General features: G+C 53.8%; 46 protein-coding genes and 1 tRNA gene (1 of these 47 running past the window's edge). 18 read left to right on the forward strand and 29 right to left on the reverse strand.

Translation table 11 applies throughout. The features are described 5' to 3' along the window. The 5 genes from AC5S16_RS17960 to AC5S16_RS17980 all read right to left on the reverse strand — a co-directional run. On the reverse strand, positions 1 to 529 hold a 529-nt coding region (locus AC5S16_RS17960; RefSeq protein WP_493931485.1), incomplete at its 3' end, for a hypothetical protein. A 41-nt stretch (positions 530 to 570) separates the two neighbouring features. Further along, positions 571 to 1,566, reverse strand: coding sequence for a GDP-mannose 4,6-dehydratase (locus tag AC5S16_RS17965; RefSeq protein WP_493931486.1), 996 nt, complete (start codon positions 1,564 to 1,566; stop codon positions 571 to 573). Positions 1,567 to 1,589: 23 nt separating this feature from the next. Then, positions 1,590 to 2,669 carry a nucleotidyltransferase family protein gene (locus tag AC5S16_RS17970; RefSeq protein ID WP_493931487.1) on the reverse strand — a complete coding sequence of 360 codons (1,080 nt, stop codon included), beginning with the start codon at positions 2,667 to 2,669 and terminating at the stop codon, positions 1,590 to 1,592. 75 nt (positions 2,670 to 2,744) lie between these two features. Continuing rightward, positions 2,745 to 3,479, reverse strand: coding sequence for an acylneuraminate cytidylyltransferase family protein (locus AC5S16_RS17975; RefSeq protein WP_493931488.1), 735 nt, complete (start codon positions 3,477 to 3,479; stop codon positions 2,745 to 2,747). Then, positions 3,476 to 4,573 carry a GNAT family N-acetyltransferase gene (locus tag AC5S16_RS17980; RefSeq protein WP_493931489.1) on the reverse strand — a complete coding sequence of 366 codons (1,098 nt, stop codon included), beginning with the start codon at positions 4,571 to 4,573 and terminating at the stop codon, positions 3,476 to 3,478. Before AC5S16_RS17980 ends, AC5S16_RS17975 begins: the two co-directional genes overlap by 4 nt. 171 nt (positions 4,574 to 4,744) lie before the next feature. Between AC5S16_RS17980 and neuB the strand changes: the two genes are divergently transcribed. Both neuB and AC5S16_RS17990 read left to right on the forward strand, forming a co-directional pair. Continuing rightward, complete coding sequence (neuB, locus tag AC5S16_RS17985) at positions 4,745 to 5,800, forward strand: N-acetylneuraminate synthase (RefSeq protein ID WP_493931490.1); 1,056 nt, start codon at positions 4,745 to 4,747, stop codon at positions 5,798 to 5,800. A gap of 23 nt (positions 5,801 to 5,823) precedes the next feature. After that, the gene (locus AC5S16_RS17990; protein ID WP_493931491.1) at positions 5,824 to 7,341 is read left to right on the forward strand and encodes a lipopolysaccharide biosynthesis protein; all 1,518 of its coding nucleotides are present in this window, start codon (positions 5,824 to 5,826) and stop codon (positions 7,339 to 7,341) included. Positions 7,342 to 7,420: 79 nt separating this feature from the next. Here the strand turns inward: AC5S16_RS17990 and AC5S16_RS17995 are convergent. The 3 genes from AC5S16_RS17995 to AC5S16_RS18005 all read right to left on the reverse strand — a co-directional run bounded on the left by AC5S16_RS17995 (position 7,421) and on the right by AC5S16_RS18005 (position 9,645). After that, positions 7,421 to 7,512, reverse strand: a tRNA-Ser gene (locus tag AC5S16_RS17995). A gap of 51 nt (positions 7,513 to 7,563) precedes the next feature. Further along, entirely contained in the window at positions 7,564 to 9,036 is a 1,473-nt protein-coding gene (gene hldE, locus AC5S16_RS18000; RefSeq protein WP_493931492.1) for a bifunctional D-glycero-beta-D-manno-heptose-7-phosphate kinase/D-glycero-beta-D-manno-heptose 1-phosphate adenylyltransferase HldE, read from the reverse strand. Then, entirely contained in the window at positions 9,037 to 9,645 is a 609-nt protein-coding gene (locus AC5S16_RS18005) for a D-sedoheptulose-7-phosphate isomerase (protein ID WP_493931493.1), read from the reverse strand. It abuts the gene before it with no gap. A gap of 53 nt (positions 9,646 to 9,698) precedes the next feature. Between AC5S16_RS18005 and AC5S16_RS18010 the strand changes: the two genes are divergently transcribed. Further along, complete coding sequence (locus AC5S16_RS18010) at positions 9,699 to 10,277, forward strand: D-glycero-alpha-D-manno-heptose-1,7-bisphosphate 7-phosphatase (protein ID WP_493931494.1); 579 nt, start codon at positions 9,699 to 9,701, stop codon at positions 10,275 to 10,277. On the opposite strand, the gene rfaD is transcribed toward AC5S16_RS18010, so the two are convergent. The 5 genes from rfaD to AC5S16_RS18035 form a co-directional block, all read right to left on the reverse strand. Further along, a complete protein-coding gene (gene rfaD / locus AC5S16_RS18015) occupies positions 10,274 to 11,272 on the reverse strand; it encodes an ADP-glyceromanno-heptose 6-epimerase (protein WP_493931495.1) in 999 nt (332 codons plus the stop codon). The genes AC5S16_RS18010 and rfaD overlap by 4 nt on opposite strands. 12 nt (positions 11,273 to 11,284) lie before the next feature. After that, complete coding sequence (locus tag AC5S16_RS18020; RefSeq protein WP_493931496.1) at positions 11,285 to 12,403, reverse strand: glycosyltransferase family 9 protein; 1,119 nt, start codon at positions 12,401 to 12,403, stop codon at positions 11,285 to 11,287. Positions 12,404 to 12,435: 32 nt separating this feature from the next. Continuing rightward, a complete protein-coding gene (locus AC5S16_RS18025) occupies positions 12,436 to 13,425 on the reverse strand; it encodes an NAD-dependent epimerase/dehydratase family protein (RefSeq protein WP_493931497.1) in 990 nt (329 codons plus the stop codon). A 253-nt stretch (positions 13,426 to 13,678) separates the two neighbouring features. After that, the gene (locus AC5S16_RS18030) at positions 13,679 to 15,094 is read right to left on the reverse strand and encodes a UDP-glucose dehydrogenase family protein (RefSeq protein ID WP_493931498.1); all 1,416 of its coding nucleotides are present in this window, start codon (positions 15,092 to 15,094) and stop codon (positions 13,679 to 13,681) included. Between the two features lie 270 nt (positions 15,095 to 15,364). Beyond that, positions 15,365 to 17,959, reverse strand: coding sequence for a glycosyl hydrolase family 28-related protein (locus tag AC5S16_RS18035; RefSeq protein WP_493931499.1), 2,595 nt, complete (start codon positions 17,957 to 17,959; stop codon positions 15,365 to 15,367). Between the two features lie 642 nt (positions 17,960 to 18,601). On the opposite strand from AC5S16_RS18035, the gene AC5S16_RS18040 reads away from it, so the two are divergent. After that, positions 18,602 to 18,754, forward strand: a complete 153-nt coding sequence (locus AC5S16_RS18040) for a hypothetical protein (RefSeq protein WP_493931500.1) — start codon at positions 18,602 to 18,604, stop codon at positions 18,752 to 18,754. A gap of 319 nt (positions 18,755 to 19,073) precedes the next feature. On the opposite strand, the gene AC5S16_RS18045 is transcribed toward AC5S16_RS18040, so the two are convergent. The 4 genes from AC5S16_RS18045 to AC5S16_RS18060 form a co-directional block, all read right to left on the reverse strand. Beyond that, complete coding sequence (locus tag AC5S16_RS18045; RefSeq protein ID WP_493931501.1) at positions 19,074 to 20,513, reverse strand: hypothetical protein; 1,440 nt, start codon at positions 20,511 to 20,513, stop codon at positions 19,074 to 19,076. A 74-nt stretch (positions 20,514 to 20,587) separates the two neighbouring features. Continuing rightward, positions 20,588 to 21,451, reverse strand: a complete 864-nt coding sequence (locus tag AC5S16_RS18050; RefSeq protein WP_493931502.1) for a polysaccharide biosynthesis/export family protein — start codon at positions 21,449 to 21,451, stop codon at positions 20,588 to 20,590. Between the two features lie 64 nt (positions 21,452 to 21,515). Next, positions 21,516 to 23,765, reverse strand: a complete 2,250-nt coding sequence (locus AC5S16_RS18055) for a GumC family protein (protein WP_493931503.1) — start codon at positions 23,763 to 23,765, stop codon at positions 21,516 to 21,518. Positions 23,766 to 24,248: 483 nt separating this feature from the next. Next, positions 24,249 to 27,437: an alpha-mannosidase gene (locus AC5S16_RS18060; RefSeq protein WP_493931504.1), complete on the reverse strand. Its 3,189-nt coding sequence runs from the start codon at positions 27,435 to 27,437 to the stop codon at positions 24,249 to 24,251. Positions 27,438 to 27,718: 281 nt separating this feature from the next. Here AC5S16_RS18060 and AC5S16_RS18065 point away from each other — a divergent pair, with 281 nt between their 5' ends. From AC5S16_RS18065 to AC5S16_RS18105, 9 genes are all read left to right on the forward strand, one after another. Further along, positions 27,719 to 27,919 carry a hypothetical protein gene (locus AC5S16_RS18065; protein ID WP_493931505.1) on the forward strand — a complete coding sequence of 67 codons (201 nt, stop codon included), beginning with the start codon at positions 27,719 to 27,721 and terminating at the stop codon, positions 27,917 to 27,919. 78 nt (positions 27,920 to 27,997) lie between these two features. Further along, positions 27,998 to 30,199 (forward strand): Ig-like domain-containing protein, encoded by a 2,202-nt coding sequence (locus AC5S16_RS18070; RefSeq protein ID WP_493931506.1) that lies wholly within the window; start codon positions 27,998 to 28,000, stop codon positions 30,197 to 30,199. Then, entirely contained in the window at positions 30,196 to 31,452 is a 1,257-nt protein-coding gene (locus AC5S16_RS18075; RefSeq protein ID WP_493931507.1) for an ABC transporter permease, read from the forward strand. Before AC5S16_RS18070 ends, AC5S16_RS18075 begins: the two co-directional genes overlap by 4 nt. 41 nt (positions 31,453 to 31,493) lie before the next feature. Then, a complete protein-coding gene (locus tag AC5S16_RS18080) occupies positions 31,494 to 32,819 on the forward strand; it encodes a zinc dependent phospholipase C family protein (protein WP_493931508.1) in 1,326 nt (441 codons plus the stop codon). A 111-nt stretch (positions 32,820 to 32,930) separates the two neighbouring features. Then, on the forward strand, positions 32,931 to 33,974 hold the full coding sequence (locus AC5S16_RS18085) for an acyltransferase family protein (RefSeq protein ID WP_493931509.1): 1,044 nt from the start codon (positions 32,931 to 32,933) through the stop codon (positions 33,972 to 33,974). A 207-nt stretch (positions 33,975 to 34,181) separates the two neighbouring features. Continuing rightward, entirely contained in the window at positions 34,182 to 34,952 is a 771-nt protein-coding gene (locus AC5S16_RS18090) for an ABC transporter ATP-binding protein (RefSeq protein ID WP_493931510.1), read from the forward strand. A 225-nt stretch (positions 34,953 to 35,177) separates the two neighbouring features. After that, the gene (locus AC5S16_RS18095) at positions 35,178 to 37,637 is read left to right on the forward strand and encodes an ATP-dependent Clp protease ATP-binding subunit (protein ID WP_493931511.1); all 2,460 of its coding nucleotides are present in this window, start codon (positions 35,178 to 35,180) and stop codon (positions 37,635 to 37,637) included. A gap of 114 nt (positions 37,638 to 37,751) precedes the next feature. After that, positions 37,752 to 38,414: a class I SAM-dependent methyltransferase gene (locus AC5S16_RS18100; protein WP_493931512.1), complete on the forward strand. Its 663-nt coding sequence runs from the start codon at positions 37,752 to 37,754 to the stop codon at positions 38,412 to 38,414. A gap of 174 nt (positions 38,415 to 38,588) precedes the next feature. After that, on the forward strand, positions 38,589 to 40,610 hold the full coding sequence (locus tag AC5S16_RS18105; protein ID WP_493931513.1) for a glycosyltransferase 87 family protein: 2,022 nt from the start codon (positions 38,589 to 38,591) through the stop codon (positions 40,608 to 40,610). Positions 40,611 to 41,077: 467 nt separating this feature from the next. On the opposite strand, the gene AC5S16_RS18110 is transcribed toward AC5S16_RS18105, so the two are convergent. Next, complete coding sequence (locus AC5S16_RS18110) at positions 41,078 to 42,370, reverse strand: hypothetical protein (protein ID WP_493931514.1); 1,293 nt, start codon at positions 42,368 to 42,370, stop codon at positions 41,078 to 41,080. A 239-nt stretch (positions 42,371 to 42,609) separates the two neighbouring features. Between AC5S16_RS18110 and AC5S16_RS18115 the strand changes: the two genes are divergently transcribed. From AC5S16_RS18115 to AC5S16_RS18135, 5 genes are all read left to right on the forward strand, one after another. Then, complete coding sequence (locus AC5S16_RS18115) at positions 42,610 to 44,892, forward strand: TonB-dependent receptor (protein WP_493931515.1); 2,283 nt, start codon at positions 42,610 to 42,612, stop codon at positions 44,890 to 44,892. An 8-nt stretch (positions 44,893 to 44,900) separates the two neighbouring features. Continuing rightward, on the forward strand, positions 44,901 to 45,470 hold the full coding sequence (locus AC5S16_RS18120) for an outer membrane beta-barrel protein (protein ID WP_493931516.1): 570 nt from the start codon (positions 44,901 to 44,903) through the stop codon (positions 45,468 to 45,470). A gap of 73 nt (positions 45,471 to 45,543) precedes the next feature. Further along, the gene (locus AC5S16_RS18125; RefSeq protein ID WP_493931517.1) at positions 45,544 to 46,803 is read left to right on the forward strand and encodes a YdcF family protein; all 1,260 of its coding nucleotides are present in this window, start codon (positions 45,544 to 45,546) and stop codon (positions 46,801 to 46,803) included. Between the two features lie 240 nt (positions 46,804 to 47,043). Beyond that, a complete protein-coding gene (locus tag AC5S16_RS18130) occupies positions 47,044 to 48,675 on the forward strand; it encodes a TIGR03118 family protein (RefSeq protein ID WP_493931518.1) in 1,632 nt (543 codons plus the stop codon). Positions 48,676 to 48,926: 251 nt separating this feature from the next. Further along, positions 48,927 to 50,144 (forward strand): TIGR03118 family protein, encoded by a 1,218-nt coding sequence (locus AC5S16_RS18135; protein ID WP_493931519.1) that lies wholly within the window; start codon positions 48,927 to 48,929, stop codon positions 50,142 to 50,144. A 160-nt stretch (positions 50,145 to 50,304) separates the two neighbouring features. Here AC5S16_RS18135 and AC5S16_RS18140 read toward each other — a convergent pair whose 3' ends face one another. The 11 genes from AC5S16_RS18140 to fliQ all read right to left on the reverse strand — a co-directional run. Continuing rightward, positions 50,305 to 50,787 carry an FHA domain-containing protein gene (locus tag AC5S16_RS18140; protein ID WP_493931520.1) on the reverse strand — a complete coding sequence of 161 codons (483 nt, stop codon included), beginning with the start codon at positions 50,785 to 50,787 and terminating at the stop codon, positions 50,305 to 50,307. A 57-nt stretch (positions 50,788 to 50,844) separates the two neighbouring features. Continuing rightward, entirely contained in the window at positions 50,845 to 51,252 is a 408-nt protein-coding gene (locus AC5S16_RS18145; RefSeq protein WP_493931521.1) for a tetratricopeptide repeat protein, read from the reverse strand. A gap of 7 nt (positions 51,253 to 51,259) precedes the next feature. Further along, entirely contained in the window at positions 51,260 to 51,694 is a 435-nt protein-coding gene (locus AC5S16_RS18150; protein WP_493931522.1) for a hypothetical protein, read from the reverse strand. Between the two features lie 9 nt (positions 51,695 to 51,703). Next, on the reverse strand, positions 51,704 to 52,006 hold the full coding sequence (locus tag AC5S16_RS18155; RefSeq protein ID WP_493931523.1) for a hypothetical protein: 303 nt from the start codon (positions 52,004 to 52,006) through the stop codon (positions 51,704 to 51,706). Between the two features lie 24 nt (positions 52,007 to 52,030). Then, a complete protein-coding gene (gene sctV, locus AC5S16_RS18160) occupies positions 52,031 to 54,157 on the reverse strand; it encodes a type III secretion system export apparatus subunit SctV (protein WP_493931524.1) in 2,127 nt (708 codons plus the stop codon). A gap of 190 nt (positions 54,158 to 54,347) precedes the next feature. Then, on the reverse strand, positions 54,348 to 54,701 hold the full coding sequence (locus AC5S16_RS18165) for a hypothetical protein (protein WP_493931525.1): 354 nt from the start codon (positions 54,699 to 54,701) through the stop codon (positions 54,348 to 54,350). 74 nt (positions 54,702 to 54,775) lie between these two features. Continuing rightward, entirely contained in the window at positions 54,776 to 55,192 is a 417-nt protein-coding gene (locus tag AC5S16_RS18170; protein ID WP_493931526.1) for a tetratricopeptide repeat protein, read from the reverse strand. Beyond that, positions 55,189 to 55,602, reverse strand: coding sequence for a hypothetical protein (locus tag AC5S16_RS18175; protein WP_493931527.1), 414 nt, complete (start codon positions 55,600 to 55,602; stop codon positions 55,189 to 55,191). The genes AC5S16_RS18170 and AC5S16_RS18175 overlap by 4 nt, the downstream gene beginning before the upstream one ends. Continuing rightward, entirely contained in the window at positions 55,589 to 56,650 is a 1,062-nt protein-coding gene (locus AC5S16_RS18180; RefSeq protein WP_493931528.1) for an EscU/YscU/HrcU family type III secretion system export apparatus switch protein, read from the reverse strand. Before AC5S16_RS18180 ends, AC5S16_RS18175 begins: the two co-directional genes overlap by 14 nt. 51 nt (positions 56,651 to 56,701) lie before the next feature. Further along, on the reverse strand, positions 56,702 to 57,475 hold the full coding sequence (locus tag AC5S16_RS18185; RefSeq protein WP_493931529.1) for an EscT/YscT/HrcT family type III secretion system export apparatus protein: 774 nt from the start codon (positions 57,473 to 57,475) through the stop codon (positions 56,702 to 56,704). 56 nt (positions 57,476 to 57,531) lie between these two features. Further along, on the reverse strand, positions 57,532 to 57,671 hold the 3' portion of the coding sequence (gene fliQ / locus AC5S16_RS18190; RefSeq protein ID WP_493931530.1) for a flagellar biosynthesis protein FliQ. 127 nt of this gene lie beyond the right edge of the window; 140 of the gene's 267 nt are visible here — the last part of the coding sequence; the start codon falls outside the window, past its right edge; it ends in the stop codon at positions 57,532 to 57,534.

Here is a 57,671-nt window from a genome sequence, read left to right on the forward strand (position 1 = left end):
ATCGTATGCCGGCACGCAGTTCTTCCTCATTTCGCGCGACGACAGGCATGGAGAAACCCACATACAGGTTCTGCTTCATCATTTCCGGAAGCTCAAATATCAATTGCCGCTCTCCGAGCGTATTCACTTCCGTGATGATTTTCACAGTGTTGGCATAATCCCCTGCCCGGCGTTGCAGGAGACCATGAAGCGCTTCGTACATGACTGGCTGGGCATTGAATGCGATGTCCTCAAAATGAAAAAATCGCGGGACAAACGGATGCGCAGGCCAGAAATTGATGCCGACGCTATCGTGCTTGCCTATGACCTGCCATCGTCCGTCCGGAATGTCGTTAATCGACCAGGCGCTTCCCAGGATGAAAAGCGTATCGCTCGCCCGAAGACTTGGAAGGTCAAGCGTGTCCAGAAGAGGCAAACCTGCAAGAGAAGCTGCTTTTGCTGCTCGCGCAGATTCTTCGCGAAGGCGCGCATGATGGTAAAGACGGCACAGCAGAGGATGAGGCAGACGTTTGGCCAGTGATCGAATCATTCAGATTTTCACTCAGCGATTCACCGTTGCATCATTCAGCATCAAATCGCGTAGCTCCCGATTGCATAGGTCCCAAGATTTCGGCTGATCCATTCGATGGTTTGCGCCAGCCCTTCGCGCAATGGAACTGTGGAATGCCATCCTGTAAGTTGCTGCAGTTGGAGACTGCTCGCGCAAAGCCGGTCTACCTCACTCCCATCCGGACGTAGCCGCTGCGCCTCAATCTCTACCGGACACCTGGTCCCCAGCAATTCAAAAATCATTTCCGTCAATTCGCGAATCGATGTCTCTGTGCCGCTGCCAATATTGAGGGTCTTTCCGACAGTTGCAGGCGTTTCCGCAATTGCGATGAACCCCTCAACAATATCCGAAACAAAATTGAAATCGCGAGTTGAGTGCAGGTTCCCTAATTTAACGGATGACTGCGCGATGGCCTGCGTAATAATCGTCGGAATCACCGCGCGTGATGACTGGCGCGGCCCATAGCAATTGAAGGGGCGCGCGATCGAGACCGGCAGGCCGAAGGAGAGGTGATACGACTCGGCAATCTTATCGGCGCCTATTTTCGTTGCGGAGTAGGGAGATTGCCCCTGCAGCAAATGATTCTCATCGATGGGCACATACAGCGCCGAACCATATACTTCGCTTGTCGATGTGCATATGAGCCGCTCCGTCCCGAACCGCCGGGCCGCTTCCAGGACATTCAATGTGCCATCTATATTTGTCTGCACATACGATCGCGGCGAGTGATATGAGTATGGAATGCCAATCAAAGCGGCAAGGTGAAAGATGGCGTCCACATCCTTCGAAGCATGAGCAACGCTTTCGTTGTCGCGGATGTCACCATGGATAATTTCCAGCTCAGTGCGAAATGGAGAAGCCGACAACCAGCCCAGTGAACCTTGTGACGTGTAGCGGAGGAAACAGCGCGTATGCGCGCCCAGTTGCGCAAGGCGTTCAGCGAGATGGCTCCCGATAAACCCGCCTGCTCCTGTCACAAGGACCCGGCGATTCTTCCATGTGAATGAATTGCTCAATATCGTAGCTGTCTCTCCGGTTCTTAAACCACCCCGCGCGCAGCATCCACAGATGCGCGCTCGTACTGTTCCATCTGTCCGACATCGAGCCAGTATTCGCGGATCGGGAAGCAGATGACACGCTTGTGCGCATTGATCAGATTCGTAATCAGTTCGGGCATGTCGCACGCGCAATCCTGCTGGACCATCTCGCATACGCCCGGCTGAACCAGGTAAATGCCCGCATTGATGAAATTGCGAATCGACGGCTTCTCGACGATGCGAACAGCATCAATTCCTTCCGTGCTGATAACGCCAAACGGAATCTGCACCTCGTACTGCCGAACAGCGATCGTCATATCGGCTGCATGCTCGCGATGAAACTCCAGCATCGCCCTGAAATCGATCGAGGTCAAAATATCTCCATTGATAACGAGCAGCGGAATATCTCCGATAGGGGCTTTTGCAAGCGCCCCGGCAGTGCCTAAAGGCGTCTCTTCATCTACATATTCAATATGTATGCCGAAATCTTTCCCATCACGGAAGTGATCAACGATGCTCTCCGCCATGTAATGTGTTGAGATGCTGACGTGCTGAATTCCTGCAATGCGGAGCTTGTGGACCAGATGCTCAAGGATAGGCTTGCCATTCACAGGGAGCATCGGCTTTGGAACCTTCTCGGTGAGAGGCATCAGGCGCTTGCCGAATCCACCGGCCATAATCAAACCGTCCAATGGCAGTGAAGAAGACGCCAGATAATCTGAGTCCAGCGCAATGTCGACGACTCGTCCTTCCGCATCGAGCAGCGGAATCTGCCGGATGCGATATTTCGCCATGATCTGGAGCAATTCTTCAGACGCAGTACCAATGGATGCAGTGATCGGAGCGCCCTTGTAGCCGTGGTCTTTGCGCGTCGCAAGCAGTTCGTCGATCGATTGATCCAATTCGATTCCGAGGAGAATGGCGCGCCTCATGTCGCCATCGGTGACGGTTGCTTCCAGCCGCCCGTCTTTATCAATGACCAGAACAATGCCCATTGCACAATGGTCCATAAGACCCATCAGATCGCGCACTGCCTTCGTTTTCGCAATCAGCGGCAATTCGCGCGGCGGATTAGCGGGCATAGGGGCGTCTCCGTTGCATATGAAGATACCATGTATGTCGCAGATATCTCATTTCGCCGGTTACGTTAGTAGAGATCATTTAAGCCAGGGAAAGTGAATCATTCCACCGCGCAGCATCAGTTCAGCGAGGCGAAAATCGCGCGGGTTATCGATGTCTATGGCCCGGCTTTCCGGAATCTCAAGCATCCGGTGCGGCAGTTCAAAGTAACCTGGAAAATCTGAATCCGCTACATGACCGCGCCGCCAGAGATATAAAGCGCCATTGATGCGGTAGGTTGCAGGAACATCCTGGCGTCTTACATAAACACCGCCGTCAGGAAAACTCTGCCGCATATAGCCATCGTTCGCAATGTCGATGCAGACCCACCGCGGATTGAACGGCGGTATGGACGCCGCCACCACTCCTACGGCACGACTGTCCTCTTCGAGCAGTTGTATCGCCTTTGAAACATCTTCTGGTAAGCGTGCGGGGCTGGTAGGCGAAAGCAATAAAACATTGTCGTAACGGCAACCGTCGCGCGATTCCATTTCCACCAATGCATGTTTGATTACAGGCCACATGGGCGTATCGTCTCCGGCAAGCTCCGCAGGCCGCAGAAACGGAACTTCTCCGCCGTATTCACGGGCGATGGCAGCAATTTCCTCGCTGTCGGTTGAAACAATACATTTTGAAATTTCCGGGCACAGTTTTGCCAATCGAATGGAATGGGCAATCAGCGGCAGTCCTGCAAGAGGAAGAATGTTCTTTCCCGCCACGCCCTTTGAGCCACCACGAGCCGGGATGACAGCCAGCATTTGACGCATATTCATTTTGTCCGTTCGCCATCAGCGAGGTTATAGGGCCATGGCGTGCCAGGCAGCCGCCGGATCATTTCAAATTTTTCGGGATCAGCAATAAAAATCAAGTAGCGATATGTGTGCGCAGACCCACCAAAGCTGCGTTTATAAGCTTCAAGTGAATCTCCCGGCTTCACTCCACCCCCAAGATGAAGCAACTCGCAGCCCAGCTGACGAGCCCGTCGTGCGCCCTCCACGATCAGGAGCGTTGAAGCTCCGCATTTGCGGCCGAGGTCATTTGTGGCAGCAAGATGGCCGTGGACATATTTCGGGCCAATCAGAAATAGATTTCCTCCAACCGGATCATTGCCATGCAAGGCCAGCGCTATCCCAAGTCTCTTCCCCAGTTTTGCCAGCTTTTCAAAATACGCTTGAGGAAACCTGTAAAAACCATTCGCCCCGTTGCGGTCGATCAGCTCGTTATAAAGCGCAATAAAAATGTCGAGCTTAGAGTCTACATCGTCATCGACCCCTGTTCCCCAGACTACGCGCAAGGCCTGGCTGGCAAGGCGCATATCTGCCTGTCTGTCCCTTCTCAGTCCGGCTGGTTGATCCAGTTTCGTATTCCACTCAAGCAATCCTATGGAATAGGTGACGCCTCTTGCATGCACCTGCAGCCGTTCCTTCCAGTGTCCAGCGGCATCTACCCAGCGCTGTTGATCCATGATTGGGTGAAGGCGGATCACGCAGCAGACAACGCAGTGCCTAGAGCACCAGGAGCTCAATTGCTGGAAAAAAGAGTGAGAAGCTTCTGGATGGACGTGGCCCGACGAATCCAGCAAGCCGCCATAGCCATAAGGAGTGCTTGCATCCAGCCATTCGATGGAACTGCCGCTGGCAGCGAAAGCGCGACGCATGAGAAGCGGAGCCAGTATCCTTCCGGATGGCGAAGACGCTACAAACGCGAGCGGCTCCGTCTGTTCGATCTCCGCGGTCGCCCGTGCATATTCAGGCAGATAATACACGTCTGCCCTTGATGAGCTTTGCACCAGCGCGGTCCAACGTTTCTCATCCAGACCATCATCTGCGTGCAGCACTTCCGGATGTTCTGAAACCTGAGCGGCCATTTCCGTAACAGGGCAGCATTGGATGCGTTCGAGGCTGCCAAATTGTATTCGATGCGATTTTAGCCCCTTGCCTCAAATTGTGTACTATGTGCCTTACCGGCTTGCGAAACACAAGGCACGGCAGAACTGGCCTGCTGGTTCAGTCCTGGAGGAAACGCGGTGGCTCTCGACATGAATAATAAAGTTATCTCCATTGCAGGCCGCAGCGTCGGGAGCGGCCAGCCATGTTTTATCGTCGCCGAGGCTGGAGTCAATCACAACGGAAGTCTCTCATTGGCTCGTGAACTGGTGGATGTGGCCGTCGACGCAGGCTGCGATGCAATCAAGTTTCAAACCTTCAAGGCCGAAAAAGTCTGTTCTCCTGTGGCGCCGAAAGCCACTTACCAACAGCAGACGACGGGAAACGAAGAATCCCAATTAGAAATGGGCCGGAAGCTGGAGCTGCCTTTCCCGGCATTCCGTGAGCTGCATCAATACTGCTCCAGTAAAGGCACTCTCTTCCTGTCGACGCCTTTTGACTACGAAAGTGCAGACTTCCTCGATGCATTGCCTGTGCCAGCATTCAAGATTCCGTCAGGCGAGATCACCAACATTTTTTTCCTTGAACACATAGCTCGCAAAGGCAAGCCGTTGATCGTTTCGACCGGCATGGCCACGATGGAAGAAGTCGATGTCGCCATCAAAACAATTCACGCAGCAGAAAACCAGCAAATCGTTCTTCTGCAGTGCGTCAGCAATTATCCTGCTGCACCTTCCAGCATGAACCTGCGCGCCATGCAGACGCTTGAGAACGCATTTGGAGTCGCGACTGGGCTGTCAGACCACTCTGTCGGAACAGAAGTGGCGTTTGCTGCGGTCGCTCTCGGCGCATGCGTCATCGAAAAGCATTTCACCCTGAGCCATGAGCTTCCCGGTCCTGACCATCGCGCGTCCCTGGAGCCAGCAGAGCTTGCCAGCCTGGTAAAAGGCATTCGCAACATCGAGGCCGCGCTTGGAGACGGCATCAAGCAGCCTGTCGCAGAAGAATTGAACACCGCCGATGTCGCTCGCAGATCGCTGGTGGCGGCCAGACCCATTCCTGCGGGAACGGCGCTTACCGTTGATATGATCGATATCCTGCGGCCAGGAACCGGCCTTCCACCGGCAATGCGTTCGCAGTTGCTGGGCCGAGTTGTGCACCATGACATTGAAGCCGGCACGCTCTTGCGGCTTGATATGCTGGCGTGACCGGCTGCTGCCGGCCAGAGTCTATGGCTGATCTCTCGCCTCAAAACGTGGCGCCACCTGAAGTAGAAGCTGTACCCAAACCCGTTCATGGGATTGCCCGGCGGCTGGTACAGTCGTTTGCCGTCTATGGAGCTGCGAACTTCAGCATTCGTGCGTTTAACTTCCTTCTCATCGTGATCTACGCGCACTACCTGCAGCCATATGACTACGGAATCATTTATATGGCTGAGATCACCGCTTCCTTTCTGGTGATTTTCGCCGGCCTGTCGATGGACAGCGCGCTCGAACGGCTGTATTTCCAGCACAATCAGGATGTAGAAGAACTTCGCAGCTACCTGGGCAGCGCTGTCCGCTTCGGGTTCCTGTGGATGGCTGTGTTTCTCGCGCTGGCTTTGCTTATAGGAAGTCGCGTTCAGTCCTGGCTTCCTGCCCATGCATCGGTGCCTTTTTACCCGTACATCGCCATCTCACTCGCGACAGCCACAGCAATACAGGGCGTTCAATACCGGCTCGCTGTGTATCAGGCTTCGCAGCGTCCACGATCCTATGCGTTATTCTCGTCTATGCTCGCGTTGCTTACTGCTGCGGGCTGTATGTATGGGGTCGTGATTCGCCGCGCCGGCGCTATCGGAATGCTCCAAGGGAAACTGGCTGCCGCTACCGTTACATTCCTGCTGGCTGCATGGAGCATGCGCACGTTCCTGACTGCGCGGTTCCAGTGGAAGTTTGTCCGCCAATCTCTATCGTTCAGTCTGCCTCTGATCCCGCACATGGTGATGGCCAGCGGCCTGGTGGTCGCGGACCGTTTCATCCTTGAGCACTATCGCAACCTGAATGAAGTAGGCATCTACTCTCTTGCCTATACCTTTGGTATGGTCATGTATCTCGTGACCCAATCGCTCTCACAGGCATGGCTCCCGATGTTTTTTGATCTGGCTGGAAGCGGGCAGGAGAACCGTCACACGCTTGGCCGCATCTGTTCCGGCCTGGCGATTTTCCTTGTTAGCCTTGCGTGCCTCGGCATCCTGTTGTCGCCTCTTTTAGTGCATATTGCCCTGGATCATCGCTACAGCTCTGCTGCGAGCATCGTTCCTCTGGTTGTCATGGGCTATTTGTTTCATGCGCTCTTTTCTCTTTTCGATCTCTCGATACTGCACGCGAAACGCACCGGATCCGTATTCATCATCAGCCTGGTGGCATTTATTTTGAATCTGGCTCTGAATTTCGCATTGATTCCACGATGGGGAATGTATGGCGCAGCCTGGGCTACTACCATCGCCTATGCAGTGGAGGCAATCGGCGCATTTGCCATGGCTCAGTATTTCTTTGCTCTACCCTATCGCCTGCCTGAGATGGCAGCCGGAATCGCCATCTCCGCCGGGACGCTCTGGTTGACTCAACTGGCATGGCTGCAGCAATGGCACGGCATCTTGCTTGCTTGTTGCACGATCCCCATCCTGGGAGCGCTCGCTCTCGTTGGCAGGCGCGACCTTCAACGTGCCTTCACCGGCATGCAAATATCCCGAAAATCTGTTCAGTGAGATTTCGGGAGAGCGCGATACGATGCGGGGAGGGCTACACTAAAACTTGAGATTGTCTATGTAAGTATTTGATTTTAAATGGCGGAGAGGGAGGGATTCGAACCCCCGATACCCGTAAAGGTATGCCTGATTTCGAGTCAGGTGCATTCAACCGGGCTCTGCCACCTCTCCGTATGCGGCGTGGCTAATTATAAAGCTAGTGTATCAGACACTTGCGGCGGCTCAGACTTCAACTGCGGTCGCTTTGGCGATGAGCCTGGTCGTGCTGAAGCCCGCGACCGTAGGCACAATCTTCACCCGTCCGCCCCACGAATGCACTTCACGCGCTCCTACGACCGTCTCTTCCGTGTAGTCGCCGCCTTTGACGATGACATCCGGCCGCAGCGCTTCGATCAATTGCAGCGGAGTATCTTCATCAAAGACCACCACCGCATCTACTACCCCCAAAGCAGCGAGCACATATGCGCGCTCGCGCTCGCCTACGATCGGTCGGTTCGGACCTTTGAGACAGCTCACAGACCGGTCGCTGTTGATAGCGACAACCAGACGGTCGCCTTCTCTGCGCGCGTCCTGCATCAGGCGGACGTGACCGATATGCAGCAGATCAAAGCAGCCGTTCGTGAAGACAATTTTTTCGCCCTGAAAACGCCAGGCGGAAACCCGAGCCTTCAGACTGCTCAATTCCAGGACCTTTTCTTCTGCCTGCAGCTCGATTTCAGGCATCAGGCTGGCAAGCAGCTCTTCTCTTTCGATCGGAACTGTGCCGACTTTGCTGACAACAATGCCGGCCGCAACATTTGCCAATTGCGCAGCACTCTCAATTTCAAGGCCGCTTGCCAGAGAAAGCGCCAGTGTAGCAATGACGGTGTCGCCTGCCCCGGACACGTCATACACCTGACGCGCCGTTGCCGGGAAGCTTTGCCTGCTGTTCCTGCTGAGAATGGCGATTCCCTTCTCGCTCAGCGTGACTGTCAGATAATCGAGGTCAAGGCTTGTTGCAAGATCCTGTCCGGCAAGAAGCATTTGCTCCAGGTCCTTGCCCGAAGCTCCTGCTGCAACGGAAAGCTCATGAAGATTCGGGCATATCGTGGTGGCGCCGCGATATTGTTCGAAACTCCGTTGCTTCGGATCAACAAGAACGGGAATGCCCTGCTCCTTCCCCATCGCGATGATCGCCTGGCAGACCTTTTCCGTCAGCACTCCCTTCGCATAGTCGGAAAGGATGATGGCATCTGCTCCTGACAGCGCCGCGGCTGCATTGCTGAGCAGTTGCCGGTATGCCTCCTCGTCGCCTTCGAGCGTTTTTTCCACGTCAAGACGAAGCATCTGCTGGTTGCCGCCAAAAATTCTAAGCTTCGATGTTGTCGGACGATTGGCAACCGTGACCAGATTTTCTTCTACGCCTATGCTCTTGAGGCAATGCTTCAGGCTTTCTCCGTCTTCGTCAGCGCCAATGAAACCAATCAGAGTGCTCTGCGCGCCGAGGCCGGTAATGTTCGCGGCCACATTGGCCGCGCCTCCGGCCCGGCTGTTCCGGTGTCCGAACCGGACAACGGGCACAGGCGCTTCCGGAGAAATGCGCTCGACATCACCCCACACATAGCGGTCAAGCATCACATCACCGACAACGAGCACGCGCTTGTTCTTCCAGTCACCCTCAATCAGTCCGACAACGCGATGCAAATCTGCAATCATTTATGCTTTGCCTTCCTGATCTGATGTCTGCCGGCAGATGGCGAGTTCTACCCAATCGCACAGCATATGTCCGCAGAGAATATGGCCCTCCTGAATGCGCGCTGTATCTTTGGACGGAACACAAAGAACTGCGTCCGCAATCGAGGCCATCGCTCCTCCGCCGCTGCCGGTCATTGCGACTGTAAATGCGCCGCGCTTTCGCGCTTCCTCAAGGGCCGAACAGACGTTCCTGCTGTTGCCCGAAGTGGATATACCGACAGCAACGTCCCCCCTGGAACACAATGCCTCTATCTGTCGCCGGAATACTTCCTCGTAGCCATAGTCATTTGCAACTGACGTGAGCACAGATGTGTCCGTGGTCAATGCAATGGAAGGAAGACCGCAGCGTTCGCGGCGAAAACGCCCTACAAGTTCAGCAGCCATATGCTGAGCGTCCGCGGCGCTGCCGCCGTTTCCAAACCAGAAAACTGTGTTGCCCGTGCGCACGGAGCGCAGCATCTCTTCCGCAATGCGTTCCAGCACCGGCAACTGCGACTTAAGCTGCCCAATAACAGAAAGGTGCTCATCCATGGCGCCAGCAAAAACTGCGCTTCCATTCCGGCCTGTCATAGCTTCCCTAAGAGTACAGCAAACAAGTTCTTCTGCTCCATTATGATGGGGTTATGGCACAGCAATTCCCTCATGTCCGCTACGTATTTCTGGACAGGGATGGCGTCATTAACCGCAAGCCCCCGGAAGGCGAATATATCTCGCGCTGGGATGATTTCCATCTGCTTCCCGGCGTTGAAGAAGCTATTTCGCGATTGAATCATTCGGGATATACCGTCATCGTTGTCACCAACCAGCGCGGCGCTGCCCTTGGGCTCTACTCCGAAGAAGATATTCAGCAGTTGCACGAGCAATTACGCAAACACCTCGCTGAGTCCGATGCGCGCCTGGATGCAATCTACTACTGCCCGCATGATCGTGATGGCTGCGACTGCCGCAAGCCCCGGCCGGGAATGTTCCTGCAGGCATTTCGCGATTTCCCTTCCGCATCGAATGCGAACAGCATCGTGATTGGAGATTCCATATCCGACATCGAAGCCGGTATACGCCTTGGAATACCAACGATTTTCATTCAAGGCGATCCATCGCGCCAGAAACCGGGAGCAGATGAAGCTGCTGACCTCGCCGACGAAACTGCCGGCTCGCTGCTCGAAGCTGTGGATCGATTTCTGCCCGTCATCACAAAAGATTAGACAGCCAGCGGCTCGGCAACCTCAAGCGTTTCCCGCACGCCGTCTTCAAGCGGCGTCATCTCCAGGTCACAACCCATTGCGCGCAGACCGCTCAAATCGGCTTCCGTAAAGTGCTGGTAGCGATTTTCAAGATCCTGCGGAAACGGAATATACTCAATTTTTGCCTTGCCATGGACCTGCATCAGCGCCTGAGCTACTTCATTAAAGCTACGGCTGTTCCCTGAGCCTGCATTGACAACACCCAGGTAGGTCTTCTTCTCAGCTCCGGATTTCGGCGCGTAAGGGCCGACCTGCGCAAAATACATGTTGAGCTTCGCCAGGTCCTTCACATAGACAAAGTCGCGCCTTTGCCCACCGCTGGGATAGCCTCCTGACCCCTCAAACAGCCTCACCTTTGCGGTTTCCTTTATCTGCTTGCCGAAGTGATGGATGACGGAAGCCATGCGTCCCTTGTGGGCTTCGCGCGGGCCATAGACATTGAAGTATCGCAAACCTACTACGGAAGTAGACAATTTATCCAGCAAAAGCAGGTTCCGGACAAAGTTGTCGAAAGTAAGCTTCGAGAAGCCATATACATTCAAAGGCTTTTCATTTTCAAACGAAGGAGTAAATTTGCCGGGGCCGCTCAACCCGTAAACAGCAGCCGTAGAAGCATAGATCAAAGGAGTATGCCGTGCCTGAGCAAAGTGAAGCACTTCTTTCGAGTAGGTGAAGTTGTTGTCCATCATATAGGCGCCGTCATCTTCGAGCGTATTCGAGCACGCTCCCTGATGGAAGATAGCGTCGACTTGCTTTACTTCGAGAGCATTCTCACTGATGGCGCGACGGAACTCATGCTTGTCCATATAGTCGACAAACCGCGCGCCATGAAGATTAGTGAATTTCTGCGCATTCTTCAGGTTGTCGACGATCAGAATATCGGTAATGCCATTGTGATTCAGCTCGTGCACAAGATTGCTGCCGATGAACCCCGCGCCCCCGGTAACGATATACATGTAGTTTTCCCCCTATACGGGCTGTACTTCCCGCTTTGCCTGGCCATACTTCCACGCCCGCATCGCAGCCTGCAGCATCTCATCTACCTGAATCGATTCCAGGCATTTCTTCCGCTGCTCGATACACGTCTCCAGGTTGCAGCCAAAGCAATCCGTCTTGTGGTAAACGATCCGGTGCCCTTCACCAAATGGATACCAGCGGCCCGGCTTTCCTCGCGCAGAAAATGCAATCGCGCACGGCACTCCATACGCAGCGGCAAAATGCATCGGTCCGCTGTCCGGCCCTATAAACAGCTCCGCCTGACGGATCACAGCCGCAGTCTCTCTTGGAAAGAGCTTACCGCACAGGTTCAACTTTTTCCCTCGCCATCCCAATCCAGCCCGCTCGCTGTCGGCGGAATCGTCCTGCGCTCCAATAAAGACGAGGGCATGCTCCGGAAACCTCTTCGCCAGTCGTTCTATCAATGCGCACCATTTTTCTGCACCCCAGTCCTTCGCCTGCATCTTTGTGCCGATGCCTGCTGCGAGGAACCGCTCCCCCTCAAGCGGAGCAAGCACACGACGAGCTGCCTCCTGTTCTGCAGCGGTCAGCCTCAGGTCCCAGCTTGCTATCTCTTCCGGACTGGCGTCTCCCAAAGGGGCAAGCGTGCGCGCGAGGCGTGCAGCCTCCTGCTCCCATAAATCTGCCTGTGCGTCATATCGAGCCTCGGATAGCTCACCTACTGGGGTTCCTATAATGGTTCGAACTCCGCACCAGCGGAAGAAGGCCAGGTCGCGTTTGACAGCTTTTTCGCCGCGAGGAGCGGTAAGGTAAATCAAAATGTCCGGAGAAAATCGGCGTATCTTCCACCATAGTTCGGCAAATACTGTGGGGCTTCGCGAACCTGTCGGATAAAACAGGTAGTCGTGAACGAGTCCGGAATCGCCAATGACTGCCGCCGCTGCCGGCGCCTTGGAGTGCACTGGCTTGTTGGTAAGCAACACTCGCCTTGCCTGAGGAAAAGTGCGGGCAATCAGGTGCAGGCAAGGAAATGCCACGACCGTATCCCCAAGACTGCCGAGGCGGTAGATCAGGACCCGCCTGGCAGCTTGAACTTGACCGGATTGCAGCTGAGATTCAGATACGGACATATCTGCGGATAAGCCCTACCGCGCCGGCTATTCTACTTTGCAACTGCGGCAAGCATCTGGCTTTCTATCCACTCATAAGTTGCCCGCATGCCATCCCGCAAGCGAATTGAAGGTTCCCAGCCGAGGTACTGAAGGATCTTCGTGTTATCGCTGTTGCGCCCGTTTACGCCTTTGGGTGCGTTGAGCTTGTACTTCCTCTTCAACTCTACACCAGCAATCTCTTCCACAATGTCCACCAGCTGATTGATAGTCACCAGTTCATTGCTTCCAAGATTGATCGGTTCGCGAATGTCACTCTCAACGATTGCCTGGGTTCCCTTAATGCAATCGTCGATGTACATGAAGCTGCGTGTCTGATGGCCATCGCCCCAGATTTCGATTTCATGCTTGCCGGAAACTTTTGCCTGGATCACTTTCCGGCAAATTGCCGCAGGCGCTTTCTCGCGGCCACCGTCATATGTTCCGTATGGTCCATAGACATTGTGGTAGCGGGCAATGCGTGTCTTGAGCCCAAAGTCTTCCTCAAAATGGCGGCACATGCGTTCGCTGAAAAGCTTTTCCCACCCATAGCCATCTTCAGGCATAGCTGGATACGCATCTTCTTCCTTGAGGGGCACTACGTCGGGGGTCTTCTGCTTATCGCCGTTGTAAACGCATGCAGACGAGGAGTAAAAAAAACGATCTACTCCAGAATCTCTCGATGCCATGAGTAAATGCGTGTTGGTCAACACGCTCAACATGCACAGGGCTTTGTTGTTTTCAATGAAGCCCATGCCGCCCATGTCCGCAGCGAGTTGAAAAACGATCTGAGCTCCAGCTACAGCCTCGTAGCAGTTCTCCTTGTCACGCAGATCAAGAGTCACATTTTCGACTTCGTCCGACCGCTGGTGCCATTCGTCCAGCGGTTTGATATCCACTGCGCGCACAACTTGCGCGCCGCTGTCAAGAAGAGCTTTTATCAGATGGCCGCCAATAAACCCGCCTGCCCCACACACCACAACTTTCTCATTGGTCAAGCTCATTTTGCTCCCAGTGCAAACTTAATCTGACGAACACTTAAAACTCTACAGATCGGGACTTTAAATGACACAGATGCTGACACATATTATTGTTGCTGTACTTGCGTGACAAATAATAATGGGTGCTACCGGAACAAGAACTACTCTGCTAAAGACGTACAACCACTACTCTTATGATTGTAAGTTTGTCTTTGCAGTTGTTCCCTGTCAAGACGGCTAACACCCATTCGAACCAATTAGATAATACTGACGCGTGCTATGGCAATTTGTAGGAGAACGCGGGATCCTTCACCTGCGCTGCGCCCGGCCTGCCAACACTCAGGTAGGTGAATCCTCGCTGCTGCATCTGGGCGGAGTCGTAAAGATTACGCCCATCGATGATGATCGGATATCGCAAAGTATAGTGCAGGCGGTCAAGATCCAGTTCGGCGAACTCCTGCCAATCGGTCAGAATCAGCAATGCATCAGCTTCATTGGCTGCTTCATACGCATCATTCACATAAGACAGGCTCGACGACGAAGGAAGGACCTGCTTTGTCCTCTCATTTGCCGCCGGATCGTAAGCGGAAATAACGCACCCTTCTTTCAGGAAGAGGCGAACAAGGTCAATCGCTGGAGACTCGCGGATATCGTCTGTTCCGCCTTTAAAGGCAAGACCAAGAACGCCAAGCTTCTTTCCACGGAATGTCCAGAGTGCGGAACGCACTTTCTGAAAGAAGCGCTTCTTCTGTTCAGCATTGATCTTTTCAACTTCGCTCAGCAGGCCGAAATCCACTCCCATCTGCTCGGCAACGTACCGGAAGGCCGCAACGTCCTTCGGGAAGCACGAGCCACCATAGCCAATGCCTGCCTTCAGGAATTTAGGCCCGATCCGCTCATCAGATCCGATGCCCTTCGCTACCTGTTCGATGTCCGCGCCTACTGCCTCGCAGATGTTCGAAACAACGTTGATGAACGAGATCTTCATGGCAAGGAACGCATTCGAAGCATGCTTGATGAGTTCCGCAGCCTTGGTCGAGGTCTGAAGAATCGGAGGAGGTTCTGCAACGGAACGGAAGCCTGGAACCGCATCTGCCTTCTTGTAGTACTCACCAGACGTAAGTGGTTCATAAATTGCTCTCAGCAGCTTATCCGCGCGCTCGCTGTCTACTCCAATCACAATACGGTCGGCATGGAGGAAGTCGACGACCGCTGTGCCTTCACGCAGGAATTCCGGATTCGACGCAACATCAAAGAGTTCACGCGAGACACCATTCCGTTCGACCACACGGCGTACCCATTCATTTGTATAGACGGGAACGGTGCTCTTTTCGATCACAAGCTTGTAGTCGTTAATGGAGCGTGCAATCTGGCTCGCCACAGCATCAACATAGGACAAGTCAGCGCTGCCCGTCTGGCTTTGCGGAGTACCGACTGCGATAAAAATTGCCTGCGCTTTTTCCGTTGCACCGTGCAGGTCAGAAGTAAATTCGATCGCATTATTGCGGTGACGGCTTAATAATTCCGGCAGGTACTCTTCATGGATCGGCACCTGGCCGCCGCGAAGCATTTCTACTTTGGTCTCGTCATTATCTACGCAGATGACGCGATGACCAATTTCAGCAAAACACGCAGCGGCTACAAGTCCTACATACCCTGAGCCAACGACAGCGATAGTGAGTTGTTCTTTCATAGCGTTTTCCTGGTAGATGCTCCTTCAATTCCGATAGATAAAACGTATACAAAGGTCCTGTCAGGCCGAAATCCAGTTAAACTCTAGCTTTTTATCAGCTTTCGGGGAGAGATCTCTCGCCGGTAACTAAACATCGTGCCGGACAAACAAGTGCAACAAGTAACTGTTGTCTTTTATCTCTGGTCTTGTGCCAGACGCGCGGAAATCTCAGGCAGAGTATTTATTTTACATGGTTGCGCTTGGGATAGGAACCCCTTTCCCCATCACCTGTTACTGAACATGAACGTTATAGGCAACCGCCTTCGGCACGCCTCTAGCCAGCGAACAAACCTTTACGGTGACAGTATCTAGGCCTGAAACATACGCCTGCCAGATAAAGCCGTCTCCCGGGTCGGAAACAGGAGATGCGGAAGCAACCATATTGATTGCCGCGCCTCTGACCTGTGCCAAACCTTTTGCGCATTGCCCTGGAGCAAGCATCGAACCGCCAATCGCTCCAGTTGCTCCGCCCATCGAAGGACCACCGGCAACAGGCACAGAATTGCTGACGCCTACAACTCCGCCAGACCGCGAGCCTACACCTTTCGCTGCAATGACACTTCCTGAAACAAGAAGATCAGCTGTCCCATCCGGCTTGCCCTGGACTTGAAAAGCATTGACCCATTTAGCTCCAGTCCAGATGTCATATTCATACCCCGGATGAGCGGTATTTGACGGACCGCCATTCATGCAGATTCTGTTCGTTGCCTGTTTCTGTCCTGCGGCAGGTGTATCGAACCAGCAGTATTGGTTGGCATACTGAATGCCATTCATCCATCCACCTGGCCCATAACCTCCCTGCCCATTAATGGAACTGTAGCGAGCGAACAATCCATTTGCCGGAGAGAATACCCCTCCCGTGCCAGGGAACGTGACAACAGGCTGAGCCGTATGTCCGTTCGCATACGTAGGCGCAGTGAGATAGCTACCTCCCGTCTGCTCCCATATCTGCATGCGGAGATCATGGGGATCAACCACTGATGACAGTTCAAACCGGTTTGGAATATGCGCCGAGCCCTCCAGGATTATCGAAGCGTATCGATGTGTTGCAATTTCACCTGAATGCGGATAGGCACTCTGGAACATTTCCACCGAGCGAAGATGCACGGATGCGCCGAGGCCACGGGAATTGGGCCCGCCAACCGGATCTATAAACAAGCCATCAGGAGGATAGCCGACGATGATCTCTGCACAGGTGCGGACACTGCTCTGATCGCAATTGTCCTTGTAGCCCTGCTCTGGCCCGATAATGGCGTTGATATGCGAATTCTCAATATCAGGAGCACCATAAGTTCCGATGGGGAACTCTTCAAGTATGGAACCTGAAGGCCAGGAAGCATTAGCTGGCGATGTGCCCCCTTTACTATTCCTGATGGCGAAATAAACTTTACCATCCGATCCAAAGCCAGCTACATTCACCAATTCGTACTGTCCGCGTTTCACACCTGGTACGTATTTTGACGGCTCATTGCTTCCAGATAGATAGTCCTGCGGAAGAATGACATAAGGATACGAATTACCACTTTTCGGGTTAATATCCGCGGAATCGCCAAAAAATTGCGGCATCCAGTCTGTGCTGGCAACCTGAACAGTATTGCCCCCTACAGACAATGCAGACTTAAATGAAGTTTGAGGGACTTGGCCACCGGCAATGATTGCGGCATTGAGTCTTCCTGCTTTATCCCAGGGAAATCCTTCAAAATAAAAGTTCCGTATTGCACTCACACTTTGATTAAATAGTTGAAATCCTGATAAGTATTTGAGTGGTTTGATAGAGCCGCCATAAAAACTGAAATTGACCGCTTTATCAACATAAATAGCCGCATGCCCATCTGGACTAACTGGGGTTGGAGTTCCTCCAGGTCCTGCGTTCGGGTGTGGAAAAACACCGTTTACGCAATTTACGTTGTAACAGTACTTATCTCCCGCCATCTCACCCGGAACTGCTTCATTCGTCGCTCCTGGGTTAATAATCTGGGTATTCCAGAAATAACTTTCGTTGATGTCGCCTGCAAGAATGATCGGCCATCGCACCGCATAGATGTAGAGGTTCTCGGAACTGAAACGCTCTGCATTGAGGTTTAACTGCAGTCCGCGGCCCCCATGGTTGTACATCTTCACATCTCTGATGTGGAACCCGGCTGTAAGCACCTCCAGAAGAGTCCCGGTCGTGGCGTGTCCGCCGCCGGTGAATCCAACTCCTTCAATGCTTCCGTTACATCCCCAGTCAGGGCAATTTCCACGATAAATAGTAATAAGATTTGACGTCGGATTTGCTAGAGCCAGGGAAGTCGTGTCAGGGCCATCCCCAATCAAATGTACTTCCGCCGGGATGCGCAATGTACTGCTTATCTTATAGGTACCTGCCGGAAGGTAGATAACAGGTGAGGCCTTAGGGCCAGGACCAAAAGGATGTTCTATGGCAAAAGCAATTGTTTTCTTCAGCGCATCCGTATCGTCTTTTTGTCCATCGCCAACAGCCCCTTCGTTGCGCACATTAAGCCGGCCAGTGAGTGAGTCCGGCCGTCTCAAGTCCAGAACTGCGGTGTAATTCTTGCATGTAGAAGGCATCGCTTCAGACGATTTGTAATCCGGCGTAACAACAATCATGCCGCCATTCGCGCAAGCATTTTCATATGCACTCGAGAGGGACGTTTGTGAACGGCCATCGAGCACAGTCATCTTTGACTGTCCGGGTTGAACTGGCATCGACGGACTGTTTGCAGCCTGCCCCTTCAGCTGAGGCACTACAGTAACAAAAACTATAAGGAGTGCACTTAACCAATCGATCCGGGGGAGAAGGAAGTCTGCTTTCCTGGGAAACATGCATTACTCCAGTCTGATAGTTGCCCTTTACTGGGGCCCGGCTCAGATGTATAGAACGCTTAATGGAATTATTTGTTGCTTTCGTTTCCCATCTGCTGCAACATCGGATTGTGCCATCGAGTTCTTCGCTGCAGTGTCTTAATGTCTCCACGATATGCATCCTGCAGCACCTTGCGCTCGCTGCGTGAAATTCCCATTTTTCCTAGATTCTCTCGATCTACGACAGCATATCTATTACTGCTACTGCCTGGCATATTGAACGAGTGCTTGCTGTAAGTCGCACTTCTTCGTGGCGAGCCGCTCGACCGCGATGGCGTAAGGATATTCGGAGATAGAAAATCCCTATCACCGAAACTTCCGAACGGCGAGTCGGAGACAACAGAACCCGATAATCTGTCACTATGCATTCTTGAGAAATCGAGCGCTTCAAAGGGACTTTCAGTTCCCTGGCTTTCAGGTTGTCGGCTTCCGGTTGAGGTAACACCAAGGCTGGCAGCGCTACCGGAGTGAGGTATACCCGATGCAGAATTGGCTGATCCTGATAATTGAGACCCCTGAAGCGTACCCATTGTTTTCTGGTGCGGACTGACAGTCAAAGCACTTTTTTCTATTGGCAGTTGCAGTTGAGCAGCCGGCGATTGTATGTGCATAAAAGAATTCGCCGGAACCTGGCTCAATCCCGATGAAGCTCCTGCTCCGGATAAAGCCGGCGCAAAAGCTGACGCCGATGTAGGCTTGCCCAGCACTGAAGTAGGACGCGAGGCCTGGAGAAGGAACTGGCGAATTGCCGTCTGAGTATTCGCGTCTCTTACCAGAGTATCTACCGAGTTAGGCCGGCTCCGGATAAAAGAGATTCCTTCAATCGATGGATTCATACGGTTCGCCAACAGATCGGCTCCGGTAACGTCAACAGGAATAGGAGCCGTGTTCAACGGCGCCACAGTTGCTGCCCCCGGCTCAATCTCAGTAGAGGGAAGAGGGGCAACGGTCGTATTTATCCCGCTGTCAATTGGGAGGGATACCTGATTGGAGACGGACTGAGCATACGCAATCGAAGCAACTCCTATCCACACCGCGACTGGCACGAGCCATTTGCTTGTTCCGGAAGGCTGTATCACTGAATAGATCCTCCGGCCATTTTCTGGCGTCGCAACCCGAAATTCGGGAGCTTGAAAAAGAACCATAAAAGGAAGGAGAAAATAAAAGTATTTCGTATATTTGCGAGATGCCCGGATAACCCTGATTCTGTCACGAGTGAATCAAAGAGTAATGCCAAGGTTACGAAGGTGAGGGCCATCCCATCGAGGTGAATGCGAAAGATTTCTACCAGCACTCTGTAAATTACACAAAGCACGATGGGATAGAAAATTATGCCCCAAAAACCAAAATCGAGCGCGCCTGCCGTAACAGTCGAATTCGGCATATCTCTAAATGCAAAGTTAAATTGCATATTGGCAACACTTTCTTCCTCATAGAGAAAGGCACTCTTGTCTTCCCAAAAAGCTGCGGGAACAACCAACTGGAATTCATGAAATGCGGCTGCCCCCATTGCCGGCTGCATATGTTGACTGGCAGCCAGCAAATCAGAAAGGTACCCGATAACGAAGGTGCGTTTTTGCAGATTCTCCGCAATTTGGCCGTTCACTTTCCCGGAGCTTCCCTTCTGGTACAAATCAAGTGCCAGCTGAATTCTTTCGGAAAGAGCCAGGTTATTGCGGTGCGCGTTATTCCCGGCAACTCGAAGATAAAAGAATGCCGTAGCCCCAACTGCAATGAGGGATCCAACTATCGCCGCATAAACAAACTTTCTTGCGTTTGACCATCTGGGCTGGAATGAGCTGAATCTTGTGGCAATCGCTGCGAGTAAGATGCAATACAGCATTGTCCTGCGACCCACTGGCACCAGGAGAAGGAACTGCAAGACTAACAGGCCGCCAAGTAGCCATTTGACGTTATCTTTTGGGCGATCAAAAAAGGCGACAGCAGTAACGGCAAATACTGTAGGAATCAGCCAGAAAATCAAGCTGAGAAAAATGCTGCGTCCGCCTCCTCCAGTCGCCCCTGTTCCACCCATATATCCCATTAAGCCGGACACATAGGCACCAACAAGTATTCCAGTACCAACAAGAATAAAGGTGACTACACGATTGTCCAGTTTCAGCTTATATCGAGAGTTGAAGGTTACGGGCTCATACAACTCCCCTAGAAAGAGCAAGACAGCCGATGCGATCAGGACTGCAGCCATGGCTTGTACGACTGCTTCCGTATCTCTGCCGAATGCCACAGCCAGCTCTATTGAGCCCCGAGGTAATGTGAGCCAGCTATTCAGCGTACCTAGTCCATATCCCATCGTCAGCGCGATACATATGCACAGCGAGAAACGTATGGGAGCGCGCTTTACAACCAGATCCACCAGGAAATAAAGACCAGCCCCAGTTCCAACAGCTGATGCAACGGCTAGCATCATATCTGTCGGAATCACCCAAGCAAGGAAACCTACACTCAGCAGGAAAAGCGGAATATCCAAAAAATACCGACGACGAGGCAGGTCCACGGGAACAATTCTCATCGGCGCAACCCGCGAAGGCGTTTGCCATGGGAGGCCCGTTATTGGACTGGATGCATTCATCAACGCGTATAGATCAGGATGCCGGCCGTAATCTGGATTGCGGCCTCAATTCCCCGATAAGTAAATGTCTTGGTGGTGCTGGATGGAACAAAAATGATATCTCCGTCATTCAGCTTTAAGTCAGCTTGGGAGCCGTAAGCAATGTGCTTCAGATCCAGGTCGACTTCTTCACGTCCCTCAGTGGTTTTACGAATAAGCTTCGTCTTGCTCAGGGCCGCAGTCTTGTCCCAGCCGCCGGCAAGAGAAAGAGACTGCATCACCGAGATTGGCGTATTGTTATCGATCAGAAAACCACCTGCTTTGATCACATCACCGATCACATAAACCACGCCGGCTTTCGCCACAACGACCGTGTCACCGGGGAGAATCACAGGGTTCTCCTGGGAATGCATCGTTTCCGGTCCAGACTGCAGAGGCACGGTTACGGGATGTTGCGGGTCATCGCGATGCACAATGGAGACAGACTTGCCCGCCGTAGTCGACACACCACCCGCAACTGACAGCATATCCAGTAGTCGGCGCGTACCCAGCGTGGGATAAACCCCCGGAGTTCTCACTTCGCCCATCACAGTCGCGCCCTGCGATGCATATTCAGCGATAAAAATCGTGACGTGCGGTTCAATGATCAGACGTCGCGACCGCAGCTGTTCCTCGATCAGGTGCGCAGCATCAAGCGTGTTGAGGCCGGAAACCTTGACTTTGCCCAGCACCGGAAGGTTGATCTCCCCATCCTGGCTGACGCGAACTGACGTCGTTAATTCCGGAGTGTCGAATACGACGACGTTCAGCAAATCGCCAGCGCCTATGGCGATGTTTGTAGGCTGGGCGGCCTGCTCCTGCGGCGCAGTCGATTGTCCCATCATCGCGCTGCAAAAGATTCCGTAGATAAACAAAAGTAAAAACAGCCCAGCACAAGGTAGCGTCGGTCTATTTTTCACCATTGTTCACTCCGTAGCCAGCCCCATATCCCTTGTAGCCATAGTCATAGCGCTTTGAATAGGTGTAGTAATTCTCAAGTCGCAGGTCGACATCATTAACGACAGTACCGAGCAGTCTCGCATTGACACGACGCAATTGGCTGGTCACTTTCGACAACGCCTTCTTGCGCGTGATTCCTGAGCGGACAAGAATAAACGCTGCATCGACATGCGGAGCCAGGCTCAGCGTGTCAGCCACAGCCAAGATCGGCGAGGTGTCGAGAATCACATGGTCATATTCCAGCCGCCATTGCAAAAGCAGGTCTTCCATGCTGCGCGACGCCAGCATCTCTCCCGGATTAGGTGCAATGGGACCGCGGGAGAGCAATGTTAGATTCGGCACATCGGACAATGGCTGCTCATATGCTTCATTTCCCGACTCACGCGAGAGCAGCGTAGACAGGCCAAACCGGTTTGAGGTCTTGAACTTCAGATGCAGAGTTCCCTTGCGAAGATCGGTATCTACCAACAGCACCCGCGCCGAACGCCGCGCAAATGAAATAGCCAGGTTCGCAGCACAAGTGGATTTCCCCTCTGCCGCGAAACTGCTGGTAAGCAGGATGAGCCGAGGTTCCCGATCTACAGCTGACAGTAGCAAGGAAGAGCGCAATGTCCGGAAGCCCTCCGCTACGACCGACTGCGGCTCAGTGTAGGAGATCAGGTCAGGCGAAACCTTTGAGAGGCGCTCCTTTTCAAGAGCGACTCCATCCGATGTGGCAGAACTGCCCTTCTTGAGTGCTTCAAAGTGTGGAATAACGGCCAATGCTGGAAGACCAGAAACCACCTCGGAATCATCAGAAGTGCGGATGGTGTCATCGAGCGACTCGAGCAGGAGCGCCGCGATTGCTCCCAGCAGCAGGCCGCCAATCAATCCAAGCAGCATGTCCCGCGACTTCCGGGGGCTGATGGGAAGCGACGGCTCAGCCGCCCGGTCAATCACGTCAATGTTGTTGGAATTCAGGCCTGCAGTGATTCCTGCCTCTTTGAGCTTCGTCTGCAGAGCGTCATACAGGTCCGAAGCAGATTCCGCGCCATGTTTCAGGATGTCAAACTCTGCCGCTGACTCGCTGGTACGGTAAGCCTCCTGCTTGATCTGGTTCAAACGCGACTGCAACAGGTTCTCTGTCTGTACAGAGGCGTTGTACTCCTCCTGAAACCGGCTAGTGAGATTATTGATTTCCGTATCGATACTCGACTGAACAGCCGCCAACTGCTTCTCGGCCTCTTTGACCTTCGGCCAGTCCGGACCAAACTTCGCCTTCAATTGAGCATCCTGAACCATCAACTGGCTCTGCTGCTCGCGCAGCGAGGGCAGGGTAGTGCCCGGCGCTACAGAAACCAGCAACTCCGGGTTTCGCGTCTGCGCCAGCTTATATCGGGCCTCTTTCACAATTCTGTCGGCCTGGGCCTCTGCCAACTGCTGGCTCACCGTCCGCAAATTTTCGCCGACCAGCGTGTCACCATCAGACGTTATACCGACCAGGTTGTTTTCCTTCTGATACTTCGATACTGCCTGCTGTGAATCCTCAACCTGCTTCTTGAGTGCGCTCAACTGCTGCGAAAGCCAGTTGGATACGCGATTCGTTCCCTCATACCGCGCGCGCAGATCGCGCTCCATGTATGCGTCTACAATCGCATTGGCAATGGTGGTCGCCAGCTTCGGATCAGGATTGCGGAACCTCACCTGAGCGATATCGGTTCCAGGCAGCATCACTATCTTCAAATTGCCCGTGAACATGCCGATCAATGCCTGTCGCTGCCCCGGCGACAGATGGCCATTATAAGGAGACGCTTTGAATACGTCAGAGAACGGCCGCCTGTGATACAGATCCAGAGTGTTGATCACATCCAGAACGACCGATTGGCTCCGCATAATCTCGACCTGAGTCTGCAGGCGCTCTGAGGACGCATCCTCCCCTCCAAGCTTTTGCTCAATCAGGTCATTGATTCCAATATTGGTGGACCTGTTCAGGTCGATGTCCACCTGCGCTGTCGCCTCATAAAGCGGCACAGACATGAATGCGTACTTCGCCCCAATCAGGAGCCCAAAAAGAATACAGCCAAGGATGACCCATTTCCATTTGATGAAAATCTTGCGGACTTCGCCCGGAGTCAAGACAGACGGTTCAATTGGACCACCACCACCCGCAGGAGTCAGAGGCAGTTCTTGTCTCTGCGGTGTTATTGCTTGCCCTTGCATTCCTGGTTAAGCTCCTTCATTGACCTGCTTATCTGACTACCGTTCTCAGCCAGCGAAAGCAATCCATGCAGTGCAGGAAATTCTCCGGTGGTCCCTGGACTTTTCTACACTACTTTCAACTTCTAGAACCCGCTCCCGGAACTCTTCCTTAAAATTTCAGCTGGCTTTTGCGAAGCGAATGAATGGTTTGATGCATCGTTTATGGTCAGTGTGGTGTGCTGTTGATGCGACCTAAAGGGATATTCTTTCAGACGTTGCATAGTAAGGCCCTCCCGGGAAGATCGAACGTGATTCAATTCCCCTATCCTCCGACAAGGCTCACCCAGCTGCACGTTGCTGCCGGAAATCCCGAACCATCACACACTTAAGATAGCTAAGGGTTTGTGGACGGTCAACGGAAGAACCGCCGATCAGTTCCAACTATGTAACTAAAAATAAGCCGGAGGCTGCTCGCCTCCGGCTCAATAATCTTTCTTTTATAGCTTATTGTCCGTGTGGATAATCCACCCGTACCGCAAGAATCTCGTACGGATGAATTGGAACCGTCAGATGCCCGCCCGCAACCGTCAGGCCTGATCCCTGAGGCTGCTCCAGCAGATTCGTCTCTGTAGCCGCAGTCGCGCCCTCAGGCAGGCTGACTTCAACATCCGCCTGCTTCCCTGCCCACTCATACATATGCAGGACCAGCGCGTTGCTGTCTTCCGCCTTCTTCATGGCCGTAAGAACCACATTCTCCGGCTTCACAGTAACGAAGGAGTGCTCCAGAGGCAGAGCTCCGGCATGCGCCTCCACCTGCAGACCCTTCAGCTTGTAGTTGTATTCGTAACCGTGACGGACCGTTAAAGCCTGTTTCCAGTCTCCGGCATGCGGATACAGCGCGAAGCTGAAATGCTGATGCCCGCGGTCTGCCACCGGATCAGGCCATGTTGGCGAGCGCAGCAGCGTCAGCCGCAGCACATTGCCTGCGTCGTCATAGCCATATTTTGAGTTGTTGATGACGCTGAAACCGTGTTGACCGTCGCCAAGATCGGCCCAGCGCAGTGCCGGAACTTCAAACTGCGCCTTGTCCCAGCTGTTATTGCGCGTCGTCGGGCGCTCGATGCTCCCGTACGGAATTTCGTACGTCGCCTTGTCGCTCGTCGCCGCCAGCGGGAAGGCCGACTTCAGCAGAATGTGATCTTCATGCCAGTCAATGTCGTTGACGATATTCACTTCATCGGAATTCGCCGCAAGCTGAATCTCCTGCACGAACTTCGACTGTTGCCAGTGACGCGTCACGCGAATGGATGCGCGCGCCGGCCCCTTTTCTACCAGTTCAACCGAATCAGCTTCCGTCAGCTTCGTCGGCGGAACATCCAGCGTGCCCGGATCGATGTTCCACGCATCGTAATCTTTCGGAGTGTCCTTGAACGCCTGCAGCTCATTACCGCATGCGCCCTGAGCCAGCGTCTCGAAGTTTGCCTTCTTGTCGAAGATGCTGGTGATGCAGCCGTTCGTCTTGTCCACTGTGACGCGCACAAGTGAGTTCTCGAGCGTAAGCCCATTCGCCTTCAGGTCGCTCGTGAAAAGCTTCTCGCCGGCAACCGCGTGCAGCACTTCGTAGCCCATCGAAGGCACATGCTTCGCCTCGACAAACAACTTGTAGCTATTGGTCTTCTTGTCGCTCGAAACAACAAGCGAAGGCAGCGCCTGTCCCTTTGCATCCAGAACAGAGATACCGTTCGGAGCAGCGCCAGGCATCTGCACCGAAACTTCAAACCATCCTGAACGATCCCACGCCAGCGGATTGAAGACCAGCACTGGAACTTCGCCAGCGGCCTTCGTGTTGATCCGCGCAGCAATTGTCTTCAGAGACTCCTGCGAGATCTTGTCCGTTTCGAGATGGGTCTTATCGAACTGCTCCTGCGCTTCCTTATAGATGATCCCGATGCCCGACCCAGCCGCGAGGTCATGGAAATCGTTAAACGTAATCGTCCTCCATGCATCGGTCAACTGATCGTTGGGATACTTCTTGCCATCGAGCCACGCGAGCGAAGCATACTTCTCGGCATTCAGGGCCCACTCTTCGCTGTTGCGCATATTGGCCTTGTGCTGAGCCTGCGTCGTCATCACGCCGCGGTGATATTCAAAATACAGCTCGCTTTTCCACGTCGGAATCGCGACCTGTCCCGCAGCAGGAGTTGACGGCGGCGTATAGCCATTCATGATCTTGAAGTAGTCCCACTCCGGAGAGTTCGAAGCCAACTGCTTCTCGACCGAGGTGAAGTAGCTCTGCGCCGTGCCGAATTTGTAATTGGGAATGATCTTGTTCGGCTGTGCCCAGTGTGCTCCTTCATCCAAAATGGTACGCGTCGGACCACCGCCGTGGTCGCCCACGCCATAAAGGTCCATCATCTCCGTCAGCCCCGGAGACTGCTTCCGTGCCGTCGCCAGATCGGCCGACAAACGCACCGGGTTGAGGTTACCGTTTGCATAGTCATGCGGGAAATATGTCAGCACCTTGCTGCCATCCGGCGACTCCCACCAGAAGAGCTTGAACGGAAGCTGGTTGGTGTCGTTCCACGTCATCTTCTGCGTCACGAAATAGTCGATGCCCGTCTTCTTGTAAATCTGCGGTGTCTGCCAGTTGTATCCGAAAGAATCCGGGTTCCAGCCGATGCGCACATCAACACCGTATTCCTTCTGGTAGAAACGCTTGCCCAGCAGAATCGAGCGCGCCTGCGATTCGCCGTCCGGCATGTTCAGGTCTGGCTCGACCCACATGCCGCCCACAATCTCCCAGCGGCCTTCCTTGATGCGCTTCTTGATCTCGTCATTGATATCCGGATATTCCGTCGCCATCCAGTAGTTGTACGCTGCAGCCGACTGCGTGTAGGTATAGTCCGGATATTCATACATCATCTGCAGCGCAGTGGAGAACGTCCGCTTCACCGTATCGATCGTTTCTTCCCACGGCCACAGCCAGGCCGCATCAATGTGCGAGTTACCGGTCAGATGAAACGTTCCCTGCTGCAGCAATGGCTTCAGCGTTTCCAGTGTCGTAGTGGCTTCCTTGAGCGAAGCATCGAACTTTTTCTGGTTCGCAGAGTCAAGCGCCTTCAGATCGACTGCATTGACTGACTTTTCGAGCGTCGCTTCATCTGCCTGAGGATTCTTCGAAAGGGTCGGAATCAGCAACTCGGCAGAGAGGAATTCGCGGTACAGATCAATAGGGCCAGGACGGCTCTCAGGAAAATCAATCTTGAACTCTGCATCGTGGAAACTTTTCTGGTCCACAGTGTGCAGCAGTTTTACCGCAACCAGCACCTTCTCACCCGGCTTCGCGTCATCGAAAAGGACAATCGGTTCCAAGTCATCGCCCAGCGCTACGCGCCTGCCGTTGAAGTAGATAATCTGCGGCATCGGGCCATTCGCAGAGGCCAAAAAACGGAACCAGATGCGCGCTCCCGTCAGGTCGTAGCCGTGAAAGGTCTTCGGAACTTCAACCCAACGCCGGTACCATGCCGCTTCTCCGGAGGACTTGGCACCCGGCTTCACCGTCTCCCAGCTTGCATCGTCCAGGCTGGTGCTCTCCCCATGGGAAAGGTCCCCGGCATGGAATTTCCATTCACCTGCGTCTAGATGGTTCAGCTCCCCGAGCCTCTGAATGACGGCCTGCGACTCAGCGGGCATGGATTTCGTAATCTGCGCGACCTGCCGCCCATTCTGAGCCCATACACATGACGAACAAAGCAAGGCAGTCAACGCCACCCTACGACCGATTCCAATCACCTGCATCTCCTCACTCAATACATAATTCCGCGCAATTTTCCCTGCTCCCTGGCCTTGGAAAATGAACGGGTAGAGTCTGGTGGATTATATCGTTAACAGGCCATGTGTGGAAACGTTCCCATTATGTTGCCTGGCCATCGTTGAAGTCCATCAGAAGTTCACTGCTTCTCTAAACTACTCCCATGCGGAAAGTGGTCATTACCGGTCAGCCTCCGGTCCAGGTCCTCGACGTCACAGGCCTGCTCGAGGTCTTTTCGAATGCGCCGAACTATGATGTTCAGCCTGCGGTTCCTGGCCCCGAGCGGATACTGCAAACGGACGTGGACTCGTTCTCGGAGCCGCAACTCCCGTCGATGCGATTCGTGGCCCTATCGACACTCTGATGGTTGCGGGAGGGTCGGAGCCGAAAGCGGCAGTATGATCCGGACTTCCCTGAGCGCCGTGCCCTGATAAACTCAGCAATGATGTTCCGCCCATCATTGTTTCCTGCACTACTGGTCCTCTGCTGCTCTTCCCTTTCTCTTGCACAAGGGACACGACTCTGGACGCAGCAACGATTCGAGGAGTTAGAAAAAGGCACGCCCAAAGGCGTCGCCATTCGCAGTGACGGTATCCTCGAACCCGGTCCGGATAGCCGCCAGATTGCCAACACGCCCTCTACTTATGTCTGGTCGATTGCCGCCGATACCGCTGGCAATGCCTATGCCGCCACCGGTTCGCCCGCTTCGGTGCTGCGTATCGCACCCGATGGCAAAAGCACGAAGCTTTTCTCTACCAAAGATCTCTCCGTGCAGGCCGTGGCCGTGGCCAAAGACGGCACGGTATACGCAGGCACCCTGCCCTCCGGCAAGGTTTACAAGCTGCCCGCCGGAGCCACCGACCTCGATGAAACCAAGGCCACGGTCGTCTTCGATCCGGCGCAAACCGAAGAAAAACCGAAGTACATCTGGGACATCGTCCTCAACAGCGCAGGCCATCTGTACATCGCTACCGGAGGCCCGGCCGCCATCTATCGCATCGATGCCGCAAACAGCGGCGCGAAACCCGAGCTCTTCTTCAAGAGCGATGAGCAGCACATCCGCACCATCGCCTTTGATAAAGCTGGAAACCTGATCGCCGGTTCCGACGGCAGCGGCCTGATCTATCGCATCGACCACAGCGGCAAGGGCTACGTCTTATTCGACGCGCCCAAGCATGAAATTACCGCCCTCGCCGTCGCCGACAACGGGACCATCTACGCAGCCGGCGTCGGCGGCAAAGGACAAACCACGCTCCCGCCGCTTCCGGTACAAGGTACACCTTCTGTATCCGCGACAATTACAATTGTGCAGCCGGGATCAGTACAAGCCTTCAATGGCAATACCGTGATCCCCGACGGCTCCGAAGTCTACGCGCTTCCTCCGCAATCTGCACCGCACAAAATCTGGTCCGGCCACGACGACATCGTCTACGGGCTCCACTGGACACGCGAAGGACTGCTAGCCGCCACCGGCAATCGCGGACGTCTCTATCGCATCCAGGACAACGGTGACTTCGCCGACATTGCTCATCTCGAATCAACACAGGCCGTAGGCTTTGCCGATTCTACTCAAGGGCTCTACGTAGGCACAGCGAATACTGGAAAGATTTATCTCCTGAGCCACACCCCGGCTGCCGAGAGCACCTATCTCAGCGACGTCTTCGATGCCGGAGCCTTCTCCCAATGGGGCCGCGCCGAAGTTGATTCGAAGTCCGCAAGCTACGAGCTCTACGCGCGTTCCGGAAATATCGAAAATCCGGAACGCGCCTGGAGCGACTGGAAGAAGGTCACTCCGAACAACGGCCCGCTCGGCCTTGAACAGGCGCGCTTTATCCAATGGAAGGCGGTGCTGCATCCCGGTTCAACCATCGGCTCCGTCGGCATCAACTACCTGCCTGTGAATATGGCTCCGGCTGTGGACGACATCGTGGTCGTGCCCGGAGTCCGCGCCAGTGCTCCGCCACAGCAGGCGCAGCCGTCCCAGCCCATTACTATCAACTTCAGCTCCTCGCCGAACCAGGGACTGCAATTCAACTCGGAGCCCGGACGCGAACCGCTCCCGGGAGTAAAAGACAAATCCGCCATCACCGCACGCTGGGTTGCGCATGATGACAATGGCGATGACCTCGTATACACGCTCTACTATCGCGGCGACAGCGAAACCAACTGGCAGCCGCTCAAGGAAAAGCTCACCGATCGCTTCTACACCTTCGACGCAACCAGTCTGCCTGATGGAGCCTATCGCCTCAAGGTCGTAGCCAGCGATGCGCCGTCTCATAACCCCGGCGAAGCGCTCACAACAGAAAAAATCAGCGACCGCTTCATTATCGATACCGCGCCGCCTTCACTCACCCCCATCGAGGCACGCCTCGTGAGTGGGAAGATCCATGCCGTGCTGACGGCAACCGATACCGCATCACCGATCGCGCATGCCGAGTACTCCATCGATGCAGGTCCGTGGCAATATATTGAGCCTGTGGGCAAACTCTCTGATTCCCTCACGGAGCATTACGACTTTGACGCGCAGATCACGCCACGCCAGCCTGGAATGCCCGCGCCAGCAGATTCATCCGAGCACCTGATCACCGTGCGCGTTTACGACCGCTACGACAACATAGCGACAGCAAAGGCAATCGTCCGGTGAGATTTGAGTTCTTCGTTGCCGCGCGCTACCTGCGGGCAAAACGCCGCCAGGCAGTCATCGGAGTCATCACCGCCATCTCCGTTGCCGGAGTCGCCGTCGGAGTCGCAGCGCTGATCATTGCGCTCGCCATCACTAATGGCATGAGCCGCGACCTGCGCGAGCGCCTGCTAAGCTCCACTGCGCATGTGTCGCTGATGCGCATACAGAGCGATGGCATCAGAAACTGGCGCTCGTTGACAGACAGGCTTCGCAAGCTTCCGCATGTGACTGCGGCCGCGCCCGGCCTCTACGAGCCGGTTCTCATTTCGCGTGGCGCGCTCTCCGGAGGAGCGGAAATCAAAGGCGTCATCCCTGAAGAAGAGCGCACCGTCAGCGATCTGTTGTCGAGCATCACCAAAGGAAGCTTAGCGCCTCTCTCGCAATCTGCCGATGCAAGTGCTCCGGACGATGCAAACCGTGCAACCCCGCCCATTGTGGTGGGACACGATCTCGCCGAATCGCTGAACGCAAAAGTGGGCGATGCCGTAATGGTCACAAGTCCGCAGGGTGAATTGACCCCCTACGGCCTTGTTCCCAAATACCAGCGCTTTCAAATCGCCGGCATCTTCCACTCCGGCTTTTACCAGTACGACTCAAGCTTCGCCTTCGTCCGTCTCACTGATGCGCAGCGACTCTTCGGCGAACCCGATGTTGTCTCCGTCATCTCTTTCAAGGTCGATGATCTCTACCACGCGGACCGCATCGGCAAAGACATTGAAGCAGCTGCCGGCCCCGGCTTTGAGACCACCAACTGGATGGAACAGAACCGCGAGCTCTTCCGCGCTCTGAAGCTTGAGCAGGTTGTCACCTTCATCGTCATCGGCCTCATCGTCTGCGTCGCCGCGCTCAACATTCTCATCGCCCTCACCATGATGGTCATGGAGAAAACCAGGGACATCGCCGTACTCATGTCCATCGGCGTCCGGCCGGAGCAGATACGCCGCATCTTCCTCATGCAGGGATTTCTCATCAGCGTCATCGGCACCGCCATCGGCCTCGTCCTCGGATACGTCCTCGCCTGGGCCGGCGGCCACTATCGCTTCATTCATTTGTCCGCCGACGTCTACTCCATCGATTATCTTCCCTTCGCGCCGCGCATCCGCGACGGTGTCATCGTGATGCTTGTATCGCTAGGGGTTTCTCTGCTGGCAACACTCTACCCATCCACATCTGCCGCACGAGTGCTCCCCGCCGAGGCCCTGCGCTACGAATAAGCAGAGCAACCTGAAGCGTCTTCCTGGCCTCGTATAAGCGGATGCCCGTATGTTTTGACGAGACAGGCAGGAACTTCAGCCCAAATGCCATAGCAGCGTGTTTGCTGGTCTGGCTGCTGATTACACAATCGCTTCCCTGCTCCGGATACTCCGTCCTCACACATCAGCAGATCATCGATCTCGCCTGGGGATCATCCATCAAGCCGCTGCTGCTTGCACGCTATCCCAGTACCACAGATGCGCAGCTGCGTGAGGCACAAGCATACGCATATGGTGGAAGCGCCATCCAGGATGCGGGCTACTATCCCTTCGGGCATGCCTTCTTCAGCAATCTGACGCATTACATCCGCACGGGCGACTTTGTCACCAGCCTCATGCGTAATTCTCAGAACGTGAATGAGCTGGCCTTCGCCCTCGGGGCTCTCTCGCATTATGTCGGCGATAGCATCGGACATCACGATGCCGTGAATCCATCCACCGCAATAGCTTTTCCCAGGCTCGCCCTGCAATATGGGCATTCCATTACCTACGATGAAAGCCCGCACGGCCATGTCCGGACGGAATTTGCCTTTGACATAGATCAGTTAACAAAGAAAAATTTCGCTCCATCTGAGTACCTCGCGCACATCGGCCTCAAAGTCTCCCTGGGCCTCATGGAGAAGGCATTCTTTGAAACATATGGCCTGCATTTGAGTGATGTCCTCGGGAACAAGCGGCAACGCGCGGTCATCCTCTCCTATCGCCGCTCCGTGCGCAGTTTTCTCCCTGCGTTTGCTCACGCTGAGGCCGTGCTGCATGAGCACGATTTCCCGCCGGACTCGGATACCGAACCATTTCTGGATCTGGATGGGCGGATCAAGCAGGCTGACTATCAGAAAGGCTGGCAGAACACGCGCAAACGACCGGGCTTTCGAACACATCTGCTGGCATTCGTCGTGTTTCTGATTCCAAAAATCGGGCCCGCTGCTAACCTGGCAATCAAGATTCCCACGCCGGAAACGAAAACGAAATATGTTACCAGCATCAACCAGACTCTTGATGTTTATGAAAAAATGCTCGACGATCTCCGTGCTAACCCCAGTCAACCTCCCGAGGCTGCTCTAAGCCTCGATAACCGCGACCTGGACACTGGCTATATAGTCCAGCCAGGAGGATACCCTCTGACCGACAAAACATATGCTGAATTGCTGATGCGCATTACGAAAAACTCTGGCCAACCCACGCCGGCCGGATTGAAGCATGACATTCTCGCCTATTACGCCGATCCCGGGGCGCCGATAGCTACAAAAAGAAATCCCAGAGCGTGGAAGCGTGCACAGGACGCATTGTCCGTGCTAGCCACCATGCAGGTGGTTCCTGTCAAGTAGCAATTTCGCTCATTTGCGTAAACAGTAAACGATGCTTTCACTACCCGTCGATTGACCTTGCTATGATGGTCACTGAGACTGCAAGTCCCTTGTTTTGCAGGAGAAACCAAGGTGGCTGACCAAGCCCGGTTGAGTTCGGTAGACGTTGTTAAAGGTGTAGCCATCATTCTGGTAGTGCTGGGCCATGTGCTGCAGGGCGCGGCTCATAGAAATCTGTTGTCAGGCTCCACATACAACTTCACCGAACGCTTCATTTATAGCTTCCACATGCCCGCATTTTTCTTTGTCGCGGGTTTGTTTGTTGAGCAGAGCATCGTCAAGCGAGGCTGGCGCAGGTTTATCGCCGACAAGTTTCGGACTGTCTTATATCCCTACCTTCTATGGGCCTTCATTATGCTGGCGCTCACGCCCCTGATCGGCCGCTTTCAAGCTGCGGCGCCTCCAAAGGCTGGCGCTTATCTGCTTGGAATCTTGATAGGCGATGACAGTTGGTTTCTCTTCACGTTCTTCTTCGTCCTGATGCTGGCTTTGCTTACTCGCAGAATTTCTCTCTACCTGCGCTTTGTATTGGCGGTTCTGCTGTCTCTGTTCTGGCCTTCAATTGGCCATCACGGAATCGACGGCATTATGACGGAATTTGTTTTTCTGGTCGCGGGGCAGATTGTAGGACAGAAGATAGCCCGAATCGATTCCACGGACTTCGGGCCAAGCCTCTTGCTGATGACTGCCTCCTTCAGCGCAATTGTCGCCACAATCATCGCAGCTGACTCCAAGGTAGACACCGCGCTTCAGTTCGGCTTCATCCCTCTCGGACTGGCAGGAACCACCGGCCTCTTCTTTCTTGCCCGCGTCATCAAAGACACCTTTCTGGCGAATGCTTTGGCATGGATCGGCGAGGCCTCCATCGGAATCTTCCTTCTGCATCCCTATTTCCAGGGAATATCGCGGCTCGCCATTACAAAAACACTCGGCCAATCCCATCTTTATCCACAGATTCTTGTGCCCACCGTAATTGCGACACTGCTACCGGCATTTCTTTACCATCTGCGGAAGCAATGGCGCATTGCCTTCCTGTTTGAGCTGCCCAAAGCCGATCGCAGCTCCTCCACAGCCCGCGTGAATCCTGCGGAAGCACCCGCTTCCCTTTCCAAATAAGCTGAGCTATTCTGCACGTTCTAAAACTGGGCGCTGACCCGCTAGAAAACTATGTGGTCCGGCTGGAAATGTTTGGCCTATCAACTGTAACCATTTTCATAAAGGGGCCATGACGCAATGCTTCCTGTTGAATCTAAGTAATACAGGAGCGCAAAAACGTTAGAGGGGACGCTTCCTTTTTGGTGTCTAACAATGATAGAGGTAGATATGGGAACTCCCTCCGCCAGTTCGCAGGTTTTGCCGGACAGTACAGCCTATTCAGGTCTGAGTCCGCTGACCGCCTCCGTGCATCCATTAGTAAAGGCAGAAAACCTGCGCAAGGAATACGCAACCGGGCGCAGGCGGCTGGTGTTATTTGATGGTTTGAGCTTTGAAATCGCACAAGGAGAGCTCCTGGCCATTGTGGGCCAGTCCGGAGCAGGAAAAAGCACACTTTTGCACATCCTTGGTGCTCTTGATACTCCCACAAGCGGTGACGTATACTGCGCCTCAATTCCATTGCGAAATTTATCACCCAAACAGGCCGCATCTTTCCGTAATCGGGAAATCGGCTATGTATGGCAGTTTCATTACCTTCTGCCCGAGTTCACCGCCCTTGAGAATGTGGCCATGCCGCTTCTGGCGCGCGGCCAGTCCAAAGCCGAGGCTTTTGAAAGCGCCATGGTCTGGCTGCAGGAGGTAGAACTTGCAGATCGCGCTGACCACCGCGCTGGAGAGCTTTCCGGTGGTGAGCAACAGCGCGTCTCGCTCGCGCGGGCACTAGTAACGCAACCCAGATTACTGCTGGCGGACGAGCCGACCGGCGATCTCGACAGCCACACCGCGGACAGCGTTTTTTCCTTGCTCGAGCGGTTGCATGAAAGCGAACATCTAACTTCGGTTCTCGTCACGCACAATTTGACACTGGCGCGGCGATGTAACCGGATTTTGCGGCTGGAAAAAGGCCGCATGGAGGAACTGTCTCCGCAGGAACTATAAACAGGCGGAGAATAGAAGCAAGAGCGGCAGTCCCGGCAACGGGCTGACGTACAAGTGGTCTGGAGGCGATAGCATCCTGACCAAAGGCCGTCTTCACTGGGCCAGTTTCAATGGTGAAAGCGGCGAGAAGGGCCGAAGGCCTTGCACCTTGCGAAGAAGTCTTCTTTAAGAAGGGCACCGATAACCGGACTTCGACAGGTTGCAATAAGCCTTCAAAGGGGAACTATGTTCGAACGTTATACAGAAAAAGCACGTCGCGTCATCTTTTTTGCACGATATGAGGCCAGCCAGTTCGGCTCCCCATATATTGAGACCGAGCACCTGCTGCTGGGCCTGTTGCGTGAGGATAAGGCGCTGACCAATCGCTTTCTCCGCTCGCACGCCTCCGTTGAATCCATTCGCAAGCAGATCGAGGGTCACACCACGATCCGCGAGAAAGTCTCCACATCCGTCGATCTCCCCTTGTCCAATGAGTGCAAGCGCGTGCTGGCCTACGCCGCTGAGGAGGCCGAGCGCCTCTCGCACAAGCACATCGGGACAGAACACCTTCTCCTCGGCCTTTTGCGCGAAGAAAAATGCTTCGCCGCCGAGATTCTCCACGAGCGCGGCCTCAAGCTCATCGCCATCCGCGAAGAGCTGGCGCGCGCCACGCAGGAAAAGGCTCCGGCCCAGCAGCGCAACCGCGAGTCGAGCCTGCTGGCCGAGTTCTCCCGCGACCTCACCCAGGCCGCCATGGACACGCAGCTCGATCCTCTCGTCGGCCGCGATGCGGAGCTTGAGCGCGTCGTGCAGATCCTCTGCCGCCGCACCAAGAACAACCCGGTGCTCATCGGCGAGCCCGGAGTGGGAAAGACTGCTATCGTCGAAGGCCTGGCGCAGCGCATCGCTGACGGCGATGTGCCCAGCTTCCTGGCTGACAAGCGCGTTCTCGCTCTCGACCTCTCGCTCATCGTCGCCGGAACCAAGTACCGCGGCCAGTTTGAAGAGCGCCTCAAGACCATCATGAAAGAGCTGATGGAAAACCAGAACTGCATCATCTTCATCGATGAGCTGCACACCCTGGTCGGCGCCGGCTCTGCCGAAGGCTCGCTCGACGCCGCCAACATCCTCAAGCCCGCTCTCTCGCGCGGCGAGATTCAGTGCATCGGCGCAACCACGCCCGCTGAATACCGCAAGTCCATCGAGAAAGACCGCTCGCTTGAGCGCCGCTTCCAGGCTGTGAAAGTCCCGCCGCCGAATGAGGAAGACGCGGTCAAGATCATCATGGGCATCAAGGACCGCTACGAGAAGTTCCACGCGGTCAGCTACACCGATGACTCGATCCAGTTCGCCGTCTCCCATTCGAACCGCTACATCCCCGACCGCTTCCTTCCCGACAAGGCCATCGACCTCATCGACGAAGCCGGCGCACGGGTCAAGCTGCGGCAGACTTCCCTGCCCGACGAAATCACCGAAGTCCACAAGCGCATCAAGTTCATCGTGCACCGTATGGACTCGGCCATCGCCAACCACGAATTCGAGAAGGCGCGCTTTTACTCTGACGAAGAGCGCAAGGAGCGCGAGAACCTGCGCGGCCTGCGTGACAAGTACCATCTCGATGACTCCGCCGCCGGCATCGTAGGCCGCGAAGATATCGAAGAGGTCGTCAGCCGCTGGACCGGCGTTCCCGTCACCTCCATCAAGGAAGAAGAGACGCAAAAGCTGTTGCGCGTTGAAGAAGAGCTGCACAAGCGCGTCATCTCGCAGGACAAGGCCATCTCGGCCCTGGCCCGCGCCATCCGTCGCTCGCGTGCCGGACTCAAATCACCGCATCGGCCGATTGGCTCCTTCCTCTTCCTCGGACCAACCGGAGTCGGCAAGACGGAAATGGCGCGCACCCTCGCCCAGTTCCTCTTCGGCTCGGAGAAGGCGCTGATCCGCTTCGATATGTCGGAGTTCATGGAAAAGCATTCCGTCTCGAAGCTGATCGGTTCACCTCCGGGATACGTCGGTTACGAGGAGGGCGGCCAACTCACCGAGCGCGTCAAGCGTTCGCCATACTCGGTCGTTCTGCTGGACGAGATCGAAAAGGCGCATCCGGATGTCTTCAATATCCTGCTGCAAGTCTTTGAAGACGGCCAGCTCACCGACGGTCTCGGCAATACGGTCGACTTCAAGAACACCATCATCATCATGACCTCGAACATCGGCGCGCGCCACCTGCAGCGCAAGCAGGGACTCGGCTTCCAGAGCGAGCGCGAAGAGTTGGTCGCCGAAAAGGTCGAAGAGCTTGTCCGCAACGAGGTCAAGCGCACCTTCAACCCCGAATTCCTGAACCGTCTGGACGAGCTCATCATCTTCCAGTCACTCTCGGACGCCGACCTGATCCAGATTCTCGAACTGCTGGTCCAGCAGCTCAACACAAACCTGGCGCAGAAGGCCATCACCATTTCCGTCCTCGAAGACGCCAAGAAGTGGATTCTCGAGAAGACGCTGGTCGACCGCACCTACGGAGCCCGCCCGTTGCGCCGCGCCCTGCAGCGTTACGTCGAAGACCCGCTTTCCGAGGCCCTCATCGCCGGACACATCACCGATCGCCCTGCCTTCCTCGAGGTCTACCTCGAAAACAACCAGCTCTTCTACCGCCCCGTCGGGAAGGAAGGCGAGCTCAACAAAACCGAAGGTGCGCTGCTCTACAGCAACTAGCCTGTGGCCCATTGCACCACCCAGCGCCCCCGCCCATAAGCGGGGGCTTGCTGTTTTCACTTTCCTTTTCATTTCATGTGATAATGCCGCCATTCCGATACAGGGAGCACCAACTTGCCTGAGCAATCAAAAACCATCGCTGACGATCCCTTCCACGGCCGGCGCCCAACCAGTCACGAACAGATGACGGGACAGCCCTGGGATGCGTCGTACCATCGCGACAGCCCTGCGCCCTGGGATATCGGCCACCCGCAGCCGGCAATCGCGCGTCTGGCATCCGCAGGGGGATTCGCCGGAACAGTGCTCGATGCGGGTTGCGGAACCGGAGAGCACGCTCTTCTCATTGCCTCGCAAGGATTACCTGTTCTGGGCATTGATGTGGCTGAGACGGCGTTGGTAATGGCCCGAAAGAAGGCCCACGACCGTGGAATCGAGGTTGAGTTCGCTGAAGCGGACGCCTTCCATTTGAATCGCTTAGGACGCAGGTTTGAAACGGTGCTCGACTGCGGCCTCTTCCACACCTTTAACGGCGACGAGCGGCCAGAATACGTGGCGAGCCTGGCATCGGTGGCCAAACACGATGGAACTCTGTATGTGCTGTGCTTCAGTGACGATGCTCCCGATACCGGCCCGCACCCTATCAGTCAGGAAGAATTGAGAGCGATGTTCAACCCCGGTACTGGCTGGAATATCACCGCTATCAAACCAGATCGGATTCAGACAACATTCCACGAAAACGGCGCACCGGCTTGGTTAGCGACCATCAAACGGATCTAGCCTGCAGTGAGTGCAATCCATATAAACCCAGGACATATGACATTTGCATGACAAATAGGTGACAACCGCTCCACGAGCGCACCGCTACGCTGGGGTGTGACTGCTCGGGCAAATCATCAGATTGTTTCTTTGTTGGAATATGCGGTTCTTTGTCTGTCTGCGTGGTTCTTCTGCATGCACACGCTGCCTCATACCTGGAAAACACTGAATACCGACTTTCCTAACTACTACACCGCGGCGCGACTCGCGCACGAGGGTTACGACACGTCGCGAATGTATGAGTGGACCTGGATTGAGCGCGAAAAGGACCACCGCGCTCTCGATGTCCCCGTGATTGGACTGCTGCCGATCACCCCGTTCTCAACCCTGGCTGTGTGGCCGCTCACAGGGCTTGCTCCGTTAACAGCCAAACACATATGGATCATTCTGAATCTTGCCTTCCTCGTTCCCATCGGCTGGATGCTGCAATCTATGACGGGACTGAGCTATCACCGCATTGCGTTGACAATGTTGCTCAGCCTGCCGCTGAAGACCAATCTGTTGTATGGCCAGTTCTACATCCTTCTACTGTTGCTGCTTACTGCAGCGTGCTTCAGCTATCTGCATAAATATCGTGTTCTGGCTGGCGCGCTGGTAGCGGTCGCGGCGGCATGCAAGGTCTTTCCAGCGCTCCTGTTTGTGTTCTTCCTGCAACGCAGGGATTGGCGCGCTCTCCTGTCCGGTGTAATTACCGGCCTTCTCGCTGTTTTCGTCTCTATCGCTGTTTTTGGCCCGAACGCGCACCTTACATGGCTGCACGAAATTCTGCCCTGGGTACTGCGCGGAGAAGGCCTCGGGACCTATGCGATAACACCCGCTTCCATCTCCGGCATCCTGCATTATCTCTTTCTCTCTGAGCCGCAATGGAATCCGCATCCCTGGCATTACTCTCCGCTCTGCTATGCATGGTTGGCCCCTTCGTTGCCAATGCTGGCGCTGGCGCCTGCTATTCTGCTCATTCGCAGGACTGACAACAGCGACAACCGGATCCTTCTGGAGTGGTCGGCATTGTTGACGTCGTCTCTTGCCATCTCAACCATCCCGGCTTCCTACAATTTCGTTCTTATGGTCTTCCCAGTCTGCGTGCTCGCGGCAATATTGCTGCAGCGCAAACAGTACGCATGGCTGGTGGTTCTGATCATTGCCTATCTTGGGATCGGGTTTCCCGTTTCCGCGCCAGGCAGACCATTGGGGCTTGCCGTCCTTCTGCATGTCCCTCGGCTTCTATGCATGATGGGAATGCTTCTTGGGATATACGTACTCTTGTGGCATGACAGTGCAGAAGACGATTCAGCCCGCGATTGGAGCCGCTATGCCTGGGCAGTAACAATGGCAATTTCCGCGGTCCTCAGCATAAGGTCCACTCTTCATGTTGAGCGTGCCATGCGAACGGAGTACCAATACCGCCTGCCCCTGCAGATGCAGGGCTATCTCAACTCAGACCCGCAGCCAGAGGCCGACGGTGTCCGTTACATCGCATTCTCTATCACCGGATACCATCTGATGACAGAAGGGAGCCAGGCAATCTCCGCCGATCCTGCTACAGATGCTCCGTACGACATTCTCTCTTTCACCAGCGGCTTCGGAAATATCCTGATCGAGAAGGCATCGAGCCCACGCTCGCAGATCGTGGATGTGAAGGACCCCTCGCACAGTGTCATCGACGACGCGCGCCAACCGATGCTTTCATCCGATGGCCGGGACCTCGCATTCATACGCGACAATCACGGCCGGGGACAGCTCATGCTCCGCAGAGCATTTCAGGAAACGGCGCTGACACCCCCTCAGTTGAACGTCTACGAAGGGTCGTTTCTTTCCCCAGAAGAGTATGCGTTTTCGGCTGTTGAGAACGGCCGTCCACCACAGATCTATTTGACGGACACAGCTCACACTAACTCACCGGTCACACTCGAAGCTTCGCGCTATCCGGCGCTCTCTCCCGATGGGAGATGGCTGGCCTACAGCCATCTGGATCATGGAGTATGGAACCTATGGATCCGCAAGCAGGCAAACGGCGCAATCCGCAGAATTGCCGATGTTCCATGCAATCAGGTTCAGCCTGCATGGGAAAGCGACTCAAAAACACTACTCTATGGCACAGACTGTGGCCGGAGCGTATGGTTCACCTCCGTTGCCCACCGGCAAGTAATTCCATGAATTCGTGCGAACAGCGCGCCAGGAGATCTCCCAATCTCGTGTCAAGCCCCCGACATCCGTCAAATCCATATAAACTACACAATCCAAAAGGCATACAAACCAAAGAAATTTGGCGTACTATTTCGCTGAATTTGCTATTCTGAAAATAGAGGAAGTATTCAGAAGCAAGCCCGCCAAAAGCGGGCTTTTTGCTTTGTATTTCTGAGCCCTGCGCCCTGAGCGCCGTTCCCTGTGGAAGGTAATACCCAAAACGGACCCCCCCGCTAAACATATGAAAACAATGGAGTAGTGCACAAGCAATAGAAGAATCAATAACATAGCGGGGGGTAATCCCCCCGTAAGTTATTGAAAACAAATAAAGCCACCTGCTACATAGGGGGAGGGGGGTACCCCTCTCAATCCGAAGAGTCTTCATGAACTTCTCAATGTTCGGGCACTCAGCGTTTCAAGGCGCTTCAGAATATCGGCTATGAATAAACGCGGGAGGCCACAATGTGGAAGGGCCCGGCGCTGCCATTCACGCTGTTCGATTCGATCAGCACTTCAAAATGCGGAAGCGAGCCGTCAGGCCTCTTGATCTGATTCAGAAAAGGAAGCAAAACAGCATCGTTGAAGAGGAAGTCGCTTGTCGCCTCAGTACCCTCGATGGAATTCCCCTCGGCGATCAGAATATTTCCGTGTCCGTCCAGATTTGGCAAGAAGGCCAGAACTCCAAGCGCCCGTTGTTTTGGATCAGATCCTGATACGGAATATTCCCCCGCCTCGCCTGCCTGAGGATGACGGTTCACAAAAGTATACATATGGTGCACATTATCGCTGACTCCTACAAAGTTCAGCTGCGGCTCATAAAGCTCGAGCCACGGATTTGCGCCGCGCGATCCGGAAAGAATGATGTTGCCCTGTTTCAGCCCATCCATCTGGATGTCTCGCGCATATTGCAATTCCAGTTTGCCGGTGTTTGCATAAGGCAGATGTTCAAGGTGCTGGAACATCGTCATATCGACAAATGAAGTGTAGCGCCGGTTGGCCACGCTCACCGCTTCCCGGGCTCTGTCCGGGGGAAGTCCCCGTGTCGCCTGGCTGAAGTCGCGGTTCAGATATTCTGCAAGAGTTGTGTCGCGCCCCGTCAGCCGATGCAGCATTACCAGGCCGCTGTCCGCAGCAATAAAAGTGGTCGTCTGCCGGGGTTGAAAAAAATGGCTCCACAATGGATGCGCAACAGTAGCCGCCGCCACACCTCGGTGTGAGCGGTAGAGCATCGTGAGCAAAGCAGCAAGCAGCCCGATCACTGCTAGTCCTAGCAAGACGCATACAAGGAAAAGCGGATTCTTTTGCTTTGCCGCCGTGGAAGAACCTTGTGTCTGCTGTGAAGAGATGAGCGCCGGTTCCGACTGGTCCTGCATTTGCCGCTCAAATCGGACGACATACTCCCCCTTGGGAACATGAATCCGGATCGGCGAAGCATTCTCCGCAGAATACTGATCGAGCTTCTGCCGCAGACGGACCATGTGGGAGCGAACAATCGTATCAACACTGGGATCAAAGCCCGTGCCGCGCTCAAAGACATTGCAGGCAATCGTGTGCTCTGTCAGCAGCTCAGGACGATCACAAAGCGTTTGCTCCGAGAGGTAAAGAAGCAGGCGCGACAGGCGGGGCGACCTGCAGAAATGCAGAGACTCAAGGACATGCTGAACCGCGATCTGGCGCTCGTCTTCAGCCAGACCCTGTGCACCTTGAGGGGGAGTGTCAGTCAACAGCATGACAAAGAATTGATTCGATTATGACTCGGCGCCGATTAAAATTTGATAAACACACTCTGCAGCCACCATCCCACATCTCATTTCTCTTCTGCTATTTACACCAGGATGAAACATTGTGACTTCACCTTGTAACGCCCTCCTGAAACTACTTCTGCACGCACTCACTACCTAGCTTTGTCTTAATCAATCTCGGCCCAGACAAAATTCTCGTCGCTTCATTTCACAATCAGGAGAATTCAGTGATTCGCAGATTCTATGTCCTGCTGTTCATCCTTTCCGCGTTCCCTCTCCCATTTCTTGGTCAGGCAAACGCCGTGGATGCAGCCGTAAACGGCTATGTCACCGACAGCACCAAGCGTGCCATCTCCGGGGCTCATATCACTCTGACCAATGTCGCCACCAGCATCTCGCAGGATGCGACGACCGACTCCAATGGCTACTACCGTTTTCCACTGGTGCCGGTCGGCACCTACCGCTTGGTCACGGTGGCTGAGGGATTCCAGAAGAGCACGCAACAGGGCATTGTGCTCAGCGTCGGGCAGGAGGCCCGCCTCGACACCTCATTGGAAATCGGCAGTACCGAACAGACCGTTCAGGTGGAAGCGGGCGCCGCTGTTCTCGATACCGGAACCTCAACCGTAGGAGCAGTCCTCGATCGCAAAGAGATCGAGAATCTCCCTATCGCCTCCCGTAATGTCTATAACTATCTGTTGCTTGCTCCCGGCGTCATCGGTATTCCCACCAGCACGTTCTCTACCACGCAGTTCACCTTCGGCGGAACCGAGCGCTCGCAGTGGAACCTCGACGGTCTTGATGATACGCAGCATGGCGGCAATCGCCAGATTCGTCTCATCATCGTGACGCCTGAAGCTGTAGCGCAGACCCAGACCTTGACCAATGGATACTCTGCCGAATTCGGACGCGCCGCCGGCGGCCAGATCAACGTCATCATGAAGTCCGGAACCAATGAATTCCACGGCTCGGCACTCGGTCAGTGGCGGCCCAGCGACCTGCAGGCGATTCCTACGCTCTCTACTATCCAACCCGACCGCAGCTGGAATGACGAAGCCTTTACCCTCGGCGGACCGATCATCAAGGACAAGCTCTTCTTCTTCGGGCAATTTGAAAACAACCCGTATACCCTTCCCCAGGCAATTACGATTACCCCCGCCAATGCAGCGGCCCTTGGTTTGCCCAGCGATGAGATCGGCAACGCGCCTTTCGGTGAAACTTATCGGACACTTGTAGGCAAGGTAGACTACACGCTTAACGCAAAGAACAGCGGTTATGTCCGCTTCGCCCGCTTCACCAATCATCAGCCTAACAATACCAGCGGGCTCACCATCATCGATCGTGGCTCCAGCTACATCGATCATCAGAATGGCGGAGGCGTCCAGCTCGCCACCGTAATCTCTGACAATCTTCTCAACGAGTTGCGATTTGGCGTCATCCAGCGCGATACGGGCAACTTCCCTGTCGTCAACAGCTCGCCTGCAGGAAGCGTCCTGATCAACATCAGCAGCGTTGCTAACATCGGGTTCAGCCCACTAACCACCACCACCGGCACTGAACGCAGCACCAGCGTGCTCGACAACCTCACATGGACTCGCGGACGTAATACCTGGAAGTTCGGCGGCGAATTTGACCACGAACTCTTCGCCAATCTCTCAGGAACAGCGCCGACATTCAGCTTCAGCGGACTCGCAGCACAGAATGGCCGCTCCGCCGTCAGCTCGCTCAACCAATATCTCAACACCATTGCCGGGGATATCGACCCCGCGACCGGCCAGCCTTATACCTATACATTTCTCACTTCCTACGGCGGCGATCCCTCCATCCGCATCGCCTTCAACTTCCTCAATTTCTTTGCACAGGATGAGATTCGCTTCACACCCAATCTCAGCATCAATGCCGGCATTCGTTATGAGGCTATTCTCTTCCCCACATTCGACCGCCTCGCACCCTATCCACTTTCGCGCAGCGTGCCGAATGACTATAGCGATGTTGCGCCGCGCTTCGGACTCACATGGTCTCCCGGCAACGACCGCAAGACCGTTGTGCATGCAGCCTATGGCATGTACTATGACGTTCCTGGCCTGAGTACCTTCTACAGCGCCGCTCAGGTGAACGGCCATCGTCTTCTGCAGTATCAGGTGGCAGGCAGCGCGCCAGGAGCGCCCGTCTTCCCCAACGTGCCTCAATTCAGTGGTGGAACGTTCCTGGTCGCGCCTAACATCACCGCTTTTGATCCTGGCTTTCACAATGCCTACCAGCATCAGGCCAACTTGCAGGTACAGCGCGAGCTACCCGATAACTTCCAGCTCACTGTCGGCTACCAGTTTGCCGCTCTGCGCCACGGTCTCTACTACACCGATACCAATCTGACGCCAACCGGCAATGCACTGGCTGATGGCAGACCGGTTTTCGCCGGAACCGCCAAGCGCCCCAATTCGACCTTCGGAGCCATCAATCTACTTCGCTCCGGTGCAACAACAAACTTCAACGGCGGCTTCTCACCCTAGAGAAGCGCATGTCCAACGGCCTTGAATTCACAGTGAACTATATGTATTCTCACGCTCTGGCCGACAACATCGGAGAAGGCGGCAGCGTCAGTGATCCAACTAATATCCACCGTGACTACGGCAATGCCGACAACAACGCTACACACAACCTCGTCATCCAGGGACTCTATCAACCGACGTTCCACTCCCCTTCTCTGCATTGGCTCAATGGATTTGAGTTCTCTTCGATGACCTTCATGAACTCCGGCTACCCGATCAACCCAATTGCTGGCACTGACCTGAACAACGATGGAGTGGTCAACGACCGACCTCTCTTCGTCGGCCGCAACAGCCTGAATGGCTCTGGACTTTCACAAGAAGATGTGCAGTTCAAGCGGTACTTCAATATTGGAGACCGTGTGCACATTGCCGCCTTTATTGAGGCAGAAAATCTGCTGAATACCAACAACCTCAACTGCAACACCACCAGCGGATGCACCGGCACCGTCATCAACACCGTCAACTCCAACGACTTCCTCCGCGAAACCGCAGCACGCACCTCACGCAACGTGCAGACCGGTCTGAGCGTAAAGTTCTAATTTGCAGCATGGAGGCCGGCATCGTCAGCACCGGCTTCCGTGTAATTTCAGTTGTCAGGAGGAATGCGTATTTATGCAGTTACATCTTATGCCGCGATTGTTTTTTGCAGCGGTCATTCTTACTTTGCCACATTGCTCGAATGCCCAGGTCGTTGCAAAGCCTTTGCCTCTACACGATGCTGTGCAGGACAAGAATTTCTACCTCCTCTCTGCCATTCAGTCTGATCCAACAGTCCGTACAGCGCTGACAACTGACAAGGAACTTAGCCAGATAACTGCGGAACGACAGGGTTTTCTCGCGCAATCTCTGAAAACATGCAAAGGCAATGCCGTTTGCACCGTGCGAGGACTTCTCTGGACTGACGAAGAAATCCGCATCGTGTCCTTCGCGCTGTCCCGCCTCTACCATGACAATGCATCCCTGCGTGAGATGGTCGATAAGGAGCTTCTCTCCAGTGGCGCCTATGTGCTCTATGAGAAGCAAAGCGGAGATGCATTGCTCGTCAATGCATGGGAAATCTGCGCTCGCGGCATCAACAATATTCTCTCTGTCTATGGACAGGGCGCGGCCCCGCGTTATCCGTTGATCGACTCCATTTCCTTCGATGTGAACTCCACTGACTTTCAGCAGCACATCACCACACTGGCTACTCAGATATCCACCGAGGCAGCTCCAACTCAACTTTTCTTCGGGCCCTCGCTGAAAGCCGCTCTGCAGTTGCTCGCACTCAATCATCGCGATGAGGCAGGCAGGCATGAGCCAATGGAATCGGGAGCCAATGCCGCCGCTGTGAAAGCGATCTTCTCTGTTCAGTGGAGCAGGTATCCATATTCAGTAATCATCGTTCCCGGCGCCGGACCATCCGATCCGAATACTGCGCTTTCTGAAGCCGGCCGCAAACGCACTGCAGCTGCAGCCGACGCCTATCATGCAGGCAAAGCGCCGTTCATCCTCGTCTCCGGGGGCTACGTGCACCCTTCACAGACACGTTTTTCTGAAGCCATGGAGATGAAGAAAGCCCTGCTGCAGGACTACAACGTGCCCGAATCCGCCATCATCGTCGATCCGCACGCGCGTCACACCACAACCAATATCCGTAACGCTGTGCGCGAAATTTACCGCTACAAGATGCCGATGGACAAGCCTGAACTGGTCATTAGCGACACAGCGCAGATCGGGGCCATCGCAAGCCAGGCTTTTGCCTGGCGCTGCCTCAAGGAGATGGGCTATCTCCCTTACCAGATCGTCAACCAGCCATCAGAGAACAGTGTCGCTATTCTCCCAAAAGTTGAATCACTGCAACAGGACCCTCTCGACCCCCTCGACCCATGACCTGCGCACTCTCCAAGCTGATAATTTACTGTACTCAATACTGCGTTACATCACTCGCGTGATCGCGATTGGCAGTTGTCTTTTTTCTGTCACTGAACATGGCTCCTCACTGACAAGGAATAAAAGAACGCTAGTTGTGTTTCTAGAGCGGATAACTAAGTACGGTTAGTTTCAAGAGAACGATAATTCATCCTCTACTGATCACTTAGTGCCCCTAGATTCTTTTCTTTGGAGCCACTCATGACTCACGACCCACTGAAGACCATTAGCAATTGCGTTCAGAAGTTTATTTGCAACTTCGACTTAGGCGAATATGCAAAGAATGCCTGCCTCAGCCTCGTAATTCCGGTGACAGCACTTTTCTCACTTGCTTCTTCCGCTCAAACAAGCTCTTATGTGCAGACCAACATTGTTTCTGATGGCTCTGTTCCGGCCATGAAGACAGATCCCAACCTTCTGAATCCATGGGGCATCGCTATCGGCAAGGCTTTCTGGATTGACTCTCCCGGAAGCGGGTTCTCGCTCATTGATGATGCACAAGGCAATCAGCAATTTACCGTCGCAGTGCCGCCCGCGGCATCGACATCACCTCATGGACAGCCGACCGGTGTTGCATTCAATAGCGACACAACCAACTTCATGCTTCCAGTCAATGGCCAGTCAGCGCAGTTCATTTTCGCCACACTGGATGGCACGGTGGCTGCATGGAATTCTGCACTTACGGCAGCTGTAACAGTAGCCAACAACTCTGCGGCGAAGGCCGCTTACACCGGCATCGCCATCGATGTGAACCAGACTGGTTCATTCCTTTTGCTTGCCAACCAGGCCAGCGGCGCGATCGATGTATTTGACGGCAAGTTTGCTCCCGCGCAGCTTCCTGGAAATTTCTCTGACTCAACTCTGCCGGCGAATTTTCATGCATTCTCGGTTCACATCATCAACAATCAGGTTTATGTCGGCTATACAGAGATCGATCCGACTACAGGAAAGCGCGTAACAGGCGCCGGCCTGGGCTTTGTAAACATCTTCGACTTGAATGGCAATTTTGTGAAGCGCGCCATCAGCCAGGGCAATTTGAATGCTCCTTGGGGCATCGTGCTTGCACCGGCCGGCTTCGGCAGCTATGGTGGCGATCTTCTGGTAGGCAATTTCGGAGATGGAGTTATCAATGTATTCGATCCCAACAGCTTCGCGCTACTTGGCCAATTGCAGGATGCCCAGGGAAATGTATTGGTCAACAGCGGACTGTGGGATATGGTATTTGGCGCCAAGAATGTCGGCGATCCGAATACCTTATTCTTTGCTGCAGGCGTGAATGCAACCAAAGGCGGACTCTTCGGTACCATTGCTGCCGCTGCACCGCCAGCAGGTAATCCTGACTTTGCCGTACAGTCCACCACCACGACGTTGACGGTACAGAACGGTCAGAGTGGCAACTTCAATATTTCACTTACCGGCTCAAATGGCTTCAGTGGCGCTGTTGCTCTTTCCTGCTCGGGACTTCCGAATGGCGATAGCTGCTCCTTTAACCCCGCCAGCATCAACCTCTCCGGAACTTCGGCAACTACTGTAGCAGTTACGGTCACTACGGCAAAGGCGGTAGCCTCGTCATATGCATTGGGTATGGCTCTGGCCTTTGTTTGCCCGCTAGGACTATTTGCCTTGATGGGCACGCGACGCCCTCCGGTTATATTAGGAGCGTTGGCTGTAGCAGCGGTAGCGCTGATTCCGTTCGGCATGATGGGCTGCTCTTCTTCCAGCCATGATCAGAGCAATCCTCCACCAACCGCGCCTGTAACCACACAGGTGATGGTCAATGCGACATCCGGCAACATTTCACACAGTATTCCTGTTGCTCTTACTGTTAATTAGTCAACCAGTTTTTTGAAACGGAGCGGGTTTCCTCTGCTGACCTGCTCCGTATTTTTTGCTCTGAATTTCAGTACCCTCAATACTCAGTTAAGTTTCTACGGAATAACCTCACAGCCTCATTGTTCTAACGTCGGGAAATTCGCGGATGTCGTATGCGCGAGGCCTGACTGTCTCTATTGGCAGTTATCTGTCATGTCTTTTCAGTCTCAGGCACGACAACAATGAGAACCCTAACATGCCCAGGAGGCTACATGAAGGCGTTTCTGCGTCTTGCCGTGTGCAGTGCAATATCATTTTCTGCAGGTGCTGTTTCCTTTGGACAGCACTATACTCAAACCAACCTAGTTTCCAATACATCTGGAGTGGCTCTCGTCACCGATCCACTGCTGGCCAATCCCTGGGGTCTGTCCCGCGGATCGGGCAGCGCATGGTGGGTATCTGACAGCCTGACCGGAGTCGCCACGCTGTACAACGGTCCAGGAACAAAACAGTCATTGACGGTTACTATTCCGCCTGCTGATCCTTCGAATAAGCAGACCTCATCTGGAACTCCTACAGGCACCATCTTCAACAGCAGCTCAACTGATTTTCTATTAGCGCCGAACACGCCAGCCACTTTTCTGTTTTCAACCATTGATGGTTCCATTGCTGGATGGAACGCGAATGTGGCTCTGGCTCAGGGCACACAGCCGCCCTCTACTCATGCAGTGACGGTAGTGAAAACCACTGATGGTTCAAGTTATACCGGTCTGACCAGCGCATTTATCGACGGCAAACGCTATCTCTATGCTGCTAATTTCACAAAGGGCCGTGTAGATGTTTTTGACAATGCATTTCATCGCATGAAGCTGCACAGAAATCACGATGACTACCGCGACGATTATGGCTTCGATGACGATCGCTTCCATGATGGTGACAGACCTTTTGTTGATGAGCATCTGCCACACGACTATGTCCCTTTTAACGTACAGACCATTGGCAACGATATTGTCATCACCTATGCGCTCCACCAGGAAGGACAACCCTTTGAAACTGATGGTCCCGGCTTTGGCTACGTGGACATTTACTCTTCCAGCGGCAAGTTACTACGTCGTCTTGAGCATGGCGACTGGCTGAATGCTCCTTGGGGTGTGGCGCTGGCTCCGCTGGACTTCGGACGATTCAGCCATCATCTTCTGATCGCGCAATTTGCCGGAGGCGGCAACTCTGAATCAAGCGGCTTCATTGCGGCCTATAATCTGGCCACTGGCAAGTTTGATGGCCTACTGGAAGATGCGAATGGAAAGCCGGTTTCCATCAATGGAATCTGGGCTATCAGTCCAGGCAATGTAAGCCCATCCAACAGTGATCCGAAGGCTACCCCTGCAGCCCAGATATACTTCACTGCTGGGCCCAACAAAGGACAAGGTGGATTGTTTGGTTATCTGACTGCAATTTCTACAGATCTGATAGAAGGCAATGCACAATAAGCTGAACTATAACCTGATAAATAGCCCCATCTCAAGATAACCGGGATGGGGTTATTTAACTTAATAATGGCCCCGCAAACGCGCAAAGGATACAGCAGCAGGGTGGGTATCCCTACTCCGTTCCCGGCATGATCAGGGCAAATGTAGCGAGTTGCCGCAATCAGCGATTCAGAAAAAATGAGATGAGCGCAAAGCTGGCCGCTGCAAAAAACAAAAGGGCTACTTCCCGCGGTTCAAGGATATGCAACGCTGCGTTTAATGGCTTCTTCCAGCTTGGCTCTGGTTTGTTTGACGTGACGGTCTCCAAAGCTTCAGGTACTAGCTTTTGCGGGGCCTCCAGGCTTTGAGCTGTCACTAGCATTTCGTAGCCAGGAATTTCGACTATATCTCCAGATTTTACCCGGGCAGACTTCTGTTCCTTCAGCAGAGCTCCGTTCAACCACGTCCCATTGCTGCTAAGGTCTTCAATGGTCAGCCCGCCATCTATCACTGCGAGCGAAAAATGATGACGGGAAAGTCTATCTCCTTCCAGGAGAACCGGGCTTCCTAGATAGCGGCCAACAGTAATTTTTTCTTCGATGGCCAGATCATAATTGCTGGACTCATTCAAAGCTTTATTTGTAACAGCGAGCCTGACCTGCATATGGAGCCTTTCCGATAAATACATGATTTACGGCAGTCAGCATACTCGATTACACCGCTACTTCTTCTGTGTGAGTAAGGATGCCATCTTTAAAAGATCTTTTGCCAGAGCAGCGGCTGGACCATTTGGACTGATGTCTATTGTCTTCTGAATGCTCTTGCGAGCGCTGGCTATATTCTTTTGCCGGAGTTGTATCTCGGCAAGCTGCGCATATGCTGCAGCACTTGCGCGGTTCAGCTGAAGAGCTCTGCGGCAGTGTGCTTCGGCTTCATCTAACTTTCCTTCATCCATGCACAAGCCTGCGAGGCCCAAATCCGATGCTTCCTCTGCCGGCAGAAGCGCCCGCACACCAAGAAAGATGTCGCGGGCTTCGCGAAATCGTCCAGCGTATCTATAAACACATGCAGCTTCGAGCATCAGCTTCGCTTCATCTGGAGACGGCCACAATCCCTTATCTTTAAGCATGGTTTTATCAACTGCCTATATTCTGGATTACCGACATGAGGGTTGAATGTTTTGATTTCTCAAGATTTGAGGCAAGTTCGACCGCCTGCTGCTGATCATTCGCCTGCTTGGCTATCGCCAGAAGCTGCTGACTATCAGCAAAGTTCTGAGCATTGGCAGCCATGGCGGAAGCCGCAAGATTCTGCTGAAAAGCTGAATCTCCTCCGAAGAGATTGCCCAGAGAACCCAACCCCGGGGCAGATGCGCTTCCGCCTATGAGTCCTCCTAAAGCGCCTCCAAGTCCAGGAGCAAGAAAATTTCCCGCTATTCCTGCGACACCTCCTAGGATTCTTCTGAAGATGCCCGGTTGATGTGGCGTCTGTATCTGCTGTAATTGAGGCTGTTCCACAGGGCCAATGCCACCGAAGAATGCGCCACCATTTGGGTTCAGGAATTGACTCATAGTAATCAGTTATCGGGGAGCTGCCGCTTTTGTTGTTTCTTTTCTTAGTAAGTGCTGCCTACGCTCCTCCAGCTCTTGCAACAATGCGCTTGTGCGTGCATAACCCTCAGAGATCAGCCGGGCCCGGATTCGATCTGCTGCTATACCGCTTGCTGAACGCCCCTGATACTCCTTTTGTTTCTCCGTCAAATAGGCAATTGCCTCTGAGGGGGATGGATCGAAAACCGCTGCCAGTGATGGAAATGTCATCCAATCAGGAAGAGCGCTGGCAACTGCTTCCTGTGCCTGATTCGAGTTGTTTTCTTTTGTCATGTTTATTTCACCCGGTAGATCAGATTAAGTAATAGCTAACTGCTCCTCCTGCTGCTCCGGGGGAGGGCTTAAAGAGATCATTCCGATCGGCTCCACGGCGATTTCAGAAGCGAGCTCGCCATAGCTGAGGGCATAGAGTTGGGGAAAACTCTCGCCCAGCGCAGCTCTCATGAAACGCCGTATCGAGCCATCGACTACCAACACAGGGTTCTGCGTGCGCGAAGGCACATCCCCGATCTGGGCTCGAACCGCTTCCACCAACTGATCGCTTTGATCCTGATCCATTGCAAGAAATGCTCCCGACGGGCCCTCACGAATAGAGTCGCGGATCATATCTTCAAGCGAGGGGTCCAGCTGGTAGACAAGCAGTCGCGGTTTGCCACCGCTTACGCTGAAACAAATGCGTCTTTTCAGAGCCTGTCGCGCGTGTTCGACCAGCGCCGATGTATCGCTGATACCCGTACGCATCCATTCGCTGATAGCCTGTAGAATCGACTTCAGATCCTTGATTGACACCTGTTCGCGAAGAAGCTGCTGGAGTACCTCGGTGAGCTGTTGCAACGAGATCATCTTAGGCACAATTTCGTCCACCAGTGCTGGATAAAACTTGCGGACCTCATTGACCATCCACTGCACTTCCTGCATGGTGATAAAATCCATGGCGTGTGAACGTAGGAATGCTGAAATATGGAGAAGAAGAATCTCGTCAGAGTTCCAGACCCTGGTCTCCAATGCAACTGCGCCTTCCATGTCCTTCCTATTGATCCAAGAGGCAGGCTTATGATCCGCAGGATTAGCTGTCGCTTCCGCATCTATGCCGTGGTCAATCAGAGTTTGCGCCGAAGCATTGACCAGAACACGGTCAGAACGGATACGTCCGCTGGTCACTGGTGTCTCGTTCAGCCAGAAGCGATAGTTATTACCTTCATCAAACGCAAGCCGGACCAAATCCACGCGTAAAGGCGGAAAGACAACACCCAGCTGGTTGTAAAGCAAGTTTCTCAACTTGACCAGCTTGTCAAAAAACTCCTTGCCTTCCTTGTTTTCCATAGAAACAAGAGGCGCCAAATCGCCGCCCACCTCGAAGATGAGAGGGAATGTTCTGACCAGCTCAGGATCTGCTGTTGGAGGCGGCACAACCTGAACTGCACTTTTCTGTTTCTGCGTTTGGGACTGAGCTTTGAGCTGTTTTGCCTTATAGAGGCCATAGGACACTCCGCCGGTCACAACGGTGAGAAGCAGGAACGCGAATTTAGGCATTCCCGGTATGAGCCCCATTATAAGAAGAATAGCTGCTGCTACGCCTATTGCTTTCGGCTGTGCAAGAATCTGGCCGGCAATGTCACTGCCGATATTGCTGTTCTCATCTTCAGAAGCTACGCGCGTTACCACCATACCAGCAGAAATAGAAATCAGGAGTGCCGGAATCTGCGCTACCAGACCATCGCCGATAGTCAAGATTGAGTAGGTTTGAACGGCTTCGCTTGCCGGCATACCGTTCATGGCAACGCCTATGATCAGGCCGCCTACAATATTGATTACTGTAATGATGATGCCGGCCATAGCATCACCTTTTACAAACTTCATGGCGCCATCCATTGCGCCGTAAAATTGCGACTCTTTTGCCAGTGCCTCACGCCGTTTGCGCGCTACTTTGAAATCAATGCTACCAGCGCGCAGATCTGCATCAATGCTCATCTGCTTGCCGGGCATTGCATCAAGAGTGAATCGGGCTGCCACCTCAGCTACACGCTCAGAGCCCTTAGTGATGACGATGAACTGTACCAGGGTGATGATGAGAAAAATGACCGCACCTACTACAAAATTTCCACCTACTACGAATTGACCAAATGCCTTGATGACTTCTCCGGCATCTGCCTGGAGCAGGATCAATCGCGTGGAGGATATCTCCAGGGCCAGACGATAGAGGGTAGTCAACAACAGAATTGTCGGATAGGAGGCAATCTGCGCACCATTCGACACATAAACAGACACCATCAGGATAGTAATGGCGATGGTGATATTAACGGTCAAAAAGATATCGAGCATGAATGTCGGCAAAGGCACAATCATGAGCCCGACTACAAGCGTTATACAGGCGACCAGGATAAGATCGCTGAACCGCGTTAGAACGGCATTGAAATTGCCCATTCTAATTTCTTGCTTAATGCTAGATATTTGTGTCGAAAGATTCGCCAGCATATGCTCACACTTAAGATTGCCAGTAACTGTACTCTGTGATGAACAATAGAATGCCTTGCTGCTTTATAGACAAAATAACTCGCCTGACTTGTGGCGACATTCATCAGGCGAGCTAAAGCACAACGATATTCCGCAGCAGTTACTGCGTTGAGATAGCGCCTAGAACAGCGTTGAATTCTGCCTCTCGCTGCTGTTCCTCTTTTGCGGCTAACGCAATCGCATCCTTTTGCGCATTGCCCTGATCCGTCGCCGCTTGCTGGGCTTCGTTAGCTGCAAAATTCTGGTTATTCGTCTGCACCTGCCCCGCTGCTGAATTAAGTTGGTTCTGAGCGCTCTGGGCAGACTGTCCCTGGGCTTGCCCCTGCGAAGCCAGCGTGCTTCCTTCTGCCTGCCCCTGAATCCCGGCAGATTGAGCTTGTTGCCCGGCTGTAGTAAGCTCATTCACCAAATTGCCGCCGAGCCCACCCAATACGCTACCTAAAATACCTCCCATACTTACCTCCTTTTACTACATTTGGTTTTAACGCTACTGAGACGTTATCGATTACCGGATAGGAAAGTTGCGTGTTAAATGTTCTGCTGGTTAAGATAGGCCGGCTGTGCATGCCTGGCCTTGAGGCGCATTTCCATTCGCTTTACTTGGCTCAAAGCCCCGAGTTGCCTCAGCCGCTCTAGATCCCGTCTGGCTTCAGAACTCAATCCAAGTTGCAGGTATCCTTCTGTCCTTCTCACAAAGGCGTTGATATGCTCTGGCATCATGTCGAGGACAATGGAAGCCTGACGAACTGCTTCTGTGGGATTTCCTAAAGAAAGGTGGAGCGCACTTATTGCGTCCCGATAGTACAGATTGTCGGGATACATCTCGATCAGGCCTTCGAATAGGACAAGAGATTCACTGAAGCGTCCTTCTGTGTGCAACAAGTATGCCCATTCACTTACCCGATAAGCTGAATGCTCGTTCCATCCTGCTGGCACTATGCTCACTGTCCACCGCCTTTTGATGCGAGTGAACGAATCCGGCGCGCTGCCTGGTCATAGCCAGCAAGCATCGACATCATGCGCTCAACTTTAGGAGAAGCCGCCGTGCCTTCACTGTTACGTTGAGCATCTGTTGCCAGGCGCAAGCGGGAATCCGCACTATTTGCAATTGTCCCGTTCGTATATGACATCGGCCGTGGTGGTGGATCGATCCGGTTGGGGCTCGGCAACATCTGATTGAGACCGAGCAGGTCCTGCCACCCAGTGGGCGATGGTATGTCCGTCAAAGGAGGCAGTTGGCTGTACGGCGCATCGCCATAATCCTCCTCGAAGCTTTCAGTATCTGCAATTGCAGTGGTTCCCTGCTCCACACCCGGGATGAGATAGCTTGTATTGAGTTCGTCAATTTTGTTCATTAGTAAGCCTGGAAGCGAGATTCAGAATTTCCGCGACAGTCTCATAGAGCTCTTCAGGGATCTCTTCCTCAAGTTCCAGCGTAAAAAGACTGCGCGCAAGGGTTATATTTCTGATCACCGGCACATTATGTTTTTTCGCGATTTCAATGATCTTCTTGGCCAGGAAGGTTTCGCCTTTCGCAACCACGCGCGGCGCATTCATGCGGTCTTCGTCATACTGTAAGGCCACCGCAATGTGCGTCGGGTTTACGACAACAGCTTTCGCCTTCGGCACCTTCTTGGCGGCGTTCTCCCGCATCAGCGCCATATATTCTGCCCTACGGTGGCTTTTCACATGCGGGTCGCCTTCCTGATTTTTGAACTCCTGTTTGATCTCCTCTTTCGACATCATCATATTTTTCATGAAGAGCCACTTTTGCAAAGCAAAATCGGCTGCTCCAAAGATCAGAAATACGCCGCCAACCTTAAACAGCAAATTGAAGAGCAGCTTTGGCCCGAAGACTGCAATCCGTGTCAAATCCAGACGGCTGGAAACAATAAGATCGCGTAGAGTGGATGAGAGAGTTGAGTATGCAATCCACAAAATGATGATGAATTTGAGTAGGTTCTTTACCAGCTCTAAATAAGTCTTTGGCTTGAAGAGAATATTTTGCAGTCCTGCCACGGGATTGAGCTTGTCGAACTTGGGCGACAGTACTTCGGGAGAAAAAATAAGTCCCTGGATCTGCGCGAAATTAACAGCAATTGCAGCAACTGCAAGCCCCATCAGTAACGGCAGTGAAAGCAGAAGAAACTTAGTCGACGCATTTCCTACACGAGCCAGGAGCGCGTTAGTATCCGCGCTTGCGGCCAACAGCTTCGGACTGAACGAATCAATCATGAATGCCTTCAGCTGATCGACAAGGGTGGCCCCGGTGAAGGACAGCACAGCGGCCGCAGTCAAAAAGAGCACAGACTGCGTAAGGTCAGAACTCTTGGCCACCTGGCCCTTCTTGCGCGCCTCACTGAGCTTTTTCGGTGTCGGTTTCTCTGTTTTATCGTCAGCCATCTACAGCCTGTACAAGTTATCGTGAGGGGTGGCAGATAGGTTGCTAGCTAGTCAGCGTAGGCTTTTTACAATGTGGTCGATTGACGGGATTGTCGATGCAAGAAACTGCTGGAGTCTCTGAAAAAAGAACCCTGCCGAGATAAGGAAAACTGCAAGCCCTATCCAGGACTTCGCAGTGTGTGCATCATTGCTGATATGAATCGATGAAGCGACCTTCTGAAGGCTTCCGAAAGAAATGTCGATCAGAAAGATTGTCAGGACAACCGGCGCACAGAGTTGTGCGCCCACAAGTATGGCTGACGCGCTGATGCGAACAAATTCACTTGCCACTGGAATCAGCCCTGCGGCGAAATGCGGCATCTGAACTGGCGGTATTATCAGGAAACTATCTGCCATGCTTTTCAGGAAGAGAAGATGTCCGCCCAGCAGGAGAAACAAAACGATAGAAGCCTGAATCTGGAGGTTTCCCAGAGCGGAAACATTGCCGGGCAACTGCGGCGCCAGGTATGTGATCTGATTCAATCCTCTCTGCGTGTCGATGATAGTTCCGGCAATCTGGACCCCAAAGAAAATCATCTGCGAGATGAAACCAATCATCATGCCTACGATGAATTCCTTGCCAAGCAGAGCGAAGTACACCAGGGACGAATTGGGAAGCGGACCGCTGAATTTTGCCAGCGTTGGATACAAAACCGTAGCAGTAATTGCTGCCAGACCTACCTTGGCCTGGGTTTGCAGTGTCTGCCCACCCATAAAAGGAGCGAGGCTCAAAGCTGCGATCAGACGCGTAAAAACAAGAAAGAACAGCAGTAGGAATGAATTCACATTGACATGAATTCCTGCGCTTTGCAGAAGATTCTGCAGCGTCGGCAGCAACTCCATCAATGCACCAGCACGATCGAGTTCAGAATAGTCTGCGCAAACTGAACTGCCTGCCTCAGCATCCAGGGGCCGAGGATAGCAATGGACAGAAAGACCGTGATCAGTTTAGGCACATAGCTGAGCGTTTGTTCCTGGATCT

The sequence above is a fragment of the Acidobacterium sp. FHG110202_01 genome, from assembly GCF_059115305.1.

What these genes read in the sequence shown, in the direction of transcription:
- AC5S16_RS18025 (WP_493931497.1), bottom strand. Translation starts at nt 13,425, where the DNA reads ATGAGCTTGACCAATGAGAAAGTTGTGGTGTGTGGGGCAGGCGGGTTT.
- AC5S16_RS17980 (WP_493931489.1), bottom strand. Translation starts at nt 4,573, where the DNA reads ATGGCCGCTCAGGTTTCAGAACATCCGGAAGTGCTGCACGCAGATGAT.
- AC5S16_RS18095 (WP_493931511.1), top strand. Translation starts at nt 35,178, where the DNA reads ATGTTCGAACGTTATACAGAAAAAGCACGTCGCGTCATCTTTTTTGCA.
- AC5S16_RS18010 (WP_493931494.1), top strand. Translation starts at nt 9,699, where the DNA reads ATGGCACAGCAATTCCCTCATGTCCGCTACGTATTTCTGGACAGGGAT.
- AC5S16_RS18175 (WP_493931527.1), bottom strand. Translation starts at nt 55,602, where the DNA reads ATGAACAAAATTGACGAACTCAATACAAGCTATCTCATCCCGGGTGTG.
- AC5S16_RS18055 (WP_493931503.1), bottom strand. Translation starts at nt 23,765, where the DNA reads ATGCAAGGGCAAGCAATAACACCGCAGAGACAAGAACTGCCTCTGACT.
- AC5S16_RS18050 (WP_493931502.1), bottom strand. Translation starts at nt 21,451, where the DNA reads ATGATGGGACAATCGACTGCGCCGCAGGAGCAGGCCGCCCAGCCTACA.
- AC5S16_RS18120 (WP_493931516.1), top strand. Translation starts at nt 44,901, where the DNA reads ATGTCCAACGGCCTTGAATTCACAGTGAACTATATGTATTCTCACGCT.
- AC5S16_RS18110 (WP_493931514.1), bottom strand. Translation starts at nt 42,370, where the DNA reads ATGCTGTTGACTGACACTCCCCCTCAAGGTGCACAGGGTCTGGCTGAA.
- hldE (WP_493931492.1), bottom strand. Translation starts at nt 9,036, where the DNA reads ATGATTGCAGATTTGCATCGCGTTGTCGGACTGATTGAGGGTGACTGG.
- AC5S16_RS18090 (WP_493931510.1), top strand. Translation starts at nt 34,182, where the DNA reads ATGGGAACTCCCTCCGCCAGTTCGCAGGTTTTGCCGGACAGTACAGCC.
- AC5S16_RS18165 (WP_493931525.1), bottom strand. Translation starts at nt 54,701, where the DNA reads ATGGGAGGTATTTTAGGTAGCGTATTGGGTGGGCTCGGCGGCAATTTG.
- AC5S16_RS18020 (WP_493931496.1), bottom strand. Translation starts at nt 12,403, where the DNA reads ATGTCCGTATCTGAATCTCAGCTGCAATCCGGTCAAGTTCAAGCTGCC.
- AC5S16_RS18145 (WP_493931521.1), bottom strand. Translation starts at nt 51,252, where the DNA reads ATGCTTAAAGATAAGGGATTGTGGCCGTCTCCAGATGAAGCGAAGCTG.
- AC5S16_RS18130 (WP_493931518.1), top strand. Translation starts at nt 47,044, where the DNA reads ATGACTCACGACCCACTGAAGACCATTAGCAATTGCGTTCAGAAGTTT.
- rfaD (WP_493931495.1), bottom strand. Translation starts at nt 11,272, where the DNA reads ATGTATATCGTTACCGGGGGCGCGGGGTTCATCGGCAGCAATCTTGTG.
- AC5S16_RS18065 (WP_493931505.1), top strand. Translation starts at nt 27,719, where the DNA reads ATGCGGAAAGTGGTCATTACCGGTCAGCCTCCGGTCCAGGTCCTCGAC.
- AC5S16_RS18070 (WP_493931506.1), top strand. Translation starts at nt 27,998, where the DNA reads ATGATGTTCCGCCCATCATTGTTTCCTGCACTACTGGTCCTCTGCTGC.
- AC5S16_RS18060 (WP_493931504.1), bottom strand. Translation starts at nt 27,437, where the DNA reads ATGCCCGCTGAGTCGCAGGCCGTCATTCAGAGGCTCGGGGAGCTGAAC.
- AC5S16_RS17970 (WP_493931487.1), bottom strand. Translation starts at nt 2,669, where the DNA reads ATGCCCGCTAATCCGCCGCGCGAATTGCCGCTGATTGCGAAAACGAAG.
- AC5S16_RS18080 (WP_493931508.1), top strand. Translation starts at nt 31,494, where the DNA reads ATGCCCGTATGTTTTGACGAGACAGGCAGGAACTTCAGCCCAAATGCC.
- AC5S16_RS18125 (WP_493931517.1), top strand. Translation starts at nt 45,544, where the DNA reads ATGCAGTTACATCTTATGCCGCGATTGTTTTTTGCAGCGGTCATTCTT.
- AC5S16_RS18105 (WP_493931513.1), top strand. Translation starts at nt 38,589, where the DNA reads ATGCACACGCTGCCTCATACCTGGAAAACACTGAATACCGACTTTCCT.
- AC5S16_RS18155 (WP_493931523.1), bottom strand. Translation starts at nt 52,006, where the DNA reads ATGACAAAAGAAAACAACTCGAATCAGGCACAGGAAGCAGTTGCCAGC.
- AC5S16_RS18135 (WP_493931519.1), top strand. Translation starts at nt 48,927, where the DNA reads ATGAAGGCGTTTCTGCGTCTTGCCGTGTGCAGTGCAATATCATTTTCT.
- AC5S16_RS18035 (WP_493931499.1), bottom strand. Translation starts at nt 17,959, where the DNA reads ATGTTTCCCAGGAAAGCAGACTTCCTTCTCCCCCGGATCGATTGGTTA.
- sctV (WP_493931524.1), bottom strand. Translation starts at nt 54,157, where the DNA reads ATGGGCAATTTCAATGCCGTTCTAACGCGGTTCAGCGATCTTATCCTG.
- AC5S16_RS18150 (WP_493931522.1), bottom strand. Translation starts at nt 51,694, where the DNA reads ATGAGTCAATTCCTGAACCCAAATGGTGGCGCATTCTTCGGTGGCATT.
- AC5S16_RS17990 (WP_493931491.1), top strand. Translation starts at nt 5,824, where the DNA reads ATGGCTGATCTCTCGCCTCAAAACGTGGCGCCACCTGAAGTAGAAGCT.
- neuB (WP_493931490.1), top strand. Translation starts at nt 4,745, where the DNA reads ATGAATAATAAAGTTATCTCCATTGCAGGCCGCAGCGTCGGGAGCGGC.
- AC5S16_RS17975 (WP_493931488.1), bottom strand. Translation starts at nt 3,479, where the DNA reads ATGAATATGCGTCAAATGCTGGCTGTCATCCCGGCTCGTGGTGGCTCA.
- AC5S16_RS18005 (WP_493931493.1), bottom strand. Translation starts at nt 9,645, where the DNA reads ATGACAGGCCGGAATGGAAGCGCAGTTTTTGCTGGCGCCATGGATGAG.
- AC5S16_RS18040 (WP_493931500.1), top strand. Translation starts at nt 18,602, where the DNA reads ATGTGCATAAAAGAATTCGCCGGAACCTGGCTCAATCCCGATGAAGCT.
- AC5S16_RS18140 (WP_493931520.1), bottom strand. Translation starts at nt 50,787, where the DNA reads ATGCAGGTCAGGCTCGCTGTTACAAATAAAGCTTTGAATGAGTCCAGC.
- AC5S16_RS18030 (WP_493931498.1), bottom strand. Translation starts at nt 15,094, where the DNA reads ATGAAAGAACAACTCACTATCGCTGTCGTTGGCTCAGGGTATGTAGGA.
- AC5S16_RS18180 (WP_493931528.1), bottom strand. Translation starts at nt 56,650, where the DNA reads ATGGCTGACGATAAAACAGAGAAACCGACACCGAAAAAGCTCAGTGAG.